Here is a 55,042-nt window from a genome sequence, read left to right on the forward strand (position 1 = left end):
AATCGAGCCGCCGGTCCAGCTGTGGTTGGGGTACCGCAGCGACGTCCGTCTCCCGCAGCAACCGCAGCAACCGGTCCTGCTCTGCGGGCTTCCCGTCTGAGGCGGGCGACGTACCCAGGTATGCCGAGAAGTAGTAACTGTCGAGCAGGGGCTGTGCATCGCCTGCTGCGTGCAGCGCGTGAATCTCTGCGCAGTCCCGTCCTGAGGTGAGTGTGTAGGCGAGGGCAGAACGCAGGTCGCGCAAGGTGATGTGGAGACGGCCACGTAGCTGGGGGAGCTCGTACGTCCTGCGCAGCCGGCGCTTCACCTGAGAGCCTGCGTCGGGGTGGCGGAACGTCTGGGCATTGTGCCGCGCGTAGCAGGTGTCGGCGATGTCGCAGGAATCGCAGGCCTCCCAGAAGCGCTCGTGTGTCATCCGGTCCAGCATCCGCTCCAGGATCGACTCATCGTCGAGAGGATTGCCCTCTCCATCGACCGGGCGGGCCGTCACGTCACGCGCATTGAGATTGACCACGGCAACTGCGTCACCGGTCGCGCCGCCCCCCAGCCCTATGTTCGTCAGTTTGGACAGGAGCGGGAAACGCTCATGGCGGTGGCTGAGGAAGTCCACCAGACGCCCCTCGTTCACCGCGATCAGGCGGGTTTCTCCCAGCTGCGCCCAGCCGGTGGCGTCCTCGCCCGCGTACGGTGCGAAGAAGTCCTCCAAGACATCGTCACTGGCGGCGTCGGCCTCGTCCTGGCTGCCATCGTGGTTGGTCCGAAAGCGGCGCCCATCGAGGGTGAAATCACTGCCGTTGACGCGCTGCGGGCCGAACCGGGCACCAAGCTCGCGGGCCTGGGCTTCGAAACGCTCTAGAAATGCTGTCTTTCCGTCGCCCGCGTTACCGGTGACGACGACTAACGCGTGTCGGCCCGCGGTCAAAGCCGGAAGCAGCTCGCGGTCCAGGGCTGTTTCGACGTACACCTGCATGCCCTGCGGATCGAGGCCACGGGTGCCCCGATTGCTGCGATGGCTCTGGCTGTAGAGCGTCTGCAGGTGGGCAACGTACGGATTGGAATTCGGTGCGGGCTCGGCGGATGGGACATCCGGGAAGACGCCGGACGGGATGGCGTCCATCGGCTGGACAGGCCGCGACTTAGTCACGCGGGCGGTCCCAAGCGCCTCCAGCGCCGTGCACAACTCCTCGGCAGAGGTAAAGCGCTCGGCACGGTACGGGGAGATGGCCTTCAGCAGGACCTCCACCAGGCCCGGAGCCAGATCACCGAATCCACTGAAGGCAGTACGCGGGTCGAGGGCACGCGCCCCAGGCGGGGGCTGCCCCACGTTTCCCCACGGATATTGACCGAAGGTCAGCACCTCATACATCGTCACACCCAGCGCGAACAGGTCACGGTCGGCGAAACCGCTACCGTCGGCCGGTACTTCGTCCAAGTCGGGTGGCGTGTAGCGGGGACTGGTGTGAGTGTGCCCTTCGGAGGAGTCCGCGGTCTTGGCGATCCCGAAGTCGATGAGCTTGACGCCACCGTCGGTCCACAGCAGGTTGCTAGGCTTGATGTCGCAGTGCCACACGCCGAGTTGGTGGATGTGTGCGAGTCCCCGGGCTGTATCGATCCCAAGACTCAGCACATCAGCCGGACTGAGCCGCTCGTCGCGGATTGCCTCACTGACATCCTTACCTTCGACGAACTCGAAGACTAGATACGGGTAGTTGTCCGGCGGCAGTAGCCGGTCGGCATCCACCATTGCGACCACGTTCGGATGCGGAGAACTGGTCAGACGCTCCAGCACGCTCGCTTCGCGGCGTAGCCGCTCCAGTGGCGAGTCCCGGTCGTGCAGGACTAGTTTCACTGCCCGGTCGATGTTTCTGATGGTGTCGTACACCCGATAGGCGACGCCGAAGGAACCTGGGCGACCCAGCCGGTTGCGCACGATGTACTTCGTGCCGAGCGGGAAGTCAGCGGGCAAGTTCTTGAAGAACGCGGGACCACGGGCCCCGTTGGCTGCCGCGGAGGGCGCTTGCGGCGGCGTACCTGGCGGTGGAGGAGGAGCGGCGGAACCTAGGCGCTTCTTCGGGGCGCGTTGTGCGCCCAGCGCGAGGTTTAGCCTGCGCAGCGCTTGCACAGCGGTCGGTCGCTGCGCGGGGTCCGTAGCACATAACGTCTGCAGCCAGTGTGCAAGTTCGGTGCGCACACCGGCGGCTTCAAGTTCGCTCGCGGGCAGCCGCCCTCCCGCACTGGCCTGCTCCGCAGCGGAAGAGAACGGCAGATGGCTGGTGAGCAGCTCGAAGCCGATGACCCCTACGGCATAGATATCCGAGGCCATCCCCATCTTCGCTGGATCCGCATGGCACTCGAGGGCCAGATATGCTAGGTCTGCAGAAGCATGGGCTTGGTGCATGACGGTGTGGCCACGCCGCTGCGCCGTCTTCGCATAGTCGAAGCCCGTCAGCACAGCTCGGCCATCCTGCGTGATCAGGATGGTGGACGGACTCAGCTCACGATGCGCGATACGACGGTTATGTGCGTGCGCCAGACCCAGGAGAACGTGCCGGATAGTCCGCAGCTTGGCGTCCGCGGTGAGCGGATCGTCGGCGCCGTCGCCCAGGTGAAGCCGTAGGGCATGTCCGGGAACGTCGTCGTAGACGGTGACGACCGCGCTCTTGTCCTCCAGTGCGAAGAAGTCCCGCACGCCGACGATATGCGGGTGCGGCGGCAGCTTCCCCAGAGCTTCATACGCGATACCAATCTGCTTCTGCCGCATCAACCGGTCGGTAGTGGGAGCGTATGGGTCAGCGGCGCGCACCGATAGTCGCACCGTACCCGACCCCTGCACGGCGAGGGCGTTCTTCGCCCTGTACTCGTCCAATACGTCGATGCCGGGCGCGCGCTGGGACTCGCTAAGCCGCTCGATCACCTCCCAGCTCCCGAAGCGGAGGGGGCCGGACGGGGCTCGGGAGGAGCCTTGGACGGTGGTGACGATGGTCGCGTGGTGGGCCGAAATGTTCGCATCTACGGGGCGGGTCGTCACAGGTACACAGCTCACGTCGGCGAGTCGGCCGATCAACTCGGGCAGCGTCACGGTCGCCTTGAGGTCCCGCTGGTCCGGCGTGTGGTCGACCAGCACCGCATCGGGTGCGGGCAGCACGATGAGTGCGTTCGTATAGACGCGTGACAACTGTGGGTACGTGTGCTCCAGGATGCTCTTCAGCTTCTTAGCGTGTCCGCGAAGCTTAGGCAGCGGGCTTTTGAATGGTGCCCGCTGCGCCGGATGCCAACGGCTCCCTTCGACCTCGATGCGGCCTCGGGTGCCCTTGACGTCGATGACGTACACGGCATGCCCAGTGACGACAACGAGGTCGACCTCGAACAACTCGTCACGCTGCGGGATTTCTACAGAGTGCAGGACTGTCCAGTCGGCCGGGCCGTGATCGCGTAGATGTGCGATCACCCGCCGCTCGGCATCGTTGACGGCCTCCCCAACGGCAACGATCCTGGCACCCATCAGGCAGCGGCCTCCTCGATGGCTTTGGTCAGCAGGGCGAGCGCCTGGTCTTCGAGAACATCGGCGCGATCACGGTTGCAGTAGGCAAGGCGTACTGTTTCAGCGATGCGCTGACGGTCGTCGAGGTCGGCGAGGGGGATCGGGATCTTACCGCGCAGTTTTTCGTGAATGTCCTGCTGCTTGCCTCCTACGCTCATTGAGCGGAGTAGGCGGAAAGCAGCTTCGGATCGGAGAAAAGCAAATAGGTATGCCCCGGGGATTTCGGCATCGCCGCTGACGACACGCAAGAAGTGCTGTGTGTAAGCGTATTTCAACCAGCTTCCAGTAACGAAGAGTGGGCGGCAGAATACTTCATTCTCCCCCAACGTTCCTTGAGCGGCAATCATGACTGTTTCATCTTGTGTGAAGATGCCTGGCGGGGCTTGCTCGGCGCTGATCCATCGGCCTTCAGGGCGCAACCAGAAGCCTTGCCGCTGACCTACCAACTGTACGCCATGTGTAGGGTCGGCATCGATGCGCTTGAAGCGGGTCCCCGAGCCCAAATTGCCCTCGGCGCAAATCTCACCTAGGGTCCTGTGTGGAACCGAGCTGAGCTTCTCGACGACCTGCAGTGCGCGTGGAGCGAAGTTGAGTGCTCGCAGTGAGATTGGCCCGACCTCTTCCACCTCGAATCCAAGGTCTCGCTCTTGCTGATGCCAACGCAAGTCGATCAATTCGGGCAGGCCAACACTCTTGAAAAAGTCTTCCGTCGCGCTAACCAGTCCTTCCTGGAAGTCGGCCAGTAGTCGAGCGCTCTCCTCTATCAAGTCGTGGATTCGCTGCTCAATCCCCTCGTTGAACCGCGGTATTGGAAGATCGGCGATATGGTGCGGCTCAATGTGCTGAATAATAGCCCCGTATGCCGAACTCTTCACAAGAGCTTCGCCGAAGCGGCTCGATAAGAAGGCGTAAAGGTAACCAGACTTGACGCGTTCTGGGTCTGCTTGAACCTTTAGTACATCTTGCGATGACCAGAAGCCGGTCATGTCCGGGCGCACGTATCCCATTCTGCCGATGGATCCAGAGCATGAGATGAGGGTCATTCCAGGCTTGACTTGGAGGTATGCCAGCTTGTCGGATTCCGCGTCGGATTTCTTCAGTCGCGGCAGGTTCGTGAAGTCGGCCTCCAGCATGTCGGTGCTACCAAGGAACGGCACTCCGTGCTCCGGGTCGGAAACGTAGACGCGTCGAAACTTGGGTCCGTTGAAGATGCCCCCGTTGTATCCCGCTGTCACGCTGTCTAACCGCACTGTATTCGGCAAGCGCTCCAACAGCTTTCTAGCCTCTAGCGCACCCGACAAATAAGGCGATGGATCTAGTCGGAATTCCTGGTCGGCGAGCCATTCCGACGTGACTGGGTTGGTTAGACTGACGACTTTCACGCTCGGGTCCTCACATCCGCCTTTACCGCACGCGGATCGAATCCCGGCATGGGGTGCTTTTCGCGGAACTCTCGGTACTTCTCCGCGATAATTGGCAGGTCATTGTCGATGGCAGGCCGACTCCGCTTCAGCTCCCGGACTTCTTCCGTCCCGTTGATGCGAATCCGCTCGCGCTCGACCGTCGTCTCCATGACGACGTCGCCGTTCGGATGGCGTTTATGCAGTTCGTTGCCTCGCCGGTCGAAGCCGACCTTCTCAGCGACAGCCATGAAAACCGGGTATGGCTGCTCGGTACCCATGCGGTGGTTGCGGACCTCCTGCGCGGTCTTCTTCTTCAGGAAGAGCAGTGTGGTCAGAATATTGACGTTGGCGTCGACGATGAAGGTCTCCACCGGCAGCTCGACGCTTCCGAGCACCCAGCAGTGCCCAAGGATGTAGCGGCGGATCGCTTCGTCCGTCGGGCCGGGATTGGACAGAATGCCATTGGGCAAGACGATGCCGATACGGCCGCCGGGCTTGACGAACTCGATGGCCCGCTGGATGAACAGCTGCTCTGGAGCCATGCTCGCCGGCTTGCTGGTGGCGCTCTCCACGAGCTTGCCGGTCGCCTTGTCGCGACCCCAGGACTTGGCGACGCCGTCGCGGAACGATCCCAGCACCGATTCGTCGCTGATCGGGATGTCTGCACCGAAGGGTGGGTTGGTGAGCAGCACGTCCACCGTCTGGTGCCCCTCATCGATCGGGATCATCGCCCTAGCGGGTTCTACACCTGGCAGATGTCCTCTCGGGAAGGCGAGCGAGTCCATATGGAAGACGTTCCCCGTGGTGTCCGCCAACGTCATGATGTTCATGGTCGTGGCCCGCACGAGGAATGGGTCGAAATCCGCGCCGATCAAGTGCTCGTCGGCATACGCGCGAAGCTTGTCCCTGAACCGCTCCTGTTGCTCGGGGGTGTCTGGGAAACCGTACGTCCCCTCCTCTTTCTGCCAGGTGTGGTGCAGGTGGTTGAGCGTGGCTTGGAGGAAGCCGCCGGTGCCGCAGGTCGGATCGAGGACGGTTTCGTCCTCCTTCGGGTCAAGGATTTCTACCATTAGTTGCACGGCGCCGCGCGGAGTGAAGTACTGGCCTCGGTCGCCGCGCAAATTGGTGCCTACCAGTTCCTGGTATGCGATGCCCTTGGCGTCAACGTCGGTGCCGCCGAGGTCGTACGGGGCGAGCTCACTGACGACGAATGCCAAGGCACGGTCGGACAACGTGATCTCGTCGGTCGGCTTGAAGATGTTCGTCTTGGCGTACTCGGCCTTGACTTCCTCAAAGAGGTCTTTGATCCGCTTGCTGATGTCGGCTATACCCTCATCGGTAAACGGTTCCGTCATGTCAATGCGGAAGCGAGCGCGGCCCGTGCCCCGGCTCTTGCGTTCGTCGTACATCTTCGCAAAAAGCAGATATAGAAATTGCCAGAATGCGGCGTCTTTCGGCATGCCCTCATTGCCATGGATGTAGTTGTGGCAGCGGCGGAAGGTGGTCTTCAGCATCTCCGGCTCGGCCCGGCGCAGCCGCTGGTGGGAGGCGACAGTACGGCTGCCGACGCTCTCGGGCGCCACGTCCCAGTCACTGCGGTGCTCGTACGTCGCGCCGAACTGGCCGACGATTTTCTTAAGGAAGAAGAAATCGACGCCGTCGGTCCACATGCCGTCGACGCACTCAGGACGGTTTTCGGCACCGAGGAGGTCCTTGAGATCCTGAAGGTCCTTCTCAGCCTGGTCTGGCTCGCGAAGCTTGACTACGTTCTTGCCGCGGTTGGGCTCAGGTTTACAGACTACGACCCGGCGCAGGTTCTCCTCGGTGTGTTGCGAGCCGTGGGCGAAGATCGCGATGTCAGCCTTTTTCTTCCGCGTGCGGGCGCCGTCTGTACCAACCGTGACGGGGAAGTCGCGCTCCATGTCTCCCGGCGAGATGCCGTGCTCGTGGAAGAGAGCCCGGGCGATGCGCTGGCGGACCTTCTCCTTCGGAGTGTCTTTGACCGGAGTGTTGGTGATGTAGTCGACGACTTCGCCCTCGCCGAGGCTGGTGACCTTGGGCTGCGTCGCCGCCTCCGGGGATGTCTCCGGTTCCGCGAAACGCGGGATCTCCAGGTCCAAGGTCAGCTCCTCCAACAAGGTCCACTCTTCTCTGTGCGTTAGGCTCGGGCAGCGGACGAAGTCCGGTAACCAAGCCCGCTTCACCAGCGAATCAAGGTCACGAATGCGGGCAGGCTCCGTCCTTCGAAGCTGACCAAGGTCACCAGCATCGCCAGCGAGTGGTGAGCCTACTGCTTACCACCGACAACCCGCCGCTGAGAGTCAGCAAGGGGCTTCCATGTGATGCACGACTGGCGCAGAGGCACCCACGTACGTACTCCTGCTACTCACCCTCGGGCACTTCATCGACCAAGCCCTGGTCCGCGCGCACAGCGTCGGCAAGGTAGCTGAGTGACCCCTCTTCTGGGACGTACCAGTGCTCTGGCCCCTGCACCGCCTGATCCTTCCCCGACGCCATGCGGCGCATTTGCCGTACGAGGCCGCTCGGCGAGTACCACTGCATGTCTGCCTGCCATTGCAGCTGCTTCGAGGCGGAGTTCCGCCACACGGCTAGGCCTCGGGACGGTTCTTCGGCCAGCCACTCGGTCATTTCGCGGCGCTGCGGCCTGCTGCTAGGACGGAATTCCAGCACAGTTCCGTCGGGAATGCGGCCGACCACGACCAGCGTCTTGACGGCATCGACCTGGCGCCCCCTTGACTCATCGTTGTCTACAACCTGGTACTCCGCGTCCAGTGCTGGTGCAGGATGGCCGGCCAGCATGCCTCGCACGGCGGTGCGGGCCACCCTCTGGATGCGCTCCGTGTTCCGGACCGCTGCGATCACGTGGCTGGTGGGTCCGTACTCCTTATCGATTGCCTGCAGCGCCCAGCCGAGGGCATCCTCGACGAGCGGAGGAACACGAGCAAGCTGCGCGTCCCAGTCCGCGTTCGGATCCTTGATGGCGCTGGTGTCGAGCTGACGGTACACGACGTGGGCGATCAGTAGATCGCCGTAGCTTGCCGCAGCCTCTGCCCGCCCGCGCAATCCTTCTCTGAGGTCAGCAAGCCGGTCGCGAACCGCGCGCAGCAGCTGTACACAGCGCCACACCTGGTATGCGTCGGGCGAGGAGCCGAAGAGCTCCTGGTAAGCGTCGTCGCTCCAGAGGGCGGAGAGGTCGCGCTTGGCTAGAGCGGCGAACTCAGCATTGGGATGTGTGGCTGCGAGCGCTTCGGCCGCTTCAGTGATCGAGCAGCCGTGTTCACGGTCGGGCTTCGGCTCCCCGCGCTTGATGACGTAGCTGCGATGCAGCGAGAGCGCGAAATCCTCGCGGAGCTTGACCTGGCCTGGGTCGAGGGACTTGAAGTCGCGGTCTTCTATGGGGTTCTGCGTGTTCGTGCTCGTGGTGACCTGGTCACCGAAGCCGGGTGGGCAGTTTTCCAGGGAGATCAGGCGCACCAGCACTCGGCCTTTGGCGGCCTTCTCGGCGTCGCTGCTGTGGGCCTTGTGAATCGCGCTTACTGTCTGAGCCCCATTGACGACGCTGACGCCAGTGAGATGGAAGTCGCCTACACCTCCCGGTACCACCGAGGGCCCAACGGGCTTGACGCTGTCGCAGAGCATCGTGATGCCATTGCTGAAATACCAGAAGTGCTCGGGGTGTTCGAGCAGGGTGTTCCGGATCTTGATGTTGACGTCCGTCAGGTCGAGCGCATCGCGGATGTTCCTGGCAAACAGCCCCCGGCGGTGCTCGGTGAACAGGTCGGCGACATCTGGTACGGACATTGTCCCGTACATGGCCTGGTACGGCATTGACTCGTGTCCGAAGCCTTCGAGCCGCACTCGGGTGTCGATTTTCGGCGCCGCAGCGTTGCCGAGGATCTCGCGGTGGAAGTCACGCAGATCGAGGATCTTGTAGTCGACCATGTCCACGACTTGGTTGTGTTTATCGATGCCCTCCTGCAGGAGCCGACGCACTTCGGAGTTGAGCGGCTCAGTACGCATCAGCGCCAGCACCAAGGTGATCTTCGGTGTTCCACCCTCAGTCTCTAAAGCTTGCTCGAGCCGGGGTACATGCCGCTGGAAGCGGCGGTTGAAGCGGTTGAAGTCGAGGTGCAGGATCAGGTCTAGGCCGCGGAGCATCTTGTGGACTTCGTCCTCGCCGAACTTCGCCTTACCTTGATGATTCCACTTGGCCTGAACGAGCGAGATGCGTGGCTGGGCCGACCGCAGCTCGATTGCGATCGAGTCCAGCCCGCGGTCGTCCTGGCCGTCAAACACTGCTTGAGCGGCAACCGCATCGCTGCAAGGGCGCTCGATTTGGGTGGCGAGAGCGGCGAGGCTGCGGCTGAGGCGAGCGTCCTCGCGATGCTTCTCCGTGGGCCACTGCTGGTCCGTCAGGTCGATGAGATCAGCGAAGCGCTCTTCCAGCACCTTGCGGACATATCTAACCTGCACCACGCTCATGCCTTCGTCCCCTCACGAGTGCCAGTCGAATCACTCTATTAGATGTGGTCACGGCGGCTCTCCCGGCAAGGGTCAGGATACCGACGGGTGGGCGCGTGCTCGACCCGTTCAGCGGCACGGGGCATCACGACTGGTCGCGCGGCAACTTGGCCGCTCCTACATCGGCGTGGACTTGAACACCAGATTCGACGACCTCGCTGATCGCCTCCGCGGCGTCGATTCGCCAGGCGATGCACCGATGCGGTGACGGAGTCCCATCAGGTCGGAGCTGCGCATCGGGCGATGGGCACAGCGGCTCGCGGGTGGCGGCGCACATGGCGCCCGCTCCGTTGGGTAGCAACTCCTGATCCATCACAAGCTCGGCGTGCGGTGAGCGTGTCAATAGTGTGGATCGTGCTAGCCCTACTCTAGTCTGTTGGCCACCGCCGTTAACCTCCTCGCCGACGTAACCATTGCCACCCTGCTTACTTTGCGCACAGGCGTCTGCGGCGTCCGCTTCACCCTGATGTGGTGGAGTTTCGCCTTCCTCCGGTGCACCGTCGTTACCGGCATGAGTGCCTGGCCCTCCAGTATCAATCCGGAACATTCAGGTCACTCGGTAGTCGCTCTCTATGTCGTCCGGACCGTCGCCTGGGCCACCGTCGCTGCAAGGACGATGCAAGGCGTCTACTGTGAGCATCCGCCCACTCGCACCGCTTGGGAGTTGTCCTCAGACCGCCCCAGAATCACGGCTGCAGACAATCAGTGTCGATACCGACCCGGCATGGAAAGAAGAAACACGCAAGGGTAGCCAGCGCCAGCCATACCCTATACGAGACTAAGGGAGACTGAAGAGATCTGGGCTTGGCGTTCTGCTTCAACGCCAGTGTCAAGGGAGGAACAGTGCTGAACTGTAGAACCGCTTTATCACTTCGGTGCCCCCGGCAGGATTCGAACCTGCGACACCCGCTTTAGGAGAGCGGTGCTCTATCCCCTGAGCTACGAGGGCATGTACTGCCAGGCGCAGCCTACCGGGTGACGCGAGCCGCCCGAGCGCGAGGTCGCAAGTCACACCCGGGCGGACCAAGCGGCCGGCCCGGTGAAAGTCCGAAATGCCCCGAACGGCGGTTGCCCGGCAGGCCGGCGACAGCAAGCGGCCGGACAGCGACACTGGCCGTCCAGTGACACTCGACCTGCGGATCCGCTCAGGAGCGGCGACACTCGATCCAGGCAAAACAGGGTCTGAATCGAGCGCTAGATCGACACAGATGACCCGCGCGGGTCACTCGTACGTGTCTGGTTTCGAAACCCTGAACAACAGTAGGTAATCTTCGTTAACGGGACGCGAGACGCCGCTCCCCCGGCTGCCGGAGGGCTTCGTTGATCAAGCTCATGTTCGCCGACGACGAGGAACTGGTCCGTTCGGGCCTGCGTGCCATGATGTCGGGCGCTGCCGATATCGAGATCGTGGGCGAGGCGAGCGACGGGAGATCAGCGGTCGAGGTCGCCCGGAGGTACCACCCCGACGTCGCGCTGCTCGACATCAAGATGCGGGCGCCGGACGACGGCATCCGCGCGCTCAGGGCGATCTTGGCCCTGCCGGATCCGCCGACCGTGGCCATGTTGACCACGTTCGACATCGACGACTACGTCAGTCTCGCGCTCAGGCTCGGGGCGAATGGCTTCCTTCTGAAGGACATCGACCCGGCGGCGCTGCTCAGGGCCGTCCGCGACCTGGCCCGCGGTGGCGCGGTGCTCGACCCCGGGGTCGCGGCGCGCATGGTGCAGTCGCATCGGGACGAGCAGCGGGCCGCGCAGCCGGCACGCAAGCTGCTCGCCTCGTTGTCCGAGCGGGAGCGTGAGGTCGTCGGGCTGATCGGCCAGGGGCTGTCCAACGCCGAGATCGGCGGCCGCCTTCACTTGTCCGAGGCCACGGTGAAGGGCTACGTCTCGGCCGTCCTGTCCAAGATCGGCGCGGCGAACCGGGTGCAGGCCGCGCTGCTGGCCTACCGCGGTGGCCTGCTCGACCAGTAATGATCCTCACCGCCCTCGAGTTCCTCGGCTTGATCGCGTTCGCCGCTTCGGGGGCGCTCGCGGCGGTGCGGTCCAGGTTGGACGTCTTCGGAGTCGTGGTCGTCGGGTTGACGACCGCGCTCGGCGGCGGGGTCATCCGCGACGTCCTGCTCGGGATCACGCCGCCCACCACCCTGCGGACCTGGCCTTATCTCGCGGTCTGCGGCGGGACGGCGCTGATCGTGTTCGTCTTCCATCCGCAGATCGCGAAGCTGCGGCGTGCCGTACTCCTCGCGGACGCGCTCGGGCTCGGGGTGTTCGCGACGGCGGGAACCACCATCGCGTTGAACGCGGGCGCCACCCCCTACGCGGCGTGCTTGATCGGCATGACGACGGGTATCGGCGGCGGTGCGGTGCGTGATCTCCTGCTGCGGGAAATCCCGCTCGTGCTGCGGAAGGAGATCTACGCGGTCGCGGCGCTCGCGGGGGCCGTGCTCGTCGTGATCGGTCACGCTCTGCGACTGCCGCCGGGGCCGGTCACGGTGGTAGCAGCCGCCGCCGTCGTGGGGGTCCGGATGCTCGCTTTGTGGCGTAGATGGAACGCACCTGTTGCAAAAGGGCCCGAGACCGGCTGAAACGTCTTCCGGACCGCCGGATTTCCTTTGTTGGTTCTGTGTGTGTTCTTAGGCGAGTCTCAGCACTCTGCGTAAGACTGTCGCCATGCGCATCCTCGTAGTGGACGACGACAGGGCCGTCCGTGAATCACTCAGGCGATCCCTTGAGTTCAACGGCTACCAGGTGGAGTTGGCGGGGGACGGCGCGCAGGCCCTGGAAGCGATCATCGCCAACAGACCGGACGCGATGGTCCTCGACGTGATGATGCCGCGGCTCGACGGCCTGGAGGTCGCCCGGAGGCTGCGAAGCACCGGTGACGACCTGCCGATCCTCGTGCTGACCGCGCGGGACACCGTTTCGGATCGCGTGTCCGGCCTCGACGCCGGGGCCGACGACTACCTGCCGAAGCCCTTCGCGCTCGAAGAGCTGCTCGCGCGCCTTCGCGCGCTTCTGCGCCGGGCGATCCCGGATCCGCAGGCCGGTCAGAACGCCGAGGTCCTCTCGTTCGCGGACCTCACCTTGGACCCGGGGACGCGCGAGGTGCGCCGCGCCGGGCGGGAGATCAGTCTCACCAGGACCGAATTCGCCCTGCTGGAGCTGTTCCTCTCGTACCCGAAGCACGTGCTGACCCGCAGCCGGATCCTGGAGGAAGTATGGGGATACGACTTCCCGACGTCGGGCAACGCGCTGGAGGTCTACGTCGGCTATTTGCGCCGAAAGACCGAGGCTGGGAACGAACCGAGGCTGATCCACACGGTGCGGGGAGTGGGCTACGTGCTGAGGGAAACCCCGCCGTGACGGAGCCGGTCCCGGTCGTCGACGTGTCCGAAAAGGATCCGCGCGGCGACCGCTGGGGCACGCGGCGTTTCTCGCTCCGCGGCCGGGTGACGCTGCTCGCGGCCGCGTCGGTGGCGGGCGCGGTGGCGCTGGTGTCCCTCGGCGCGTATCTCGTCGTGCGCGACAACCTCTACCAGCAGGTGGACGACAACCTGCTCGCCCGCGCGCAGGCCGCGGTCGATTCGCCGCAGGTGCAGACCGAACTGCAGCAGGTCCCCGGCGCCTTCCTGGCCAGCGCGGACCTGCAGATCGGCCAGCTGACGGTGGGGCAGAAGGTCCGGCTGACCTATCCGCAGTCCGGCAGCCGCCCGCCGTACGGCGACGACGAGATCGCCGTCGCCTCCGGGGACAAGGCCTTCTCCCTGCGCACCGACCCGAAGACCGACAGCCGGGTCGTCGCCCTCCCACAGGGCGCCGGCCAGGCGATGGTGCTCGCCCAGTCGCTCGGCCCGACCAAGCGCACCCTGAACGAGCTTTCCGTGGTCCTGTTCCTGATCGGCGGCGCCGGGATCCTGGTCGCCGCGGCGGCGGGAACGGCGGTCGCGAGAGCGGGGCTGAGGCCGGTCGACCGGCTCACGTCGGCGGCGGAACGCGTCGCCACCACGGGCGACCTGCGGCCGATCCCGGTCAGCGGCGACGACGAACTCGCCCGTCTCACCCAGAGTTTCAACACGATGCTGGGTACGGTCGCCGAATCGCAGGAACGCCAACGGCAACTCGTCGCCGACGCCGGCCACGAACTGCGCACCCCGCTGACGTCGTTGCGCACGAACCTGGAGCTGCTCCTGTCCGCGAGCAGGCCGGGGGCGCGGACGCTGTCCGACGAGGACCGCAGCGACATCGAGGCCGACATCCGCGGTCAGCTCGACGAGCTGACCCAGCTGATCGGCGACCTCGTCGAGCTCGCGCGCCAGGACGAGCCGCGGATCGAGCACGAGCGGGTCGAGATGGTCGACGTCGTCGAGCGCGCGCTGGACCGGGCACGCCGCCGCGCGGGCGAGATCGAGTTCGACGTCTCGCTCCAGCCGTGGGTGCTCACCGGCGACACCAGCGCGCTGGAACGCGCGGTGCTGAACCTGCTGGACAACGCGGTGAAGTTCTCGCCGGAGGGCTCGACGGTCGGGGTCCGGCTGTACCCGGTCGGCGACGGCACGGCGGTACTCGAAGTCGAGGACTCCGGGCCGGGGATCGCCGACGAGGACCTGCCGAAGGTGTTCGACCGCTTCTACCGCTCGTCGGAGGCACGGACGCTGCCCGGTTCCGGGCTCGGCCTCGCGATCGTCCAGCACGCGGCGCAGCGGCACGGCGGCGACGTCTACGCGGGCCGCGCGTCCACCGGCGGCGCGCTGATGACCTTGCGGCTCCCGGGAGCACCGGCCTGATGGGTGATTACGACAAGGGCCTCGAACTGCTCCGGCTTCTCGGTGGCGTCGAGAACCCCGCGGTGCTGGAGCTGTTCGACGCCGTCGAGGCGACGGACTACGGCAGGGAAGCGGTCGCCTTCGTCTACGGCGGCGTCTACCAGCGGCCGGGGCTTTCGCTGGCACAGCGGCAAGTGATCACCGTCGCGGCGCTGGAGGCCTTGGGATACGCGGAGGCGCAGCTTCGGTTCCACCGCGACGCCGTGGCGAACGTCGGCGGTGACCTGGCGCAGGACGACGAAACGACCAGGCGGCTCAAGCGGATCGCGGTGTACACGGCGAAGGGTGGCGTGGCGCCGGAACTGGCCGACGTCCTTCAGGAAGCGAAGGACGCGGGGGAGCTCCGGGAGGCCGTCGAGGCGATCCTCCATCTGGCCGTCTACGTGGGCTTCCCCGCCGCGCTCAACGCGCTCGCCATTACGCTGACGGGTGATGAGCACCGAGAACGCGCCTGAGCTGCCGCCCCGCCGTCTGCTGTGGACACTGCTGGTGGCCGCGGTGCTGCTGGCCGCGGACCAGTTGACCAAATGGTGGGCGGTCGACGCCCTCACCGACCACGCGCCGATCCCGGTGATCGGCGACTTCATCCGGTTCCGGCTGCTCTACAACCCGGGCGCGGCGTTCTCGCTGGGCGCGAACTCCACCTGGATCTTCGCGATCCTGGCCGCGGCCGCGGTGGTCGCGCTGCTGTGGATCTCCCGCAAGGTCCGGTCGGCGGGCTGGGCGATCTCGCTCGGGCTGCTGCTCGGCGGTGCGACGACCCATCTGGGAGACCGCCTGTTCCGCGAGCCCGGCTTCGCGCGCGGTCACGTCGTCGACTTCATCGACTACAACGGCTGGTTCGTCGGGAACGTCGCGGATATCGCGCTGTTCTTCGGCGCCGTCTCGCTTTTCGTGTTGAGTTTTCGCGGCGTCCCGATCGAAGGCGTCAAGGAGACGGCGGAGAAGTAACGAGGCAGAACTCGTTCCCTTCAGGATCCGCGAGCACGACCAGCCCGTCTTCGGGGTGTGCGAGGACGCGCGCGCCCAACGCGACGAGCCGTTCGACGCTGTCTCCGGTCAGGTCCAGATGCACGCGGTTCTTGACGACCTTCGCTTCCGGCACCAGCTTGAAGAAGAGCCGCGGTCCCGATGCCGCTTCGACCAGGACCGAAGGATCCTCGTCGGGACCGGAAAACCCCAGGGAACGAAGGCGATCAAGCTCCTCTTCGTCATAGGGTGCGACTTCGTAGCCGTCGAGCGCGGCCGCCCAGAAGCGGGCGAGCGAAGCCGGATGCCGGCAGTCGAAGACGACGTCGCGAAGCCTGGCCATGGCCTCATGGTGGCAGGCGGCTCGGCTCGTTGCGCCATGTTTGATCGTGTAGGATTTTGTGTAGTTGATCCAGGGAGGCGTCTTGCTCGCGCGGCAACGACAGGCGGTGATCCTCGAGGAGGCGCGCCGGACCGGGGCGGTCCGGGTCAGCGATCTCGTCGTGAGGCTCGGCGTTTCCGATATGACGGTGCGCCGCGACCTCGACGTGCTCGCGAGCCGAGGCCTGGTCGAAAAGGTTTACGGCGGCGCCACCTCCATCGTCGGCAAGAGCACCGACGAACCCGGTTTCGAGGCCAAATCCGTGCGCCAGCGCGCGCAGAAGGAGGCCATCGCCGCCCTCGCCGCCGGGCTGGTCCGGCCGGGCACGGCGATCGGCATCTCCGCCGGCACCACCACTTGGACGCTCGCCAGGGCGCTCGACGAGGTCCCCGGCCTGACGATCGTCACGAACTCCATCCAGGTCGCCGACGTGTTGCGCGGCGCGAACCAGCCGGATCGCACGGTCGTCCTCACCGGCGGCGTCCGCACCCCGTCGGACGCGCTGGTCGGGCCGGTCGCCGTGCAGAGCCTGCGGTCGCTGCATCTGGACGTCGTCTTCCTCGGCGTGCACGGGATGGCCGACGGCCCCGGGTTCACCACGCCGAACCTCACCGAATCCGAGACCGACCGCGCGCTGGTCGAGGCGGGCCGCAAGCTGGTCGTGCTGGCCGACCACACCAAATGGGGCATCGTCGGGATCTCCACCATCGCCGGGCTCGAAGAGGCCGACGTCGTCGTCTCGGACGACGGTTTGTCCGACAACGCAAGGGAAACGCTCACCGAGCAGGCGGGTGAGCTGATGATCGCCGAAACGGCGGAGACGGCTGAGGCTGAAGAAGCGTGAAGCGCACGGTTAGGCACCTGGCCGACGGCCGGGAGATCATCTATTTCGACGCACCGGGCGCGCCCGAACGCACCGCCGAGGACACGCGTGACCTGCCCCAGGTCGCCGCCGCCTCGGAGATCCGGCGCGACCCCCTGACCGGCGAATGGGTCGCGATGGCCGCGCACCGGCAGACGCGCACCTACAAACCGCCCGCCGACCTGTGCCCGTTGTGCCCCACGAAACCCGGGAAGCCCAGTGAGATCCCGGAGCCGGACTACGACGTCGCGGTGTTCGAAAACAGGTTCCCTTCCTTCGCCCGCAACGTCCTCGGTGATCCGTCCACAGTGGATGGAGCAGGGCTGGTACCGGTCGCGCCGGGTGTCGGCCGCTGCGAGGTCGTCTGCTTCACCAGCGACCACGACGGTTCTTTCGCCGGGCTGACGGCGAAACAGGTCCGCGCGGTCGTCGACGCCTGGGCCGATCGCACCGCCGAACTGTCCGCGATGGACGGTGTCGAGCAGGTCTTCCCGTTCGAGAACCGCGGCGAAGAGATCGGCGTGACCCTGCACCATCCGCACGGTCAGATCTACGGCTACCCGTTCGTCACGCCGAAGACCGAGCGTCTGCTGGAGGTCGCCCGCGCCTACGAGGCGGAGCACGGCCGTCCGGTGATGGGGGACGTCCTTGCCGCCGAGCGGGCGTCCGGGGAACGGGTCGTGGTCGCGGGCGAGCACTGGACGGCGTTCGTGCCGCCCGCCGCGCGCTGGCCCGTGCAGGTCCAGATCGTGCCGCATCGCCAGGTGCCCGACATCCCCGCGCTTTCCGACGCCGAGCGTGACGACTTCGCCGACGTCTACCTCGAAGTCCTCCGCCGCTGCGACGGGCTCTACGACCGGCCGCTGCCCTACATCGCGGCCTGGAACCAGGCGCCCGCCAAACGCGACCGCGAACTCGGCTGGCTGTACCTGGAGGTCTTCTCGGTCCTGCGGTCCAAGGACAAGCTGAAGTACCTGGCGGGTTCGGAGTCCGGGATGGCCGTGTGGATCAACGACGCCACCCCCGAGCAGATCGCGGACAGGCTGCGCGCCACCCGCTGACGGGGCCATACTCATGTGCGATGCACAGCTTTGGCTCAGGAACTTCTCAGGACCATCCCGCAAGGTGAAGACATGACCGAGAACGACGCCGAGAAGGCGCGGCCCGCCGGCGATCGGCCGGACGCGGAGCAGAGCGCGAACTGGGCGGCTCAGCCCGCGCCGCAGCAGCCCGACGCGACCGGCCTCGGCGGCCATGCCACTCCGCACACCGGAGCGCAGCAGGCCTACCCCGCGGAGCAGCAGCAGTACAACCCGTGGTCGCCGCAGGCCCAGCAGACTCAGACCCAGGAACACCAGGCGCAGGGCCAGTACACCCAGGGGCACCAGATCCCCGGCCAGCAGACGCCGTTCACCCAGCCGGGTCCGTCCGTCTACGCGGTCCCGCAGCAGCGCCAGGCGCAGAAGTCCACGTCGGGCAAGCTGCTCGCCGGTGTCGCGGCGATCGCGCTCGTGGTCGGCGGGGTCGCGGGTGGCACGGTCGGCTACCTGACCGGTGACGGTTCCGGCGGTTCCGCGGTGAACGCGCTCGACGCGCCGAAGCCCGCCCAGCAGACGGGCAACCTGCCCGCCGGTTCGGTCGAGGCCGTGGCGCAGAAGCTGTCGCCGAGCGTGGTCGAGCTGCAGGTCTCCGGCCGCTCGGGGGCGGGCGAGGGCTCCGGCTTCGTGCTCAGCACCGACGGTTACGTGCTCACCAACAACCACGTCGTCGAGGTCGCCGCCGGTGGCGGCCAGATCCAGGCGGTGTTCCAGGACGGCAAGAAGGGCACGGCGACGGTCGTCGGCCGCGACCCCACGACGGATATCGCCGTGGTGAAGGTCAGCGGCGTCAGCGGCCTGACCCCGGTGGAGCTCGGCCGGTCCGACGACCTGCGGGTCGGGCAGCCGGTGGTCGCGATCGGTTCGCCGTTCGAGCTGACGGGCACGGTCACGTCGGGCATCGTCAGCGCGCTGAACCGGCCGGTGAGCGCCGGCGGCAACGGTGACCAGACCACGGTCATGTCGGCGGTGCAGACCGACGCGGCGATCAACCCGGGCAACTCGGGCGGCCCGCTCGCGAACATGGCCGGCCAGGTCATCGGCATCAACTCGGCGATCTACAGCCCCAAGTCCGCGCAGGGCCAGGGCGGCGAGAGCGGCGGCAACGTCGGCATCGGTTTCGCGATCCCGATCGACCAGGCGCGCCGCACGGCCGACGACATCATCAACACCGGCCAGGCGACGCAGACCTTCATCGGCGCACGAGTGCAGACGGCGCCGACCGGTGGGGCGCAGCTCGGCGAGATCACGCCGGGCAGCCCCGCGGAGAAGGCGGGCCTCAAATCCGGCGACGTCGTGACGAAGCTGGACGACCGGTCGATCCCCAACGCGGACGCGCTCGTCGCCGAGATCCGCACCAGGGCGCCGAACGACAAGGTGAAGTTCACCCTCAGCGGTGGCAAGGTCATCGAGGTGACCCTCGGCGGCCAGCCCGTCACACCGAACTAGAGACGCTCGGCCGCAGTGCGCGGCCGAGACCAGCTCCGGCTCGAACCCCCAGCGGGCCGGACCTCGGAGGCCACGTGCGACCGGCTGCCAATCCCGGTCGCGCGTGGCCCCTTTTATTGCGTCTTCCGCCTGAGGAACACGGCCACGAGCACGCCGAGCCAGACGACCGCCAGGGTGACGAGCAGGCCCGTAACCGTGTCGGCGTCGTGCAGGCCCGGGTTCCGGGCGCCGCCGAAAGGCCGCCACAGCAACGGGAACGCGAGCAGCGTCAGGACACCGGTGAGCACCGCGCCCGTCTTCACCGGGGTCTTCCACCGATCGGGGAGAAACCTGCTCAGCGCGAAACCCACGGCGCCGACCAGCGGCGCGATCAGCAGGTCGTGGACCAGCGGACCGCCGGCGAGCCAGCCGAGCGTCCCGAAGACGTCCGGGCGCAGCGGGAACGCGTACTCGGAGAACAGCACCGCGCCCCACGCGAGCGCGGCGAGGCCGGGCAGGAACAGCAGCAATCGCAACGTCTTCACAGCGTCTCCAAGCGGGTGACCCATTTCGTCTGCAGGACGCCGGGCCGGTTCGGGGCGATGATCCGGCACGGGAAGCCGTGGTCGGCGTCGAGCACCTCGCCGTTGAGTTCCAGCGCCAGCAGGGTGAGTTCGTCCGCGGTGTGCTCGCCGGGGAGATCGCTGATCCCGTACGGCCCCGCCTTCTCGAGCGAGAACACGCGGACCGGTGTCCCCGGCGTACTTCCGGCGTGCCGCAACAACTCCGGCAGCGAGACCCCGCTCCAGTGGGCGGACTCGCTCCAGCCCTCGACGCACGCGATCGGCAGTTCGGCCGAAGTCCTCGGCAGGGCGCGAAGTTCCTCCAGTGAATAGGTTCTGGTGCCGTTCGGGGTCACCACCGAAAGCCGCCAGTTCGGATCTTTCGCCGCGTCCAGGACGCCGGCCGCCGCGGCGGTCCGGTTCACCGGCAACCCCTGCGGCCCCTTGTCGCTCCGCCACGACAGCCCGGAAACGGTGCGCAGCAGAGGAACCGTCGCTCCGGCCGTCGCCACGACCGCGACCCCCGCGGCCAGCCAGGTCGTGCGGAGGAAGGCGCGCCGCGAGGGTTCGGGCTTCGTCGTGAGCGAGCGGCGGACGATGGGGAGTTTCACCGCGATGTGCACCAGGATCGAGCCGATCGCCACCCACGCGACCGCGTAGTGCAGCTGCGGGAAATAGAAGTTCCACGGATAGTTCTGCGCGACGTTGAACAGGCCGGTGCCGAGTTCGAAGAACGCGGCCGCGGAGAGCACGAGGATCGACAGACGTTCGAGCGCGTGCGGCAGCGAACGGATCACCGGGCGTTCGAAGAGTTTCGGGTAGACACTCCAGAGTTTGGCCAGCAGCAAGGGAATCGACGCGATCCCGGAGATCACGTGCGTGCCCTGGGTGACCCGGTACAGCCAGACCGGACGGCTCGGCCAGCCGAACCACGACGGCGGATGCTGGATGAGATGGCTGATCAGGCCGGTGACGAAGCACAGGGTGAACGTGACGGCGAGGGCGAGCCCGATCCGGGACGTCACGCGCTCGGAAGGCGTGTTCATGCTTTCTCCAGACAGGCGAACCAGCGGTGGCCATGGCTGGTGGACCAGGCGACGCGGAACGCGGTGCGGGCGGCGAGGTCCGCGATCGCTTCGACACCGACCCACGCCCAGGTGAACCAGGCGCCGTCGTCGGGGCGCAGGCGGACCCGGTCCTGGCGGAGGCCGCGGCCGGGCGGGTCGAGTTCGACGAGCACCGTCCCGCCGGTGGTGACCAGTTCCGCCATCCGGGTCAGGAGGCGGTGCGGATCGCCGCCGATGCCGATGTTCCCGTCCGCGAGCAGGACATGCCGCCAGCGTCCTTCGCCGGGGAGCCGGTCGAAGACGTCGCGATGGAGCGCGGCTGCGCCCCGGTCGTGGGTGAGCCGCACGGCGGTGGCGGAGATGTCGACCCCGAGCGAGGCGACACCGCGTTCGGACAGCGCGGCTGTGAGCCTGCCGGGGCCGCAGCCGACGTCGAGGGTCGGGCCGTCACAGGCGTCGAGGAGGACTTCGTCGCCTTCGCAGGGGATGGCCGTCCAGCGGTCCACCGGCAGGTCGACGCGTTCGCCGGTCGCCAGTTCCAGCCAGCAGCGGTGGCCGAGCAGGCCGCGGTCGAAGGCGGTCACCGGACTTCGCCCACCGCTCGGGCGAACCGGCCGTGCGGCGCCATCGCGGCGACGCGGCGCGCGTCCGCGATCGTGTCCACATCGGACAGTGTGGGCAGCTGCCCGGGGTGCAGCCCCACGTCCGCCAGTGCGCGCAGGGTCTGCCGTCCGGTGTCGTCACGCGACATCGGGACCCCGGCGAGAGCCTTGGCGTGTAACGAATTCTTGAGCCCCAATGCCCACCAACCGCCGTCCTCGGCAGGCCCGAGGACCGAATCCTCAGGCCTGTTCGCGGCGTCGGCCAGGAGCTCCGGGGTGACCTGAGGCGTGTCCATGCCGATCTGCAGGACCGGCTCCCCGGGGCGGGGAGCGTCCGCGTGCGCGTTGACGAGCCGGATGTCGAAACCTTCCCCACGTTGCGGGATCACGTCGGTTTTTCGGAGTGCTGCGGCGATTTCCGTGCCGCGGGCAGCCTTGCCGAGGCCGCCGGTCATGGCGACGACCACGCGTGCGTCCGGGGTCCGGAGGGCGGCGTCGAGGGTGTCGAGCAGCGAGGCGGCTGCGATCTCGGCGGCCTGTTCCGGCGTCGCGGGCGGGCACAGCCGCGTCTTCGCGAAACCGGGCACGGGCGCCTTGGCGACGATCAACAGGCAGAAGGTCATCGGCTCAGCACCCGCCCGAAATCCCGTGTGGCGCGCAAGGTTCCCCGGAGCGAGCCGGAGACCTTCGATTTCGTGCCCTTCGCGCGTTCGCCGTACGACACGTCGAATTCGGTTACCCGCCAACCCGCGCGCTTCGCCTTGATCAGCAGTTCGAGCGGGTAGCCGAAGGCGCGATCGGTGACGTCGAGATCGAGCAGTGCCCGCCGCCGGACGGCCCGCAACGGCGCGATGTCCCGGACCGGCAATCCCTTGTACCGCAAGAGCGACGAGATCAGCGCGTTCCCGGCTCTGGCGTGCCACGGCCAGACTCCCGGTCCGGTCGGCACCCGCCGCCCGACCGCCAGATCCGCGTCCACGAGGCCCTGGACGAGCATCGGCAGTTCGGCGAGATCGAGAGAACCGTCGGCATCGGCGAAGCAGACGACGTCCGCCGTCGCCGCTTCCAGTCCGGTGTGCACGGCGGCTCCGTAGCCGCGCCGGGGTTCATGGACGACGTTCGCCCCGAGCCCGGCCGCGATCTCGGCGGAACCGTCCGTGGAGCCGTTGTCGACCACGATCGCCCGATACCGCTCGGGCAACGCCGTCAGTACGCCGGGCAGGGCACCGGCCTCGTCGAGACAGGGGAGCACGACGTCAACCTGGTCATCGTTCACGCAAAGAACGCTAAGTCCGGGATGGACGGACGAAAACCCTTGTCGTGCTTACCGAATCATGACGTCGGCGAAGTTCTTACCGAGTTCTGACGGATCCCGCGCCCCGGCCGCCGGACCCGGGGAACGCGGTTACGGTGCCGGTGATGTCCACTGTCACCGCCCCTTCCCGTACCGGTCGCCGGGCCGATCTGATCGCCGTGGGGCTGGCGATGCTCGTGGTCGCCGCCGCGATCGGCGTCGGCCTCTACTACAACCGGCCCGGCTCCGGCGTGGTGATCTACGCGTTCGCGCCGCCGCTGTTCGGCTTGTGGCTGCCGCACGTGGGGCCGGGTTCGGTCGCCGCCGTGGTGCTCGCGCTCCTCGTCGTCACCAAAGGTCCCTCGCTCGCCGCGCGGCTGCGATGGCGTCCACTGCTGGCGCTCGGTTACGTGACCGCGCTGGCGTGGACGTTCTCGCTGGCGATGATCGACGGCTGGGCGCGCGGTTTCACCGGCAGGCTCACCACGGAACACGAGTACCTGCACGAGGTCCCTGGCATCACCGACATCCCGGCGATGCTGACCGAATTCTCCTCGCGCATCCTCGACTTCCAACCGGACTCGTGGACGACGCACGTTTCCGGGCATCCGCCGGGCGCGACGCTGGTCTTCGTCTGGCTCGACCGGCTCGGCCTGCAGGGTGGCGCGTGGGCTTCGACGGTCGTCGTGCTCGTCGGGTGCCTGGCCGTGGTCGCGGTGCCGGTGACGCTCGCCGCGCTGGGGCGGGAGGACGCCGCGAGGACGGTCCTGCCGTTCGCGGTGCTGACCCCGGGCGCGATCTGGATCGGGGTGTCCGCGGACGGGCTCTTCGCGGGGGTCACGGCGACCGGGATCGCGCTGCTGGCGCTCGCCACACGACGGCGGATCCTCGCGCTTCCCGGCGGTCTGCTGCTCGGGTTCGGGCTCTTCCTTTCGTACGGCCTCGTGCTGCTGGGCGTGCTCGTGCTCGCCGTCGTCGTGCTGACCCGCGAGTGGCGGATCCTGCTCCTCGCCACGGTGGGCGTGGCCCTGGTCGTCTTGGCGTTCGCGCTGGCGGGTTTCTGGTGGCTCGACGGCTATCACCTGGTCGTCGAGCGCTACTACCAGGGGATCGCGACGCTGCGCCCGTACTCCTACTGGGTGTGGGCGGATATCGCGGCGGTGCTGATCGCGATCGGCCCCGCCGTGATCGCCGGGACACGACGGGCGGGCGCGGAGTTCCTCGCCGAGCCGAAACGGTCGTTCCGCGAGCCGGTCACGCTGATCGTGCTGGCCGCGGCGCTGACGATCGCTTTCGCCGACCTGTCCGGCCTGTCGAAGGCGGAGGTCGAACGCATCTGGCTACCGTTCGAGGTGTGGCTGCTGCCCGCGGTGGCGCTGCTGCCGTCGAAGGGGCGGCGGTGGTGGCTCGCCGCGTCGGCGGCCACGGCGCTGGTGGTGAACCATCTGGTGCTGACGAGCTGGTGAGGTGGATGGCATGACAGAACAGGGCCGGGTGCTCGTCGTCGACGACGACGAGACCGTGCGGGACGTCGTCCGGCGGTATCTGGAGGTCGCGGGCTTCGAGGTCGACGTCGCCGGGGACGGCACCGAGGGGCTTCGGCTGTTCTCCACGACCGGGCCGGACCTGGTGGTCCTCGACGTCATGATGCCCGGGCTCAACGGGCTCGAGGTGTGCCGCCGCCTGCGGCAGGTGAGCCAGGTGCCGGTCGTGATGCTGACCGCGCTCGGCGAGGAGGAGAACCGCATCGCCGGACTCCAGCTCGGCGCCGACGACTACGTCACGAAACCGTTCAGCCCCAAGGAACTCGCGTTGCGGGTGGCGTCGGTGCTGCGGCGGGCGCGGATGCCACGCCCCGAACCGGCGGCGCGCGTGATCACCGACGGAGACCTCGCGTTGCAGATGTCGGCCCGGCAGGCGGCCCTCGGCGGCGTGGAACTTCCCCTGACGAGCCGGGAATTCGATCTTCTCGCGTTCTTCCTCACCCATCCCGGGGTGGCGTTCTCCCGCGCCGATCTGCTGGAGAAGGTCTGGGGCTGGGACTTCGGCGATCAGTCCACCGTGACCGTCCACGTCAGACGGCTGCGGGAAAAGATCGAGAAGAATCCGGCGAAACCCGTCCGCGTCGCCACCGTGTGGGGCGTCGGCTACCGGTACGACCCGGTGCGGCGATGATCGGCTCCGGGGAGTCGCTCGGCGAGATGCTGGCGCACGCCTGGCACATCCTGCCGTTCGCGCTGATGTTCGCGTTGCCGGTGGTGCTGCTCGGCGGGCTGGCCCTGTACCTGCTCCGGCACGGTTCGCTGGCCAGCACGATGACGATCCTCGTGCTGATCCCGGTGCTCGCGACGTTGATCGCGGTGCTCGGGATCAGCGGGTTCATGTTCACTCCGGCGCTGACCACGATGACCCTGGTCTGTCTGCTGGTGGCGCTCGTGACCGTGCCGGCGGCGCTCGTGCTCGGCCGCGCGATCGCGCGCCGCAGTGTGTGGGAACGGGAGGCGCGGGAACGGGAGCGCGCGGCCGAGGCGTCGCGGCGCGAACTGGTCGCGTGGATCAGCCACGACCTGCGGAGCCCGCTGGCCGGCATCCAGGCGATGGCCGAGGCCGTCGCGGACGGCGTCGTCGCCGACCCGATCGAGGTCACCGGTTACGCGCGGCGGATCAGCGGGGAGACCACGCGGTTGTCCGGCATGGTCGGCGACCTGTTCGAGCTTTCGCGGATCACCGCGGGCGCCCTGCAGCTGACCATGGCCGCGGTGCCGCTGCGCGACGTCGTGAGCGACGCCGTCGCCGCGCAGGCGCCGCTCGCCGACCAAAAACGCGTGCGCATGATCGAGTACGCCAACGTGTGGCCGGTCGTTTCCGGCAGCGATCCGGAACTGGCGCGGATCGTGCGCAACCTGGTGTCCAACGCCGTGCGGCACACCCCGCCGGACGGGACGGTCGCCGTCCAGATCGGCATCGAAGGCGGCGAGGCACTGCTCGCGGTTTCCGACGGCTGCGGCGGGATCCCCGACGACGAGATCGGCCGCGTCTTCGACGTCGCTTTCCGCGGGACGCGGGCGCGGACGCCCGAACGCGGTGGGCTGGCGAGCGGCGGCGGGCTCGGCCTCGCGATCGCGAAAGGCCTGGTGGAAGCCCATCGCGGCCGGATCGGCGTCCAGAACCACGGACCCGGCTGCCGGTTCGAGGTCCGGCTTCCACTCGCCATGCCCTGACGTGTCAGCGGCGTGTCACCGCGGTGTCAGCGCGGACGGCGATCGTTGCCGCCATGACCACTTCAGCGAAGCGATTCTTCCGACGGACGGCGATCACCGCGGTGGCGGCCGCACTGCTGGCCGGGGTCGCGCCCGGCGTGGCCGCCGCGGACAGCGGACGGGACCGGCCGGACCTGCGGGCGATGGCCGAGGAGATCGCCGCCTCCGGTTTCGCCGGCGCGCAGCTGCGGGTGCACGATCCGCGAGGTGACTGGACCGGCAGCGCGGGGGTGCGCGAGCTGGGCTCGGCCGCCAAACCGCCGACCAACGGACGGTTCCGGATCGGCAGCAACACCAAGACCTTCGTGGCCACCGCCGTGCTGCAGCTGGTCGGGGAGGGCAAGGTCGGCCTCGACGCGCCGGTGGCCGGGTACCTGCCCGAGTTCGGCCTCGACCGGCGGATCACCGTCCGGATGTTGTTGCAGCACACCAGCGGCCTGTTCGACTACACCGGCGCGATGCTGCCCGACGGCACGATCGTGCCCGGAATCCCCTTGACTGGCAAGGAGTTCCTGGACAACCGGTATCACACCTACCGGCCGGAGGAGCTGGTGCGCTTCGGCCTGTCGAAGCCGCCGCTGTTCGCGCCGGGAACGGACTGGACGTACACGAACATCAACTACGTCCTGGCCGGGCTGGTGATCGAGAAGGTCACCGGCCGCCCTTACGGCGACGAGCTTCAGCGGCGGATCTTCCGGCCGCTCGGACTCCGGGACACCGTGGTGCCCGGCACCTGGCCGGGTATCCCCGGGCCGCACGCCCACGGCTACTACCGCTACGAGGAGAAGCCCGGGCAGTGGAAGACGGTCGACATCACCAACCAGAACCCGTCGTGGGCGTCCAGCGCCGGTGAGCTGATCTCGACCACGAAGGACCTCCACACGTTCTTCTCCGCGCTGCTGGGCGGAAAGCTGCTGCCCGCCCCGTTGCTCGCCGAGATGCGCAAGCCGCACCCGAAGGGCGGCTACGGACTCGGGCTGTACGTCCAGGAAGCGAGCTGTGGCACCGTCCTCAAGGGAATGGGCGGTTTCCACGGCTTCGGAACGGTGATGGCCAGCACGGCCGATGGCAGCCGGACCTTCGAGTTGTCCATGACCTACGGCGACTCGGCGGCCGATCTGGGGCAGGCCTACAACAAGGCGGACCAGCTGCTCACCGACAAGGTGCTCTGCGGCAAGTAGCTCAGAGCCGCAGGAACCCCATATCCGGGAAGTGGGCCGGCGCGATGATCGCGCCGGTCTCTTCCGCTTCGGCGAGAAAGCGTTGCCGGGTACGGAGAGCGAGATCCGGGTCGACGTCACCGAGGAAGCCGACCCGCGAGTCCGTCAGCTGCGCGGGAGTGTGCAGGACGTCGCCGAGCAGCAGCAGACGCTCGTCGTCCGCGGTGATGTCGAGGACGTAGTGGCCGGGCGTGTGCCCGGGGGCGTGCCGCGCCACGATCCCGGGCGCGATCTCGACGTCGTCGCCGCTGATCGCCTCGGTCAGCCCCGCGCCGCGGGCGGTCTCCATCCCGACGCGGCTCCATTCGCCCGTCCCGGCGGGCGCGATCAGCGCGTCCCAGTCGAGCCGGCCGAAGACGACCTGGGCACCGGGGAAGGTCAGGTCGCCTTCGGGGGCGATCCAGCCGATGTGGTCGTTGTGCAGGTGGGTGAGGAAGACGGTGTCGATCTCGTCCACCGGGCACCCGGCCTTGTCCAGTGCGGCCGCGAGGTCGCCGCCCGTGCCCATCGGCGGGGTGGGGTCGCCCTTGGCGGGCGTCATCCCCGGCGGGAAGGCGAATTCGCGCGGGCCGAGGCCGGTGTCGACGAGGATCGTGCGGCCTTCGCCGCGGATCAGGTACGCGCCGGTCGGGACGTGCACAGTGCCGTCCTCGTCGAAGACTTCCGGGTGGGCTTCGGGGTCGAGACCGGGGAAGAACGCGAGCGGCAGCCGGATCAGGCCGTCCCCGAGCGCTTCGATCTCGATGTCTCCGACGGTGATGCCCACCAAAACCCCCAAAAAAGTCGATTCCGTTGCCGGGAACGACAACCGGCCGGGGGCCCGGTCTGTTCCCGGTTTCAGGAACCGACCGGTTCCCGCAGCTCAGCGGTGGCGAATCCGGCGATGCCCTCGGCGAAACCCGTTCGCGCGGTGAAGCCGAGCAGCTTTTCGGCGCGAGCGGGATCCGCGACGACATGCCGCACGTCGGCCGGCCGGGCGCCGCCCGCGATCTTCGGGGCAGGTCCGTCACAGGCCTTCGCGAGCTCCTCGGCGAGTTCGCCCACGGAGTGGGGCTGCCCGGAACAGATGTTCAGCGGCGTCAGGTCGCCTTCGGGGCCGTCGGTGCCCAGCGCCAGGACGTTCGCCCTCGCCACGTCGTGGACGTGCACGAAGTCGCGCTGCTGCTTGCCGTCCTCCAGCACGATCGGCGCCTCACCACGCAAAAGCGAAGATCGAAACAGCGACGCGACGCCCGCATACGGGGTGTTCTGCGGCATCCGTGGCCCGTAGACGTTGTGGTAGCGCAGGGCCCAGACCGTTCCGCCGGTCTGCCGGGCCCACGCCGCCGCCAGATGTTCCTGGGCGAGCTTGGTGGCCGCGTAGGTGCTCCGCGGCCGCAACGGCGCGTCTTCGGGAACCAGCCGCCAGCCGAGCTCGGCTCCGCAAGCCGCGCAGGCAGGCTCGAAGCGTCCGGCATCCACATCGGACTGTTTCCGCGCCGACGGCGCGACGATCCCGTGGACGGGGCACTCGTAGCGCCCCTCGCCGTAGACGACCATCGACGAGGCGAGCACCAGTTTCCGGACCTTCGCCCGGTGCATCGCCGCGAGCAGCACAGCGGTCCCGTAGTCGTTGTTCAGCGCGTACGACGGCGCGTCGGACGGATCGATCCCGTGTCCCACGACGGCCGCCTGATGGCAGACCGCGTCGACGCCGTCCAGCAACTCGGCGACCAGTTCCGTGTCGGTGACGTCGCCACGCAGGAACCGGTGGCGGCCGGTGTACCCGGGCGGGCGCGGCGAACCGTGCGCGGTGCCGAGGAGGTTGTCGAGGACGACCACCTCGTGGCCTTGATCGGACAGCAGATCGGCGACGTGGGAGCCGATGAACCCGGCCCCGCCGGTTATCAGTGTTCGCACCGCTCCGACGCTAGGGGCGATTTCCGGCGGCGGCGCCGGATCACCGGCTCACGTCAGGGAATCGTCACAACTACGCGGCACCGCCGAAGCGAAGATCAGCCGAAACCGGATACGGTGTGCCTATGGAACGGAGCGCACAACGGCTGGGCCGCGCACTGGTGGTCATCGTGGACGATCGCGTCGCCCACGGCGAACACGAGGACAACACGGGACCGTTGGTCACGGAGCTGCTCGAAGAGGCCGGATTCATCGTCGACGGCGTCGTCGTGGTCGAGGCCGAGACGGCCGCGATCCGCAACGCGCTCAACACCGCGGTGATCGGCGGCGCCGACCTGGTGATCACCGTCGGCGGCACCGGGGTCTCCCCGCGCGACCGCACGCCCGACGCGACGGCCGGTGTGCTCGACCGCCCGATCCCGGGCATCGGCGAGGCACTGCGCGCGTCCGGCCTCGCCGCCGGCGCGGTGGACGCGGGCATCTCCCGCGGGCTCGTCGGCGTCTCCGGCAGCACGCTGGTGGTCAACCTCGCGGGTTCACGCGCGGCCGTCCGCGACGGCATGGCGACACTCTCGTCGCTGGTGCCGTACGTGATCGACGAGCTGTCCGGGCTCGAAGAGGCTTAATTCTGGGGCGCGGGTCCGGGCTCTGTCCCGGGCTCGCCCTTCTTGTCCTGGTGCAACACTCCTTCCACCTTCTCGGTGACGTGGCCGATCTTGTCCTCGAACCGGCCACCGGTGACCTTGTTCGCCCCGGCGGACGCCGCCGAGACACCCTTGGCCGCGACGTCGCCCGCCTTCTCGGCCAGCGGCCCGGCCTTCTCGCGGACTTCGCCAGCGACCTCTTCCGCTTTGTGGATGGCCTGAGCGGCCAGCCCCTTCGCTTTGTCGACAATGCTCATGCGCTGATGGTCCCACCGGTCGGCGGACCTCGCGACCGGTGCGAAAATGGACGTCATGCCAGGTGAAGACGAGGACAAGCGCTCCGCCGCGGCGGAGAAACGACGGGTCGACGAGATCTTCGGCGACGTCCTGCCGGACACGACCTCCGACGAGCGAGAGCCGGGGCGGCGCACCCCGGACTCCGACTCGTGGTTCCTGGAGAACCGGCCGCCTCATCACGACCGGTGAACCGGGTCAGCCCTGGCGGTTCTGCTGCGCGCGGAGCAGGTCGCGGATCTCGGTGAGCAGTTCGACGTCGGTCGGCTCCGCCGGGCCGGCTTCCTCGCCGCGCTTGCGCCGCTCCTGGACGTGCTTGACCGGCAGCACGATCACGAAGTAGACGACGGCCGCGACCAGCACGAAGTTGATCGCCGCGTTGATCACGCCGCCGAAGTCGAGGAACGTGGCGTCGTTCTCGGCCAGGATGTTGAACCCCAGCCCCTTGGCGGCGTCCGACCCGCCGATGGTGTTGATCAACGGTTTGATCAGGCCGTTCGTGAAGGCCGTGACGATCGCCGTGAACGCGGCGCCGATGACCACCGCGACCGCGAGGTCGACGACGTTCCCGCGCATCAGGAAGTCCTTGAAACCCTTGAGCAAGACGCTCTCCTCTTCACCTGGGACGGTTCGCCGACCGTCCCTTTTCCATACCGGGGGGACGCAGGCGCCCGCCGCCATGGGCAGGCGCGAGCTAGCGGAGGGTAACCGTTATGGACCGTTCCAGCGAAGTGGCGGCGACTCGTGTCGCGATCGCGGAAGGCAGCGAAAGCAGCACCAAAGGTCCCTTGCTCCCGGCGCCGGGAGGCGTCGGGTCACGGGCAGCCTGAGCCCCCACGGCCGCCACGACAGCCCTGCTGGCCAGCACAGACGCCTCGTGCCCGGCTTCGGCGGCCGCGACGACGTCGACCCGCTGGCCCGGCCTGAGCAGCTCCGTGACACCGGCGTCGGCGAGCCTCACCGGCACAGTTGAACTCTCGGGATCACCCGATCCGGGGATGGCCGCGTCCAGCAGGCGGACGTCGGTCAGCGGTTCACCCGCCCGCGCCGCACCGACGAGCAGCCGTCCCTCCACCGACGCGGGCAGGCCGGTGGCGCCCTGTGGACGGACGTCGTCCGGGAGATCGACGAGCTTGAGGTCGACGGCGCGCAGTACCGACCCGGCCGGGAGGTCGCGGGCGGAGACCACGGTCGCGGTGCCGGGCGCACCGCGGGCGGACGCGGGCAGGAAGAGCGCGACCAGGCCGCTGAGCAGCAGGGACACGGCAAGCCAGCGGCGCAACAGCCGCGCGGGCCTGCCGCGAAGTCTTCGCAGGACGGGCAAAGCGTGGAGCACGGGATTCCCCCTCGTCGATCGGTGATGATCTCGACGCTAGGGGTGGCACGCGGCCCTGGAAAGAACGAAAACCCCCGGCTGTGGATAACCGGGGGCCTGTGGACAACTCGGGACGTCAGGAAGCGGCGGCGGCCGTTTTCGTGGTACCCGTGGAGGAGGATGCCGCGCTCTTGGTCTCGGACTTGGACTCGGTCTTCGACTCCGACTTCGTCTCGGTCTTGGCCGGGGCCGCGGTCGTGTTGGCCTTCGAGTCGCGCGAGTCGTTGCGGTAGAAACCGCTGCCCTTGAAGACCACGCCGACCGAGCTGAAGACCTTGCGAAGCGGGCCCGAGCACTGCGGGCACACGGTCAAGCTCGCGTCGGAGAACGACTGCACGGCCTCGAAAGCGTGGTCGCATTCCTTGCAGGCGTATTGGTAGGTGGGCACTGCTGCTCCTTCGTGCATTGGCACTCAGCCGACAAGAGTGCTAACGCCTAACGGTACCGGGGCATTCCGCCGCAGGTCAAACAAGGTTTCCCAAGGTCACATGACGCGCTGGTCACGGGCGTCGCGCCTAAGCTCGTGAGGTCGTGCCACGCCGGAGTGCGGGAAAGGCGGTCACCATGTCGCAAGAGGATCCGTTCGGCGGCAGGAACCCGACCAGTCACGAGCGGATGACCGGCCTGCCCTGGGACGCCTCGTACCTCGAAGGCCCCGCCCCCTGGGATTTCGGCGGACCCCAGCCCGCGGTCGTGAGGGCGGTGGGGAGCTTCACCGGCACGGTGCTCGACGCGGGGTGCGGGTCGGGCGAGAACGCGCTTCATCTCGCGTCGCGAGGGCTTCCGGTGCTCGGCGTCGATGTCGCCGAGACGGCCCTCGCCATCGCACGGCGAAGGGCGAGCGAGCTCGGGCTCGACGCCGAATTCATGACGGCGGACGCGCTTCACCTGGAGCGGCTCGGGCGGCGGTTCGACACGGTGCTCGATTGCGGGCTCTTCCACGCTTTCGACGCGGACGAGCGCGTCGCGTACGTCAAGAGCCTCGAAGCGGTCACCAAGGGGACGCTCTACATCTTGTGCTTCCGCGACGGCGAGAACGCCGGTCCCCACCCGGTAAAACGTGAAGCGCTGACAAAGCCCTTCGGGGCAGGATGGCGTGTGAAGGCCATCGTGGAGGAGCGCGTCCGGACGAGGTTCCACGACGAAGAGGGCGCTCCCGCGTGGTTCGCGACGATCGAAAGAGAGCCGTCGGATGAGTGAGTTGCGAGATCTCCTGGCCGACGTCGCCGCCCGCGTCACCCGGTACCGCGAAAGCGTCGCCGACGCCCCGGTCTTCCCGGACGACACGACGGGTGTCCGGGAGAAACTCGGCGAACTGCCCGAGAAGCCCACCCCGCCCGCCGACGTGATCCGGCGGCTGGCCGACGCCGTCGAGCCGGCGCTGGTGGCGAACACCGGGCCGAGGTACTTCGGTTTCGTCACCGGTGGCGCGCTCGACGCCGCGACCGCGGCCGACATGCTGGCGACCGGGTGGGACCAGCCCGCGTTCAACCAGGTCACCTCGCCCGCCGCCGCGATCGTCGAGGAAGTGGCGGGTGAGTGGCTCAAGGAGGTCCTCGGTCTCCCGGCCGGTGCCTCGTTCGGCTTCGTGACCGGCGGGCAGGGTGCGAACACGGTCGGCTTGGCCGCCGCCCGGCATCACCTGCTGGCGCGGGCGGGATGGGACGTCGAGCGCCGGGGACTGCAGGGGGCGCCACCTCTGCGGGTCGTCGCCGGAGAAGAGCGGCACGCGTCGATCGACCGGTCGCTCCGCTTGCTCGGCCTGGGCACCGACGCCGTGCGGCCGGTGCGCGCGAACGGCCAGGGTGCCATCGACATCGCGGATCTCGAAAGGACACTCGACGGGCCCGCAATCGTTTGCCTCCAGGCCGGGAACGTGAACACCGGCGCTTTCGACGACTTCGCCGCCGCGACGGAGATCGCCCGCCGGCACGACGCGTGGGTCCACGTCGACGGCGCGTTCGGGCTCTGGGCGGCCGCCGCTCCCACGCTCAGGCGATGGACCGCGGGCCTGGAAGGGGCCGACTCCTGGGCGGTCGACGGGCACAAGTGGCTCAACGTCCCGTACGACAGCGGCTACGCGTTCTGCGCCCATCCCGAGTCGCACAGGGCCGCCATGGCGGTCACCGCCGCATACCTGACCGGCCAGGGCGCCGGTGGGGTGCGAGCGCCGGGCGACTTCGTGCCGGAGTCCTCCCGCCGGGCGCGAGGATTCGCGACGTGGGCCGCGCTCAGCGAGCTCGGCCGCGAGGGCATCGCCGAGATGGTCGAACGATGCTGTGCGCTGGCCAGGAGGTTCGCCGGGAAACTCGACGCGTGCGAGGGCGTCACCGTCGTGAACGACGTGGTGTTGAACCAGGTGCTCGTCGCTTTCGACGGCGATACGGACCGTGTCGTCGAAGCCCTCCAGCGGTCAGGCGAGTGCTGGATGGGCGCGACCACTTGGCACGGACGGCGCCTGATGCGCATCTCCGTGTCGAACTGGAGCACGACCGAAGCGGACGTCGATCGCAGTGTCGAGGCGATCAAGGCGGCTCGGAAGAGCGATCAGGAATCGAGAAGCGTCGAGAACCGGTCTCACCTAGCGTGACCGTCATGGACATCGCCATTCACGGGAGCTTTCTCCCGCAGACCGACCCCGAAGCCGCACTGGCCTTCTACCGCGACCTTCTCGGTTTCGAGGTGCGCAACGACGTCGGCTACGACGGCATGCGCTGGCTCACCGTCGGCCCGCCGGGACAGCCCGTGTCGATCGTGCTGCACCCGCCCGCCGTCGACCCGGGCATCACCGACGACGAACGCCGGGTGATCGGCGAGATGATGGCCAAGGGCACCTACGCGGGGATCCTGTTCTCCTCCGACGACCTCGACGGCCTTTTCAAGCATCTGCAGGAGGCGGGCGCCGAGATCATCCAGGAGCCGACCGACCAGCCGTACGGCCTGCGTGACGGCGCCGTCCGCGACCCGTCCGGGAACCTGATCCGTATCCAGCAGCGCGTCTGACGTCATCGGGTGCGGGCGCGGACGTGGATCCGCTCGCCCTGTTCGCCGAAGAGGCTGAGCACCTCGACCCGCCCGCGGCCGGTGGCGCCGAACCAATGTGGCGTCCGGCAGTCGAACTCGGCGGCCTCGCCGGGACCGAGTACGACGTCCTGGTCGCCGAGCACGAGCCGCAGCCTGCCTCGCAGCACGTAAAGCCATTCGCGGCCGGTGTGGGTTCGGGTGCGGGGTTCGTCGTCGCTGGCCGGGATCGTCATCTTGTAGGCGCGAGGCCCGTCCTCGTGCCGTGTGAGCGGGATGAGCGCCCGGCCGTCCGAAGGCGCTTCGAGCACCCTCGGTGAGGCGACGATTTCGTCGACGCGCAGGCCCAGCGCGGCGATCACCGGCAGCAATAGTTCGAGGCTCGGCTTGCGCTGTCCGGATTCGAGGCGGGACAGGGTGCTGGTGGAGATGCCGGTGGCGCGGCTGAGCTCCACCAGCGTCGTGCCCTTCTTGTCCCTGGCGCGGCGCAGCCGGGGCGCGATCAGTTCGATCGCCGCGGTGACGGCGGGTTGGCTCTCCATGCCGCCAGCAGAGCAGCTCGTCCCGGTTCCGGCAAAGTTCTTTGCCGAAACAGCCAGAATCTCCCGATGCTGGCGCCATGATCGAGACGAAACGCCTTCCCGCCGGTGTCTACCTCCTCGCCTTCAGCCTGTTCGCGATGGGGAGCGCCGAGTTCCTGATGGCCGGGGTCCTGCCCGCGGTCGCCGCCGATCTCGGCGTCTCCCTGTCCTCTGCGGGCGTGCTCATCACCGCGTTCGCGCTCGGTGTCGTCCTGGGCGGTCCGCCGTTCGCCGTGCTCAGCCTGAAATGGCCGCGGCGTACGGCGTTGATGACCACGCAGGCCGCCTTCGCCGCGGCCATCGCCGTCGGCCTGCTCGCCGGCGACTACTGGATCCTCCTGGTCACCAGGTTCGTCGCCGGTCTCGCCTACGCCGGGTTCTTCTCGGTCGCCACGGTGACCGCGATCAGCCTGGCGACCCCCGACCGCAACGCCCGCGCCTCCGGCGTCGTGGTCGCCGGGCTCAGCGTCGCCATGGTGGCCGGGGGACCGGTGGGCACCCTGCTGAGCAACCTCACCGACTGGACCGGCGGCTTCTGGGGCGTCGTGACGCTGACCGTCGTGGGTGTGGTCGCGTGCGCCGTCGGCCTGCCCGCCACCGCGCCTTCGACGGAACCCAGCCTTTCGGGGGAGCTGCGCGCCATGCGGACGCCGCGCCTCTGGGGCGTCTACGCGATCACCATCCTGAGCACCGCCGCGTACATGGTGTCCTTCAACTACCTGGCGGCGATGCTCGCGGACGTCGTGCCCGCGGTCTGGATCCCCGCGGTCCTCGCGCTGTTCGGGATCGGAGCCTTCGCCGGACTGTCGATCGGCGGCCGCATCTCCGACCGTCGGCCGCGCCACGCGCTGTTCGGCGGCGGTGTCGGCATCGCGGTCTTCTCGGCGATACTCGCCCTTTTCGCCACTTCCGTCTGGGTCGTCGTGCCGACGGTGTTCTTGCTGGGTATCGCGGCCTTCGTGCTCAATCCGGCGCTCTACGGGCGGGTCTTCACGATCGCCGCGTCCGCCCCGACTCTGGCAGGCGCGACCACGGTCTCGGCCTTCCAGCTGGGCATCAGCCTCACGCCGGCCTTCGCCGCCGGGGCGCTGAATCTGGGCGCTTCGCTGGCCGCCATCCCGTGGATCGGCGCGGGGCTGGCGCTGGTCACGGTGCTGCTTGTGCTCGTTTGCTAGCATGCGAGCATGGTCGAGAAACGGCAATTCAACGTCTATCTGCCGCCCGACCTCATCAAGCGGGTGAAGCACGCCTCCGTCGACGCCGACGAGTCGCTCTCGTCGTTCGTCGAACGGGTGCTGGAGGAGTACCTGCTGCGGACCAGTGAGGAACGCGAGCGATGAAGATCATGCCGATCCGCTACAGCGCGGACGTCGAGGCCATGACGCGGTTCTACGAGGTGCTCGGCCTCCGGACCGGGCCGGTGTCGCGCCCCGGCGGCTGGGTCGAAATGCCCGCCGAGGCCGGGATGCTGGCCATCCACCGGTCGTCCGGCGACGACGTCGGCTGCTGTGAGCTGGCCTTCGAAGTCGACGAACCACTGGAGGACGTCGCGGAACGCTTGCGGGCAGCCGGATTCGAACCAGGCCCGCCGATGGACGAGGCATTCGGTCACTCGCTGCGCGTCCAGGATCCGGACGGGGTCTGGGTGCAGCTGAACCGGTACGACCGAGACCTCTACACATGACCGGAATCCGGCTGGCGGTCGGCATCGTCGCGCTCGAATTCGCGGCCGCCGTCACCGGTTTCGTCGCCTCCACCTTGCTGCCCGTCGTCGCCGGCGATCTCGACGCGAGGAGCGACCTCGGACTCCTGATCGCCGGCTCGACGCTGGGGTTGTTCGTCGCGCTCCCGTTGGCGAGCCGGGTTCTCGGCAGGCTGGGCCCCCGCGGCACGCTCGCGGTCGGGATGATCGCCTACCTCGGCGGGCTCACCCTGGCCGCGTCGGCGCGGACGGCGTGGATGTTCGCCCTCGGCCAGTTCTCGGCCGGGCTCGCCAGTGGTCTCCTGGCGATTTTCGGTGTCAGCTCGGCGATCCGGCATCTCGACGACCGGCTGAGGATCCGCGTGATCGCGGCGTCGTCGGCGATGTGGATCGTGCCCGCCCTGGTCGGCCCGGCCGCGACCCTCGGCCTGGAACACCTCGTCGGCTGGCGGTGGACCCTGCTGCTTCCGGTACCGTTCGTCCTTTTCGGACGGTTGCTGGTCGTGCGAGCCGCGCGCGGCGACGCAGCCGATGCCGCTTCGCGACCCTTGCTGCGGACGCTTTCGGTGCCACTGGGAGCGGCGATCGTCGTGTTCAGCGCGGGTTTCTGGCCGCTCGCGCTCGCCGGGGCGGCGATCACCGCCGCCGGGATGATCGCGATCCTGCCGCCGGGCACCGCACGGCTCCGGCCGGGAACCCCCGCCGCGCTCGGCGCGATGGTGCTGTTCGCGATCGGCTATTTCGGCGCGGACAGCCTGATCACCGTGCTCCTGACGAGCGGTTTCCACCTGAGCCTCGGGCAAGCGGCGATCGTCCTGAGCGCCGCCCCGCTCGGCTGGGCGGTGACCAGCCTCGTCGCGGCCAAATTCTCCTCGGCGCGCTTTCCTGTCGTGGGCCTGAGCCTGACCGCCCTCGGCACCGCGGCCGTGGCCTTCGGTGGCTCGTTCGCCATAGCCCTCGTCGCCTGGACGGTCGCCGGAATCGGCGTCGGACTCGCTTACCCGGGCCTGTACATCCGGGCCACGACGGCGGACGCGAGTGGTTTCACCGCCGCCGAGCTCGCGACCGCCGTCATCACCGCCGAATGCGTCGGGCAACTGCTGGGCAGGGCCGTCGGCGGTGCCCTGAGTTCTTCAGGCACCGGATTGTTCGTCTCGTACGGGCTCTTCGCGGCCGCCCTGGCGGCGGCCGCGTTCGCCGCGAGTCGTCAGTCGATGAGGACGTTCTTGTAGAACAGGTTCGCGTAGCGGTTGATGTTGTCCATGCTGCTACGCGATCCGAAACCCATGTACAGCCGGGTTTCCCCGGCGAGGCTCCGGTAGATCCCGAGCCCCTCCGGTTCACGGAACACCAGCGACTGCCCAGCCTTGGTCAGCGCGCGGCTCTTCACGGTGCCCGTGTTCATGTCGATGCAGGTGACGTAGGAGTTGATGTCGGCGGGATCCTCGTGCCCCGTACCGTCCAATGTGTACAGATACTGGCCGTAGATGGTGTAACCCTGGAAAGTCACCGGCACGGTCGACAGCGCGGGTTGCGCGAAATGCGCCAGCGGTGAGCTGAAGTTGCCCGCGGCCGCGGAAGCGAGCGGGTAGACGCTGTAGAACATCTTGCCGCCTTCGTTGCGGCGCACCGCGATCCGCTTGTTGATCGGATCGGTGGCGCAGGTGATCGTGTCGCTGCCGGTGAGGAACTTCTTCACCGACGGCGTGCCACCGTTGACGAACTTGAACCGCGCCAGCGCCGTCCCGCGACCGGCGCTCGTCGGCCCGTCCGAGTCGCATTCCATCCAGATGTAGGAGTCGGTGCCCACCGGTTCGACGCCGATCGACACCCCGTGCCCGGCGTTGTTCAGATGCATCGAGCCCTGGATCTCGCCGGAGAAGTTGACCTGGGTGACGCACAGGTCGTCGCCGGTCCCGCCGTTGCGGGCGTTCACGATGAAGATGCGCACGTTCTGGTTGTCGAAGGCGAAGCCCTGCATCACATGGTGCGATTCGTGCAGGATCTTGCTGCGGAACTCGTCGTAGGACGGCTTGGTGAGGTCGAACCGCTTGGACGCCGGCACCGCGGCCGAAGCCGGCCCGGCGAACACCGCGCCGGTGCCGAGCAGCGCCGTCGTCGCGGCGAGACCACCACCGGCCCGCAGCAGCGAACGCCGGGAGAACGGGGACCGGACGGGGTCCGGGGGCAGCTGCTCGGACATGGGCGCTCGCCTTCGTCGGGTTTCGCGGTCCGATGGAAGGTTGTTCACGCTCGTACAAGATTCGTACAACCCGGCCTACCTCCCCTCGCACAGGGCGGCGTTGGCGACGTCGATGGCGCTCGGGTCGGTCGGGAGCTGGTTCGTGTTGGTCACGACCGACGCGAACCGGCCGTCGTCGGTGGCCAGTGTCAGCGACGCGTGCCCGGTCGGCAGGGAACCGTCGTGCCCCCAGGCCACGCCGCCGCACGACAACTGGAGGCTGAACTGCCCGAGCCCGTACCCGGCGGGGGAACCCGGCGTCCACGGCACGACGGTGCGCATCTCCGCGAGGGCCTTCGGCGAGACGATCGTGCCCGAAACGAGCGCGCGGTAGAACTTCGCGAGGTCCGTCAAGGTGGATTCCATCGCGGCCGACGAACTCCACTTCGAGAGTTCGAACGAGGTCGTCATGTCGACCCAGAAGTAGGCGCCACCGAACTGGAACCCCTGGTAACCGGGCAGATACGGACTGGTGATGGTGCGCTTTCCCGGCGGCGGGAACGAGGTTTCGGTCAGCCCGGCCGGTGCGATGATCCGCTCGGTGATCGCGTCGCCGACGTACTTGCCCGTGAGCTTCTCGATCAGCAGGCCGAGCACCAGGTAGCCGACGTTGGAGTAGTGGTAGGCGCCGGGCGCGGAGACCGGTTTGTCGTCCATCGCGGCCTGCACGAGCGTGGCCAGGTCGTACGTGCCGTCGGGCTTGGTCTTCGCGCCGGCGGGGTCGTGGGGGAATCCCGCCGTGTGGTTGAGCAACCGCCGCACGGTGATGACGGTGCCGTCGTAGTTCCCGGTGACGACGCCGGGCAGGTACCGCTCGATAGGAGCGTCGAGGTCGACGAGCCCCTCGTCGAACAGCTGGAGCACCACGGCCGCGGTGAAGGTCTTGGTCTGGCTGGCGATCCGGAAATGGTCGTCCGCCGTGATGGGCCGCTGTCCGGGGGTGGTGGCCGAGCCGCTCGACAGGGACCACGAGCCCTGACCGTCGCCGGCGTGGACGGCGGCGCCGGGGCCCGCCTTCCGCTGGAAGCGGTCGAGCATGGTCTGTACGGCGGCGTGATCGCCGGTCTCGGCCGCCACCGCGGGCGCGACCGGTACGGCGAGCGCGACGGCCAGTGCGACACCGGCGATCCGCTGGGTATTCGTTCCCATTCTCTTCTCCCTCAGTCTTTTTCGGAGTTCGCCGAGGCCTCACCGATCGCGGTGAGACCCTTCTCGACGACGTCGAGCACACCGGCCACGCCTTCGAGCAATTTCACGAGGTTTTCGCCGCTGACGAGCAGCTCGCCGAGTTTCGCCGCGATCCGGCCGCCGTGTTCGACGGCGATCGCCACACACTCCGGGATCGCCTCGGCGATGCTGGCCCCGAACGTCGCGGGCGCCGCCGCGATGGCCCTCGTCATGATCGGCACGATCTTCCCGACGGCCTCGGTGATCAGCCGGGTGACGATGTCGACGGCCTGCGCCACCACCTCACCGGCCGCGACGATCGCCTTCGCGTTGGTCGCCGCGGCCTCCGCGACCGTTTTGACCCCGTCGACCAGCTTCGTCGCCGTCGCGGCGTAGTCCTGCTTCGCGTTCCCGGACCATTCGCTCGTCTCTTTCTCCGTCGTGGAGCCGTAGTCTTCGGCGACGGAGTTCGCGCCCCGCGAGACCCGGTCGTGCTCGGCGGAGGGAGCCGAAACCGACCCCGGATCACCGCGAAGCTGCCCGAGCGGCTCTTCGAGGAACGAGATCATCGGTGTCAGGAAGTCACACCCGGCGCTGCTCAACGCGGAAAGCGGGCTCGCCGTCGAGCCGAGCATGTCGAGTGAGACGGCCGGTTCGCCGCTGAGCTCCGCGGACAGCCATTCCTTGCCGCCGACGGAATCCCGCGCGATACGCAGGTTCGCGAGCGCGGTGCCGATCTCCACCGCGGTGGTCATCGTGCGCCTCCGTCTCGGTTCAGGCGGGCGGCGTGTTCTTCGTCCGTGCTCTGATACATCCCGGCCGCCTTCCGCATGCCTTCGCCGACGTCGTCCATGACGGACGCGGTGCGGGCGAACGCGTCCCTCGTCCGGCTCATCGCGGCGCCGATACCCGCGGTGAAGCACTGCGCGAACGGTCCGAGCGCCGTCGGCGGCATTTCACCGGGCAGGGCTGTGCCGAGCGACGACAACTGGTCGGCGTGCGCGGCGAGCCGGCCCGCGTGCCGGCGTAACTGATCGGGATCGACGGTGTAGGACCGTTCCGCGGTCATCGCACGACCTCCGGCGAGAGGTGCCGGGTGAGCCGGGTGAGTGCCGGACCGTCACCGAGATACCCGGCCATCACGTCTGCCATCCGTTCGCCGGCGAGAGACTGGGCCTCGCGTGCGGTGGTCACGATCAGCACGGCGAGCGCGTCGGCTTCGAGTCTGCGCGCGGCGGGCGTCAACGCGACATCCTCGAGCACACCCGCCGCGTTGACCGAAACGGTGACCTCACCCCGGGGTGAGCGTGCCGTCGCCCCCGCCTGTTCGAGGCTTTCCCGAGCCTGGCGGGCGCCGTCCGCGGCGCGTTCGAGCCGGTCTCGGTAGTCGGCGAGCCATTGTGCCGGCTCCATGGTGTTCCCCTTCCCTTTTCGATGGAACGCGTCGTCACTGACTGGCCAGTGCCGTCGCCTCGCGTAGTGCGTGAACGAGTTCGTTGTGCCGCAACGGGTTGACGCTCACCCAGCCGCGGTCGTCGTGGTCGATCCGGACTCTCCCCGAAGGACCGTCCAGCCAGGAGATTTCGAGTGGCCGCTTCTCGGCGCCCGATCGGCGCACGACACCGAGCTGGCCGCGTCCGGTCAGCGAAGGCAGCACGGTGGCGAGCGCTTCGGCGGCCGGGTCGTCGCCGACGGCCCCCGGGGACAAGGTGATCGGCAGGGTCGGTGCGGCGGGCACGTCGGGAAGGAGCCCGGCGAGAGTGTCGGCCACCGCGTCGTACGCGACCCTCATGACGGTCACCTGGCTCGGCGTGCCACCGAGCGTCTGTCCACAAAGGACCACTCGGTTTTCGTGGATCATCGCCGCGAACCCCGTCAAGCTTCCCTGGTGGGCCAGCACCAGATCGACCGAGCTGTGGTACCCGCGCAGCGCGGCGACCAGAGCCCCGGCCAGGCCGGCGGGTCCCTCCGACGTGGCGAGACCACGCTCGGCCAGCGAACCGCCCGCGGCGCTGAGCGACACCTCGCGTTCGCCCGCGATCCGGCCGAACGACGGAATCCGCATCGGAAACGGCAGCGGTACCCCGGCGAAGGTCGCGAGCAGATCCAGCTCCGCGAGTGCGAAGCGGGTGCCGTGTTCGTCGAGCGGGGTCATGACGCCCGCCCCTTGAGTTCGTCGCCGGAGCGCTCTTCCCGCTCTTGGTACTCACGTTTGGCGGACGCCAGCATCTGCTGGTACTCCCGGACTTCGCGTTCCGCGGCCTTCACCTCGCCCGCGAGTCCGGAGCCTCCCGCGGCTTCCCGCAGGCGGTGCGCCAGATGCGCGGCGGGCGGCGCGGTTCCCAGCATCGGCAGCCGTTCCGCGAGCCTGCTCGCGGTGGCCACCAGATCGGCGGTGAGATCGCCGAGCTCGGCCAGCGTCGTGATGCGCGCGTCGAGCAGGTCCAGCTCGACTTCGATGCCCCGCCCCGCGCTCATCGCCACTCCTGCCGGGGAAGACCGATGACCGCCTCGCTGGCGGGTTCCGCGAGTGGGAACAGCGCGTGGTCGATCGTCGGCAGCTGGTTCGTGTGGTCGTCCTCGTCGGACCGGCCAGGCGTGCCCGAGCCGACCGGCGCCGGCTGACCCACGGAGCCGGTGCGCGCCGCGGCCGGTTCGGCGGCCGTCTGCGCCGCCATCGCGCCGGGCCCGGCCGGCAACGCCGCCGCCCCCACTCGCACGCCGTTCGCGAGAGGATTCACGAAGGCGCCGGTGAGGCCGGCACTGACGGCCGGGACTGGTCCGAGCCCGCCGGACCCGGTGAGGCGCTGCCAGGAAGACCCGCTCGGGGTGGTGCGCTCCGGTGAGGAGGCCGAGGCGCTCACCGTGGTGTCGCCGCCGCCCGGCATGGTCGAGGCGGCCGGGACCGTGCCTTGTGCCTGTCCGATCAGCCTGCTCGAATTCGTCAGGCTCGACTCATAGGTGCGCATCGTCTGGACGGCGCGCTGCTTCCGCAGATCGGCCGAGCCGGTTTCGGCGTAGAAGCTGAAACCGGCTCCGCCGAAGGTCCAGTCCAAGAACATGCCCGTCATGCGTCCGGCCGGATCGTCCGCCGGGGCGGGCATCGTGGCCTTGGCCCATGCGAGCGCGTCGGCCGCCTGTTGCGCGGCCCGTTCGCCGGCGTGGGCGAGTTCCGCGATCTTCTCCACCCGTTCGGCGAGCACGAGTAGCCGCTTGGCCGCCTCCTCCGCGCCGCTGCCGTGCCAGCCGTCCAGCAGCGCGTCATGCTGTTCGCGCAGCACCTCGGCGTGGTCGACCAAGGCCGCCCGGTGCCCGGACCAGTCCGCGGCGATCGTGCTGACGTCCGTGACGTCGGCGTCCTGCCACAGCATCCCGTGGAGCTCTTCGTGGCTGTAGGCATCCCAGTTCACCCCGCCATCCAGCGCGGTCTCGGCGCTCACCCCGGTTCCCCCTTCCCACCGACCGCTTGTCGATGCGACCCATGCTGGCGGCGGGCGTGCCGGAGCCGGAAGGTCGAGCGGCGGCCATTTACGGCCGGTGGCGCTGAGCTGCGAAAAGGCCCTAGAGCTGGGAGCGGTAGGCCTTCGCGAGATGCTGCTGCAGCCGGGCGTGCCGGAACTGGTAGACCGCGCCGGACTGGCGCAGGACCCCTCGCCGGTACGCGTCGTCCAGGAACGCGGTGACGGCCCACGGCAGCTTGCGGAGCAAGGGGAGCCGCAAGCGGGTGAAGACCAGCCACTGGCCCCACGCGGTGAAGGTGATCACGTACGCGAAGGCCGTGACGAGCCCCGCGGTGAGGCCGAGCAGGGCACTGACCCTGAACGAGCGCACAAGGTGGAAGGACGGGCCCGTGATGCTCTCCAGCGCGGCCGCGGCCCCGAAGCTGCCGAGGCCGATCGCGATCGCGAGCACCGGCGCGAACAAGCCGACGACGCGCAGCACGGTCGAGCGGTTCGCCGCGAGCAGATCGGCGGGGCTGGTGGCGGTGGTCAAGTTGGCGGGTACCTGGAGGAGGGTGAGGAGCGCCAGCAGCCCGCCGCAGACAGGGCCGAAGGCGAGCCCGAAAACGGTGACGTCGACCAGGATCAGGCGAAGGAGATGGCCGAGATCATCGATGACGACGAGATCCGGCGACAGCGCTCTCACGAAGACGCCGACAAGGGTGACGGCGACGGCCGCCAGCACGCCGCCCGCCACACCCGCCGCGAACCTGACCGCGATCCTTCGCCGGAGGCGGGGCCGTCGTGCCCGCCGGTCGAACAGCCGCATCCGCACACGTGTCGGTTCAAGGGACCCGGCCTTGCGGACCACGAGGAACGAATACAGCAGACCGAACGGAACGGCGATCACGGCCCCGCTGGCCAGCCCGTCGACGAGGACGACGGGCCACCGGAACGGCAGGCCGGAAGTGAGGGAATTGAGCGGGCTCAACACGAACCAGATGACGAGCGCCGTGGTCAGCCAGGTGGAGGCCGTCACCAGGAGGATGCGCGACCAACGCGTCAGCGAGCCGCCCAATCGCCACCATTCGAGGTCACCGGTGTCCCGCCGGTCGAGGTCGTCGGCGAGAAAACCCAGCCAGCGGCGGACCTGTTCGAGATCCCAGCGCTGCCGGACGTCACCGGCTTCCCAGACGGTGGGGACGAAGGTGTCGAGCAGATGCTCCTCGAGCGCCTGCGTCGTGGGGAAGCGGTCGGTGTCCAGCAGACTTGCCGGATCGCGTTCGCGCGAGTCGCTGTAGACCGTGCGGGCGAGCCCGACCATGAGCGGGGTTTTCAGGACCGTCGCCAGGTTCGAGGCCGGCGCTTCGGTATCGCGCAAGGCGGCCAAGACCGGATCCCACGCCGTGGCCGTTCCGCCGGGAGTGACGCGTCGTGCCGTTCGGGGCAGGTAACCGGCGAGATCGTCGACGCCGAGGTCGGTCAGTTCGACGACGGCGGCCGACGTCAGCGTGTGGACGTTGGTGACAGCACGTTCGTACTCGTCGAAACGACTGGTCAGGAACAGCGGCCCGGACAGGGAGTTGAGTGCTTCGAGCGCCGGCCGGTGCAGCCCCTCGGCGATCTCGTCGAAGCCGTCGAGGACGGGCAGGACGTATCCGGTGTCGACCAGCACGGCCGCCAACGTCGAGCCGCCGGGAGCCTCGGCGGAGAGCCCGGGATGGTCGCGCTGAAGCGTTTCGACGAGCCAGGAACGCAACGGTGTCGTGGTCGGGTCCCACGAACCGATGGTGAAGATGACCGGCACGACGCCGCCGCGATTCCGGACGGCCAGCGCGTCGAGCGCGAAACGCAGCGTCAGCACGGTCTTGCCCGCTCCCGCGCGGCCCAGCACCACCAGTTTTCGTGACGGGATGCCGCGGTAGACGTCCGCGATGTCGCCGATCTCGCCGGAGAGATCGAGCGGCGCGGCTGTCACCCCGTGCGGAACGCGGCAGATGTTGTCCCAGTGGTCGGCGAGTTCGGCCGCGACCCGCCACCGTACGGGCAGGGGGAACGGATCGTGCACTCGGCGCAGTTCCTCCTCGCGCCGGAGCCGGGTGGCGATGATCGTGGCCAGGTGGTCCGCCGCTTCGGTCACCTCTTCGGGCACGATGACGAGGGAGGGAGCCGGAACCACCGGTGTTTCGACGGTGTCCTCGGGCGGCGCTTCGACGGGCTCGTCCGATTGCCTGCCGTCGGCGGCGGCGAGGAGATCGGCGCGCTCCTGCGGGGTGATGCCGAGTGCGTCGGCGAGCAACGTCACGGTGCCGACGCGCGGGTCGGTGCCCCCACCGGTTTCGAGACGGCGGATGGTCCGCACCCCGACCCCCGAGCGGGCGGCCAAGCCGTCCTGAGTCAGACCTGCCCGGCGGCGGGCGTCACGGAGGAGAACGCCGAACCGACCGGCCACGGGCGACGTCCCTCCAGAAGCGCTGTGCGACGGGTGATCATCCTAGTGGCGGGTAGGCCGCGAACGGGAGTCCGTAAGCCTGGTCGGTACCCCGCGCGAATCCTTTCTTTCGTATTTGCCGATCCCGGTATGTTTCGCGACGAAATCGGCAAGAAAAGCGGGCGGCTGTGAAACGCGAAAGACCCGCACTTCTGGGAAGCGCGGGTCTTTTCTACTGTGGAGCTGAGGGGAATCGAACCCCTGACCTTCTCGATGCGAACGAGACGCGCTACCAACTGCGCTACAGCCCCTGGTGAAGCTTGCCCCTGCGTTTGAGGCTCCATGAGCTTAGCAGTGGCTCTGGAGGCCCAAACGCAGGGGGGTCACTCTCCGGAGGCCCGGCGGAAAGGCCTGGTCCCGGGCTCGTCGAGCTCGTGGAAGGCCGGGTCCTCGTCGTCGAGGTCGACGACGACGGCTTGGCGCCGGAGGCGGGACATCGGGGACGGTTTGCGTTCCACGACGGCCGGACGTTCGGTGGCGACGACCTCGATGTCCTCACGGGACTCGTGGTCTTCGTCGTCGACCGCCGGCCGGCGCGGGGCGCGGGTGCTGTTGAAGCGGGCGAGGCGGCGCTGCCGGATGTCGTTCTCGATGCGGACCTGGCGGCGCAAGTACGCCAGGTAGCCGATGAGGACGGCGTCGACGACACCGTTGGCCCACCAGACCGTCGGGGTCAGGAAGCCGGCGACGGCCGCGGTGGTGACCACCAGCACCAGGAGGGCGATGACGACCCGCTGCCGGAACGCGTACTTGGCGCGGGCGGCGATGTCCGCCGCCTCCGGGTCGAAGCCGCCACGGCCGGGACGGTAGCCCGTGCCTTGGCGTTCTCTTTCCGGGCGGGCCGTGTGCGAGGGCTGGGGAAGCGGTTCGGCTTCCGGCTCCTCGTCCTCGAGGTCGGCGTCGAGCTCCGCCTCGAGTTCGGCCAGGTCGTCTTCTACCGATGGTTCCGTGTTTTCCGCCATCGCGAACTCCTCCGGTCCCTCGTGGCGTGTGCTCCCGCTCCGCACGACTCGCGCCGCCAAGGCCGAGTCCGTCGTCCGTGCGACCTGCTGGCGCTTGCGGGCGACCATGGGCACGAGAACGACGAGCCATGCCGCTGCGAGCGCGACGATGATCACCGAACTGGGCATCTCCCGTCACCTCCCCCGATCCACTGCTGTAGTCACGCTAGCCACAACAGTCACACACGCCGCGCAGACTCGCCGGTTTCGATCACGGAAAATGCATCACCAAATTAGGTGAATCTCACAGCTTGTGGTAACGCGGTCACCGGAACGACCCGGTAATGGGGTCAAACGCGCTCCGCGAGGCCCTTCGAGACGAGCCGTGAGACCAGTCCGTCACCGGTCTCCTCCTTGGTGACGGCGTAGCAGAAATGGTCCCGCCAGCCACCCGCGACATCGAGATAACGCTCGAAAAGTCCTTCTTGCCGGTAGCCCGCTTTGCCGAGAACTCGCAGGCTGGGGGTGTTTTCGGGGCGGACGGTCGCCTCCAGGCGGTGCAGCCCGCCGAAGTCGAAGACGTGGTCGGTGACGAGGGCGACGGCGCCGGTCGCGACGCCGCCGCGGACGATGTCCGATGACACCCAGTAGCCGATCCAGGCCGATCGGAGCGACGCCCGGATGACGTTACCCACAGTGATCTGTCCGGCGAAGCGTCCGTCCACCGTGATGGTGAACGGGAGACATTGACCGCGCCTGGCCAAGCCGCGCAATGCCAGCCATTGGGACGGCCATGACCAATACGCGTTGCGATCCGGCCAGGGCCCGACGCCGGTCGGTTCCCACATTTCCAGGTGCTCGCGATCGCGCAGTCGGACGCGGCTCCACTCGCCGGCGTCGCGGAGACGGACCGGCCGGACGGCGAGGATCCCGGCGGGCACCCGGAGCGGGCCCAGCTTCGCGGGCCAGCCCGGATGCCTGCTCTCGATCGGATACGCGACGCCGGAAATCGGTGCGCCCATTACGCCCGCTGGGCCAGGAAGGTCACCTTGACCTGCTCGCCCGCGGCGACCTCGGTGAGGTCTTCGTCGATGTTGATCAGGCAGTTCGCCTCGGCCAGCGACGCGAGCAGATGCGCGCCGGAGGTGCCGAGCGGCTGCACCAGGTACTCGCCGTTGCCCTCGTCGCGCAGCAGCTGCCCGCGCAGGAACCCTTTCCGGCCCTTGGTCGAGGTGATCGGGGAGAGCAGCCGCGCGCCGACGATCCGGCGGTGCGGGTTGCGGGTGCCGCGCGCGGCGCGGATCAATGGGCGGACCAGCACCTCGAATACGACCAGCGCGCTCATCGGGTTGCCGGGGATCAGGAACGTCGGGACCGAGTCGGGACCGAGCCTGCCGAAACCCTGCACGGAACCGGGGTGCATGGCGACGCGGGTCATGTCGATGTGGCCGAGATCGGACAGCGCCGCGTGCACTTCGTCGCCCGCGCTCCCGCCGGCGCCGCCCGCGACGACGACGATCTCCGACATCAGCAGGCGACCTTCGACGACCTCTCGCAGGCGCTTCGGATCGCCGGGGACGATGCCGACGCGGCTCACCTCGGCGCCCGCGTCCCGCGCGGCCGCGGACAGCGCGTAGGAGTTGACGTCGTAAACCTGTCCGACCGACGGAGTGCGGTCGATGTCGACCAGTTCGTCGCCGACGGAAACGATCGAAACCCGGGGTCGCGGGTAGACCAGGACCTTCGCGCGGCCGACCGCGGCGAGCAAGCCGACCTGGGCCGAGCCGATGGTGTCGCCCTTGCGCACGGCGACGTCGCCGATCTGCACGTCCTCGCCGGTCCGGCGCACGTAACCGGCCGACGGCACCGACCGATGCACGGTGACCTTGGCCTGGTGCCCGTCGGTGTAGGCGGTCGGGACGACGGCGTCGGCGAGCGTCGGCAGCGGCGCGCCGGTGTCGACCCGCACGGCCTGCCCCGGCTGCAACCGCCGCGGCTGGCGGGAACCGGCGGCGATCTCGCCGACCACCGGCAACTGCACCGGCTCCTGACCCGCGGAGCGGACATCGACGCTTCGCACCGCGTAGCCGTCGACGGCGGCCTGGTCGAAACCGGGCAGCGCGTGTTCGGCGACGACCTCTTCGGCGCACAGGAGGCCCTGGGCCTCGGAGATGGCGACCCGGACCGGGCGCGGGCGTACCGCCGCGTCCAGGGTCAGGGAGATCTGATCCTCGACGGAACGGAACTGTCCCGCGTCTTCGGTCTCGGCCGCTTCGGCGATGGGTTCCGTCATGACTGGGGGATCTCGATCCGTTCGTTCGACCAGGCACGCGTTGAAGGCCCGTCGGTGAACTGAAGTTCACCACCGTTACCAGGAGTGATGCGGTCCGAAGCCGCGGAAATCGCCCGATCGGGCAAGCTCCTCGTGGTCCGTGCCGCCGGGGTGGTCGCTGCGCCTGTCATAGGCGTGAAGCCTAACCTGACCACGTGGTCGAGCCCGGCAATGAACACCTGAGCAAAACGGAGTGGCGTTCCCGGATAACCGCCGAACGGCGTTCGCAGGTGTCGGAAGAGCATGCGCGGGAGGCCATGGCGCTAGCCTCGGCCGCCGCTCGGCTGCCCGGTGAAGTCGTGTGCGCCTATGTTCCGTTCGGTACCGAACCGGGTTCGACGTCACTGCTTGATCAACTTCTGGACCAGGGCAAACGGGTGCTGCTGCCGATCGTCCCCGACGCGCCGGGCCCGCTGGAGTGGGCCGTCTACGAGGACCCGTCGAGCCTCGGGCCGGGACGGCTGCGGGGGTTGCTCGAGCCGACCGGGCGCCGCCTCGGTCCCGACACGCTGAGGACGGCCGATCTGGTGCTGATCCCGGCGCTCGCCGTCGACGACGCGGGCGTCCGGCTCGGCCGCGGCGCCGGGTACTACGACCGGTCGCTCTCCTTCGCCGCGCCCGGCGCGGCACTGATCGCCGTCGTCCGGGACGCCGAACTCGTGCGCGAGTTGCCCGCGGAACCGCATGACGTCCGCATGACCGGGGTACTGACCCCGGAGCACGGCTTGGCGCCGCGCCCGGTAATAGACTGACGCCCCGACGCAGTGGTTCAGAAAGGGCACAATGAGCTCTGACGCGCACCTGTCCGATCATTTCGCCGAAACGCTGTCGAAAATGCGTTCCGCGGGCGCCCACCCCATGGAGCTGGCGGCCCTGCGACGGCGTCTCGAGCAGCTGACCGAACCCGGCGCCGGTGAATTGCCGGGAAACGAACTCGAACCTCTCGATGACATCAGCAGGCTCGTGGATCTGCCGGAGCCGGACCCCGAAGAAGCGCGCCGGGTGCTGGACCGCACCGCCGTCCTGAAGCTCAACGGCGGGCTCGGCACGAGCATGGGGCTCACCGGCCCGAAATCGCTGCTGGAGATCAAACCGGGGAAGACGTTCCTCGACGTCATCGCCATGCAGGTGCTTTCGACCCGGGAGAAGTACAACGCGCGGCTCCCGCTGATCCTGATGAATTCGGCGGGCACCCGCGAACCTTCGCTGGAGTTGTTGAAGAAGTATCCCGATCTCGCCGACGACGTCATCCCGGCCGACTTCCTGCAGGGGCGCGAACCGAAGATCACCGCCGACGGGCGGCCCGTCGCCTGGCCCGCGAACCCGGAGCTCGAATGGTGCCCGCCGGGGCACGGCGACATCTACGTCGCGCTCGCGGTGAGCGGAATGCTCGAAACCCTGCTGGCCGAGGGAATCCGCTGGTGCTTCGTGTCCAACTCCGACAACCTCGGCGCGCTCCCGGACGCCCGGATCGCGGCGTGGCTGGCGAAGGAGGACATCCCGTTCGCGATGGAGACGGTGCTCGGCACCGCGGCCGACCGCAAGGGCGGGCACCTCGCGCGGCGTGCGGGCCGGATCGTCCTGCGTGAATCCGCGCAGGTCCCCGACGGGGACGACTCGTTCGGCGACGTCGCCAAGTGGCGTTACTTCAACACCAACAACATCTGGTTCGATCTCGAACGCCTGAAGGCGCTGCAGGACGCGGACCCCGCCGCGCCGCTGCTCCCGCTGATCGTGAACCGGAAGACCGTCGATCCCGCCGACGCCGCCAGCACGCCGGTGATCCAGCTCGAAACGGCGATGGGCGCGGCGATCGGTTCGGTCGAGGGCGCGCGGGCCATCGAGATCCCGCGGAGCCGGTTCGCGCCGGTCAAGACCACCGACGATCTGCTGGTCGTCCGGTCCGACGCGTACGTGCTCGACGACGGCGGGCAGATGGTCCCGGAGTTCACCACCACCCCGCCGGTCGTGTCGCTGAGCAAGGAGTTCTACAAGCTCCTTCCGGACTTCGACGCGCGTATCCCCGTCGCGCCTTCGCTCAAGGAGTGCACGAGCCTCGCGGTGGACGGCGACGTCACCTTCGGAAAGGACGTCGTCGTCCGGGGCGATGTGAAGATCACCGGGCCGAAAACCATCCCGGACGGCGAAGTCCTCTAGCCGCGCTGGGCGATGAACACGTACTCGCGTCCTGGACGGTCGGGGGCGTCCCGGACGTCCAGGACGCGAAATCCGTGCTCCGCCAGCAGGGACTCCAGGTCTTCGCGTTCGCGGAACCACAACGTCGAGTCCGAGGTGACGACCTCGCCGTCGGGGAACCGGTAGCTGTACCGGAACGACACGAACGGGAGGTTCACTTCGGTGACCTCGCGCCACTGCTCGACCTCGCCGACGCCGGGAACTTCGATGGTTTCGTGTGCGGTGTCGGCCGCCCAGTCCTCCCACGCCCGGCGTCCGGGGCGCCGGATCTCGAAGACCAGGTGACCGCCCGGCACCAGCGCGGTATGGACGCCTTCGAGGGTCCGGTTCCATTCGTCGTCGGTCAGGAAGACCTGGGCCACGTTCCCGGTCATCACCGCGAGATCGGCTCCCACGTCGCCCGCCGCTTGCGCGTCACCATGGATCCAGGTGATCTTCCCTTCCGGGTCTTTGGCTTTCGCGACGTCCAGTGACGCCTTCGCGGGATCGACACCGACGACCTCGATTCCGCGCGCGGCCAAGAGAACGGCCAGGCAACCGGTGCCGCAGCCGACGTCGAGCACTCTCTTCGCCCCGAGTTCGCCGATGATGCCGAGGTAGTGGTCCAGGTCGTCGCGAGCGCCGTCGAAGGCGTCGTAGATCGGTGCGAGCCGGGCGTGGGCGAAGAGCGCGTCAGGCATTCGGCGACGATAGTTCCGGGACGCGTGCGGGAGCCACGGATTTACGGTCGCGCCGCCACGCCCGTTCTTCCAGTGACGCCAGCTGCGGCAACGCCCGGCTGATGCCGAGCTCCTGTACATGCCGAAGAAACCTAGCCGGTGCCGGCTTCGTCCACCGGGTGCTCGAGCCAGGCGTTCGGCTCCGTGTAGACGCCGACGTCCAGCGCCGAGGAGGCGAGCACCGGCGCGATCCCGCCCGGCACGGCCGTGAGGCCGTCCTGGAGTTCGACGCCGGTCCACGCCTTCCACTGGGCGAAGGTGCCGGTGACCGTCATCGCGAACGGCGCCACTTTCCGGAACCTGGCGCCGAGCCGTTCATGCGTGCGCAGCCACGGATCCTCCGGCAGCCCGTCCGCGCGACGGCGAGCGATGTAGTCCTCAAAGGACAGTCTTGGTTCGTTCTCCTTCCCGGCCGGGCGGACCGGCACGACGAGTTTGCCCATCCCTGTTTCCGAAGCGCGCTTTTTCAACGCTTCCAACGCTTTTGTGGCCAGGCCGCCGCCACGGCGGCCTGGCGCGACCATCACTTCGAGTGCGATCAACGTATTCGTCTCACGGGAGCTCAGCAGGTCTTCCGCGGCCCAGATCAGGGCGGCGTCCCAGCCGTGGTCCGGCAGTTCCGGGCGTTCGGCGGTCGGGAAGCCGACCGGGACGGCGGCGGTTCTCGCCACGGGAACGCCGTCTTCCAGCAGCACGAGGAAGTATTCCGGCCAGCGGGCGGCCAGGTGGGACGACTTCGCCAGCAGTCCGGCCAGACCGTGCTGGAGGAATTCGCCGCCGACGCCGCCGAGGCCGAGCGCGGGCTCGCGCAGTTCGGGCCTGGTGGCCAGGTCTTCGATCACGATCATGTCCTCAGTAGACCCGAGGACACGCGATTCTCACGAGATAGTTTTCCGGTATGACGAGAGGGAATGGCGCATACGCCTGTCCTTGCTGCGGCTATCTCACGCTGGGCGAGCGTGGCGCGTTCGAGATCTGCTCGGTCTGCTTCTGGGAAGACGACGGGCAGGACGACCACGACACTGACGTCGTCCGAGGTGGGCCTAACGGTGCCCTGTCACTTACGGTCGCTCGGCGGAACTTCGATCTTCACGGTGCCTGCGAAGAGGCGCATGTGCACAATGTGCGGCCTCCGGAACCGGACGAGATCCCTGTCGAGGGGAGCGCTCGGCCGCTGCCCGAAGACGCGAAGGTCAGGCGGGTGAAACGGATGCGGTACTGATCAGCGTACGGGCAGCGCGCGGCGCCGTCCGGTGATTCCGGTGGTGTTGAGGTTGGCGCGCTCGCCGGCGGAGTGACCGTCGAGATAGCCGCTGCCGGACAGCCGCCTCGGCGGAGCCGAGCGCAGGTCGCCGTACTGCTCGTCGTACGCCTGTTTGACCATCGCCGTCCGATCCTGGATCACCAGTTCGGCCGAGCGGTGACCGGCGGTGGCCGTATGGGTCCTGGCCGCGGTGTCCTCGCTGTTGCGGAGCCGTTCGTAGACCGCGCCGGAGAATCCGTGCAGCCACGTCCGCCGGTACGCGGCCAGCGATTCGCCAGCGAACACCCGGTTCTCCGGGCGCACCCTGGTCAGCTGGGTGGTCGCCTGCAGCAGCAGGCTCGTGTACAGCAGTTCCGTCCGCTCCAGATCGGAACGGAAACCGAACACCGTCACCGCGGTGACCGATTGGCCGAGCCGGTGCAGCAGGGCCCGGCAGCGCAGCGGATGCGCGATGTTCGTGAGCAGGCCCGCCTTGTCCCGGCTGTACGGGTTGTCGATCGGGATCTTGATCTGGGTGATCTCGTCGGCGGTCGCCCCGGAGGCGGCCAGCAACGCCTGATCGATGCCGTACCGGGCGATCAGTTCGGCGGCCTTGGTGTTGTACGACTCGGCTTCGGCCTCGGTGACCGCCGGGTCCTCCGCCTTCGCGAGGAGTTTCCGGACGCGCGCGAGCAGCGTGTCATGGTCGGGCATGGTCCTCCTTCCTGATTGGGTTGGAGCGGATCAATCTAGGAGAGAGGTCCGACAATATTCGGACGAGAGGTCCGGATGCCGGTGAGGGGGCGGTATGCCGGTCGACGTGTCGGTGGTCGGTTCCGGGCCGAACGGGCTCGCGGCGGCGGTCCTGCTGGTCAGGGCGGGGCTGACGGTCGAAGTGCACGAAGCGGCCGAAGAGATCGGTGGCGGGACGCGCACGGCTTCGCTGTTCGACGACGAGGTCCGGCACGACATCTGCGCCACCGGACATCCGCTGGCCGCGGCGTCTCCGTTCTTCCGCTGGTTCGGCCTCGCCGAACACGGTGTCGACCTTCTGCGGCCGGAGATCGCGTACGCGCATCCCCTCGGCGGTGACCGGGCCGGTCTCGCGTACGAAGATCTCGACCGGACCTGTGACGCCCTCGGCGCGGACGGTCCCCGGTGGCGGCGTCTGCTGGGCCCGCTGGTCGAACGCAGCCGCGAACTGGCCGATCTCCTGCTCGGAGACCTTCGCCATCCGCCTCGTGACCCGCGCGCCGCGGCCCTCCTCCCGGCCAGGATCGCGCTGCTCGCGTCCGGTTCGGAGCGCCGCATGTTCACCGGTCCGGAAGCGCCCGCGCTGCTCGCCGGGGTTTCCGCGCACGTGATGAGCCGCCAGCCCTCACTCGCCGCGGCCGGTGCGACACTCCTGCTCAGCCACCTCGCGCATTCGACGGGCTGGCCGATCGCCCGCGGCGGAAGTCAGACGATCACCGAGGCTCTGGCCGCCGATCTCCGCGCTCGCGGCGGACGGATCCACACCGGAAGCAGGATCACCGATCTGCGGCGACTGGCGAAGTCGCGCACGGTGATCCTCGACATCGCCCCGCGTGGTTTCCTCGAAATCGCCGGCGGGCTGTTGCCGCCGCGATACCGGAAGGCGCTGGAGGCCTACCGCTACGGACCCGGCGCGGCGAAGGTCGATTTCCTGGTGTCCGAACCGGTT

The 55,042-nt window shown here is 68.4% G+C and carries 58 protein-coding genes and 2 tRNA genes (1 of these 60 cut by a window edge); 26 read left to right on the forward strand and 34 right to left on the reverse strand.

All coding sequences use genetic code 11. The features are described 5' to 3' along the window. The 5 genes from ED92_RS18800 to ED92_RS18820 form a co-directional block, all read right to left on the reverse strand. Nucleotides 1-3,502 (reverse strand): serine/threonine protein kinase (locus ED92_RS18800; RefSeq protein WP_037340460.1); only part of this gene is annotated, 3,502 nt, incomplete at its 3' end. Continuing rightward, nucleotides 3,502-4,923: a restriction endonuclease subunit S gene (locus tag ED92_RS18805; protein WP_037340461.1), complete on the reverse strand. Its 1,422-nt coding sequence runs from the start codon at nucleotides 4,921-4,923 to the stop codon at nucleotides 3,502-3,504. The genes ED92_RS18805 and ED92_RS18800, both read right to left, overlap by 1 nt. Beyond that, nucleotides 4,920-7,064, reverse strand: a complete 2,145-nt coding sequence (locus ED92_RS18810; RefSeq protein WP_200882729.1) for an N-6 DNA methylase — start codon at nucleotides 7,062-7,064, stop codon at nucleotides 4,920-4,922. Before ED92_RS18810 ends, ED92_RS18805 begins: the two co-directional genes overlap by 4 nt. 262 nt (nucleotides 7,065-7,326) lie before the next feature. Continuing rightward, entirely contained in the window at nucleotides 7,327-9,447 is a 2,121-nt protein-coding gene (locus tag ED92_RS18815) for an AIPR family protein (RefSeq protein ID WP_037340462.1), read from the reverse strand. A 915-nt stretch (nucleotides 9,448-10,362) separates the two neighbouring features. Further along, nucleotides 10,363-10,435 (reverse strand) — tRNA-Arg (locus ED92_RS18820). A gap of 371 nt (nucleotides 10,436-10,806) precedes the next feature. Between ED92_RS18820 and ED92_RS18825 the strand changes: the two genes are divergently transcribed. The 6 genes from ED92_RS18825 (at nucleotide 10,807) to lspA (ending at nucleotide 15,263) form a co-directional block, all read left to right on the forward strand. Continuing rightward, nucleotides 10,807-11,460: a response regulator transcription factor gene (locus ED92_RS18825; RefSeq protein WP_005155565.1), complete on the forward strand. Its 654-nt coding sequence runs from the start codon at nucleotides 10,807-10,809 to the stop codon at nucleotides 11,458-11,460. Continuing rightward, on the forward strand, nucleotides 11,460-12,074 hold the full coding sequence (locus ED92_RS18830; RefSeq protein WP_037340464.1) for a trimeric intracellular cation channel family protein: 615 nt from the start codon (nucleotides 11,460-11,462) through the stop codon (nucleotides 12,072-12,074). The genes ED92_RS18825 and ED92_RS18830 overlap by 1 nt, the downstream gene beginning before the upstream one ends. A gap of 85 nt (nucleotides 12,075-12,159) precedes the next feature. Beyond that, nucleotides 12,160-12,852 carry a response regulator transcription factor gene (locus ED92_RS18835; RefSeq protein WP_037340466.1) on the forward strand — a complete coding sequence of 231 codons (693 nt, stop codon included), beginning with the start codon at nucleotides 12,160-12,162 and terminating at the stop codon, nucleotides 12,850-12,852. Beyond that, a complete protein-coding gene (locus ED92_RS18840) occupies nucleotides 12,849-14,273 on the forward strand; it encodes a HAMP domain-containing sensor histidine kinase (protein WP_052120752.1) in 1,425 nt (474 codons plus the stop codon). Before ED92_RS18835 ends, ED92_RS18840 begins: the two co-directional genes overlap by 4 nt. After that, on the forward strand, nucleotides 14,273-14,767 hold the full coding sequence (locus ED92_RS18845; RefSeq protein ID WP_037340469.1) for a carboxymuconolactone decarboxylase family protein: 495 nt from the start codon (nucleotides 14,273-14,275) through the stop codon (nucleotides 14,765-14,767). Before ED92_RS18840 ends, ED92_RS18845 begins: the two co-directional genes overlap by 1 nt. Further along, the gene (gene lspA, locus ED92_RS18850; protein ID WP_037340472.1) at nucleotides 14,745-15,263 is read left to right on the forward strand and encodes a signal peptidase II; all 519 of its coding nucleotides are present in this window, start codon (nucleotides 14,745-14,747) and stop codon (nucleotides 15,261-15,263) included. The genes ED92_RS18845 and lspA overlap by 23 nt, the downstream gene beginning before the upstream one ends. On the opposite strand, the gene ED92_RS18855 is transcribed toward lspA, so the two are convergent. Then, nucleotides 15,241-15,624, reverse strand: a complete 384-nt coding sequence (locus tag ED92_RS18855; RefSeq protein WP_037340475.1) for a VOC family protein — start codon at nucleotides 15,622-15,624, stop codon at nucleotides 15,241-15,243. The genes lspA and ED92_RS18855 overlap by 23 nt on opposite strands. Nucleotides 15,625-15,706: 82 nt before the next feature. Here ED92_RS18855 and ED92_RS18860 point away from each other — a divergent pair, with 82 nt between their 5' ends. From ED92_RS18860 to ED92_RS18870, 3 genes are all read left to right on the forward strand, one after another. Next, complete coding sequence (locus ED92_RS18860; RefSeq protein ID WP_037340477.1) at nucleotides 15,707-16,507, forward strand: DeoR/GlpR family DNA-binding transcription regulator; 801 nt, start codon at nucleotides 15,707-15,709, stop codon at nucleotides 16,505-16,507. After that, nucleotides 16,504-17,586 (forward strand): galactose-1-phosphate uridylyltransferase, encoded by a 1,083-nt coding sequence (gene galT, locus ED92_RS18865; RefSeq protein WP_037340479.1) that lies wholly within the window; start codon nucleotides 16,504-16,506, stop codon nucleotides 17,584-17,586. Before ED92_RS18860 ends, galT begins: the two co-directional genes overlap by 4 nt. Nucleotides 17,587-17,658: 72 nt before the next feature. Next, complete coding sequence (locus tag ED92_RS18870) at nucleotides 17,659-19,071, forward strand: S1C family serine protease (RefSeq protein WP_037340481.1); 1,413 nt, start codon at nucleotides 17,659-17,661, stop codon at nucleotides 19,069-19,071. 113 nt (nucleotides 19,072-19,184) lie between these two features. Here the strand turns inward: ED92_RS18870 and ED92_RS18875 are convergent, their stop codons facing one another. Genes ED92_RS18875 through ED92_RS18895 form a run of 5 tightly spaced genes read right to left on the reverse strand, consistent with a single transcriptional unit; the run spans nucleotide 19,185 to nucleotide 22,558 of the window. Beyond that, nucleotides 19,185-19,595 (reverse strand): hypothetical protein, encoded by a 411-nt coding sequence (locus ED92_RS18875; protein ID WP_037340484.1) that lies wholly within the window; start codon nucleotides 19,593-19,595, stop codon nucleotides 19,185-19,187. Next, complete coding sequence (locus ED92_RS18880; RefSeq protein ID WP_037340486.1) at nucleotides 19,592-20,659, reverse strand: molybdopterin-dependent oxidoreductase; 1,068 nt, start codon at nucleotides 20,657-20,659, stop codon at nucleotides 19,592-19,594. The genes ED92_RS18875 and ED92_RS18880 overlap by 4 nt, the downstream gene beginning before the upstream one ends. After that, a complete protein-coding gene (locus ED92_RS18885; protein WP_037340488.1) occupies nucleotides 20,656-21,264 on the reverse strand; it encodes a class I SAM-dependent methyltransferase in 609 nt (202 codons plus the stop codon). Before ED92_RS18885 ends, ED92_RS18880 begins: the two co-directional genes overlap by 4 nt. Further along, the gene (locus ED92_RS18890) at nucleotides 21,261-21,905 is read right to left on the reverse strand and encodes a DUF2064 domain-containing protein (RefSeq protein WP_037340490.1); all 645 of its coding nucleotides are present in this window, start codon (nucleotides 21,903-21,905) and stop codon (nucleotides 21,261-21,263) included. The genes ED92_RS18885 and ED92_RS18890 overlap by 4 nt, the downstream gene beginning before the upstream one ends. Then, complete coding sequence (locus ED92_RS18895; protein WP_037340493.1) at nucleotides 21,902-22,558, reverse strand: glycosyltransferase family 2 protein; 657 nt, start codon at nucleotides 22,556-22,558, stop codon at nucleotides 21,902-21,904. Before ED92_RS18895 ends, ED92_RS18890 begins: the two co-directional genes overlap by 4 nt. A 143-nt stretch (nucleotides 22,559-22,701) precedes the next feature. On the opposite strand from ED92_RS18895, the gene ED92_RS18900 reads away from it, so the two are divergent. The 4 genes from ED92_RS18900 to ED92_RS18915 are packed head-to-tail and all read left to right on the forward strand — an operon-like array spanning nucleotide 22,702 to nucleotide 27,017. Then, nucleotides 22,702-24,042 (forward strand): hypothetical protein, encoded by a 1,341-nt coding sequence (locus ED92_RS18900; RefSeq protein WP_037340494.1) that lies wholly within the window; start codon nucleotides 22,702-22,704, stop codon nucleotides 24,040-24,042. Between the two features lie 10 nt (nucleotides 24,043-24,052). After that, nucleotides 24,053-24,751: a response regulator transcription factor gene (locus tag ED92_RS18905; RefSeq protein WP_037340495.1), complete on the forward strand. Its 699-nt coding sequence runs from the start codon at nucleotides 24,053-24,055 to the stop codon at nucleotides 24,749-24,751. Next, complete coding sequence (locus ED92_RS18910; RefSeq protein WP_037340497.1) at nucleotides 24,748-25,797, forward strand: sensor histidine kinase KdpD; 1,050 nt, start codon at nucleotides 24,748-24,750, stop codon at nucleotides 25,795-25,797. The genes ED92_RS18905 and ED92_RS18910 overlap by 4 nt, the downstream gene beginning before the upstream one ends. Nucleotides 25,798-25,850: 53 nt before the next feature. After that, on the forward strand, nucleotides 25,851-27,017 hold the full coding sequence (locus ED92_RS18915) for a serine hydrolase (protein WP_037340498.1): 1,167 nt from the start codon (nucleotides 25,851-25,853) through the stop codon (nucleotides 27,015-27,017). A 1-nt stretch (nucleotide 27,018) separates the two neighbouring features. Here ED92_RS18915 and ED92_RS18920 read toward each other — a convergent pair whose 3' ends face one another. Together ED92_RS18920 and ED92_RS18925 are read right to left on the reverse strand one after the other, a co-directional pair. After that, the gene (locus ED92_RS18920) at nucleotides 27,019-27,822 is read right to left on the reverse strand and encodes an MBL fold metallo-hydrolase (protein ID WP_037340502.1); all 804 of its coding nucleotides are present in this window, start codon (nucleotides 27,820-27,822) and stop codon (nucleotides 27,019-27,021) included. Nucleotides 27,823-27,893: 71 nt separating this feature from the next. After that, nucleotides 27,894-28,955 (reverse strand): NAD-dependent epimerase/dehydratase family protein, encoded by a 1,062-nt coding sequence (locus tag ED92_RS18925; protein WP_037340505.1) that lies wholly within the window; start codon nucleotides 28,953-28,955, stop codon nucleotides 27,894-27,896. Nucleotides 28,956-29,077: 122 nt separating this feature from the next. Here ED92_RS18925 and ED92_RS18930 point away from each other — a divergent pair, with 122 nt between their 5' ends. Further along, entirely contained in the window at nucleotides 29,078-29,578 is a 501-nt protein-coding gene (locus ED92_RS18930) for a molybdenum cofactor biosynthesis protein B (protein ID WP_005155592.1), read from the forward strand. Here ED92_RS18930 and ED92_RS18935 read toward each other — a convergent pair. After that, nucleotides 29,575-29,853 carry a hypothetical protein gene (locus ED92_RS18935; RefSeq protein WP_037342431.1) on the reverse strand — a complete coding sequence of 93 codons (279 nt, stop codon included), beginning with the start codon at nucleotides 29,851-29,853 and terminating at the stop codon, nucleotides 29,575-29,577. The two genes, ED92_RS18930 and ED92_RS18935, sit on opposite strands and share 4 nt — an antisense overlap. A 55-nt stretch (nucleotides 29,854-29,908) precedes the next feature. Here ED92_RS18935 and ED92_RS41970 point away from each other — a divergent pair, with 55 nt between their 5' ends. Then, complete coding sequence (locus tag ED92_RS41970; RefSeq protein WP_162836894.1) at nucleotides 29,909-30,082, forward strand: hypothetical protein; 174 nt, start codon at nucleotides 29,909-29,911, stop codon at nucleotides 30,080-30,082. Between the two features lie 6 nt (nucleotides 30,083-30,088). On the opposite strand, the gene mscL is transcribed toward ED92_RS41970, so the two are convergent. From mscL to ED92_RS18950, 3 genes are all read right to left on the reverse strand, one after another. Beyond that, complete coding sequence (gene mscL / locus ED92_RS18940) at nucleotides 30,089-30,493, reverse strand: large-conductance mechanosensitive channel protein MscL (RefSeq protein ID WP_005155596.1); 405 nt, start codon at nucleotides 30,491-30,493, stop codon at nucleotides 30,089-30,091. A 91-nt stretch (nucleotides 30,494-30,584) separates the two neighbouring features. Further along, nucleotides 30,585-31,226 (reverse strand): SAF domain-containing protein, encoded by a 642-nt coding sequence (locus ED92_RS18945; protein ID WP_037340507.1) that lies wholly within the window; start codon nucleotides 31,224-31,226, stop codon nucleotides 30,585-30,587. A gap of 115 nt (nucleotides 31,227-31,341) precedes the next feature. Then, complete coding sequence (locus tag ED92_RS18950; RefSeq protein ID WP_037340509.1) at nucleotides 31,342-31,653, reverse strand: FmdB family zinc ribbon protein; 312 nt, start codon at nucleotides 31,651-31,653, stop codon at nucleotides 31,342-31,344. Between the two features lie 227 nt (nucleotides 31,654-31,880). On the opposite strand from ED92_RS18950, the gene ED92_RS18955 reads away from it, so the two are divergent. From ED92_RS18955 to ED92_RS18965, 3 genes are read left to right on the forward strand one after another with little or no spacing between them, the layout of a single operon-like run. Continuing rightward, nucleotides 31,881-32,465: a class I SAM-dependent methyltransferase gene (locus tag ED92_RS18955; RefSeq protein WP_037342433.1), complete on the forward strand. Its 585-nt coding sequence runs from the start codon at nucleotides 31,881-31,883 to the stop codon at nucleotides 32,463-32,465. Continuing rightward, nucleotides 32,458-33,855 carry an aminotransferase class V-fold PLP-dependent enzyme gene (locus ED92_RS18960; protein ID WP_037340511.1) on the forward strand — a complete coding sequence of 466 codons (1,398 nt, stop codon included), beginning with the start codon at nucleotides 32,458-32,460 and terminating at the stop codon, nucleotides 33,853-33,855. The genes ED92_RS18955 and ED92_RS18960 overlap by 8 nt, the downstream gene beginning before the upstream one ends. 5 nt (nucleotides 33,856-33,860) lie before the next feature. Continuing rightward, complete coding sequence (locus tag ED92_RS18965; protein ID WP_037342434.1) at nucleotides 33,861-34,268, forward strand: VOC family protein; 408 nt, start codon at nucleotides 33,861-33,863, stop codon at nucleotides 34,266-34,268. A 2-nt stretch (nucleotides 34,269-34,270) separates the two neighbouring features. Here the strand turns inward: ED92_RS18965 and ED92_RS18970 are convergent, their stop codons facing one another. After that, complete coding sequence (locus ED92_RS18970) at nucleotides 34,271-34,828, reverse strand: helix-turn-helix domain-containing protein (RefSeq protein WP_037340514.1); 558 nt, start codon at nucleotides 34,826-34,828, stop codon at nucleotides 34,271-34,273. Nucleotides 34,829-34,905: 77 nt separating this feature from the next. Between ED92_RS18970 and ED92_RS18975 the strand changes: the two genes are divergently transcribed. Genes ED92_RS18975 through ED92_RS18990 form a run of 4 tightly spaced genes read left to right on the forward strand, consistent with a single transcriptional unit; the run spans nucleotide 34,906 to nucleotide 37,801 of the window. Continuing rightward, nucleotides 34,906-36,042 (forward strand): MFS transporter, encoded by a 1,137-nt coding sequence (locus ED92_RS18975; RefSeq protein ID WP_037340517.1) that lies wholly within the window; start codon nucleotides 34,906-34,908, stop codon nucleotides 36,040-36,042. Between the two features lie 9 nt (nucleotides 36,043-36,051). Then, nucleotides 36,052-36,207 carry a hypothetical protein gene (locus tag ED92_RS18980; RefSeq protein ID WP_037340520.1) on the forward strand — a complete coding sequence of 52 codons (156 nt, stop codon included), beginning with the start codon at nucleotides 36,052-36,054 and terminating at the stop codon, nucleotides 36,205-36,207. Next, on the forward strand, nucleotides 36,204-36,551 hold the full coding sequence (locus ED92_RS18985) for a VOC family protein (RefSeq protein ID WP_037340522.1): 348 nt from the start codon (nucleotides 36,204-36,206) through the stop codon (nucleotides 36,549-36,551). Before ED92_RS18980 ends, ED92_RS18985 begins: the two co-directional genes overlap by 4 nt. Then, nucleotides 36,548-37,801, forward strand: a complete 1,254-nt coding sequence (locus ED92_RS18990; RefSeq protein WP_037340523.1) for an MFS transporter — start codon at nucleotides 36,548-36,550, stop codon at nucleotides 37,799-37,801. The genes ED92_RS18985 and ED92_RS18990 overlap by 4 nt, the downstream gene beginning before the upstream one ends. Here the strand turns inward: ED92_RS18990 and ED92_RS18995 are convergent. From ED92_RS18995 to glp, 13 genes are all read right to left on the reverse strand, one after another. Next, on the reverse strand, nucleotides 37,777-38,772 hold the full coding sequence (locus ED92_RS18995) for a teichoic acid biosynthesis protein C (RefSeq protein ID WP_037340525.1): 996 nt from the start codon (nucleotides 38,770-38,772) through the stop codon (nucleotides 37,777-37,779). The two genes, ED92_RS18990 and ED92_RS18995, sit on opposite strands and share 25 nt — an antisense overlap. A gap of 75 nt (nucleotides 38,773-38,847) precedes the next feature. Beyond that, entirely contained in the window at nucleotides 38,848-39,960 is a 1,113-nt protein-coding gene (locus ED92_RS19000) for a serine hydrolase (RefSeq protein ID WP_037340528.1), read from the reverse strand. 11 nt (nucleotides 39,961-39,971) lie between these two features. Next, nucleotides 39,972-40,733: a hypothetical protein gene (locus tag ED92_RS19005; RefSeq protein WP_037340531.1), complete on the reverse strand. Its 762-nt coding sequence runs from the start codon at nucleotides 40,731-40,733 to the stop codon at nucleotides 39,972-39,974. Beyond that, the gene (locus ED92_RS19010) at nucleotides 40,730-41,047 is read right to left on the reverse strand and encodes a WXG100 family type VII secretion target (RefSeq protein WP_037340533.1); all 318 of its coding nucleotides are present in this window, start codon (nucleotides 41,045-41,047) and stop codon (nucleotides 40,730-40,732) included. Before ED92_RS19010 ends, ED92_RS19005 begins: the two co-directional genes overlap by 4 nt. Continuing rightward, nucleotides 41,044-41,391, reverse strand: a complete 348-nt coding sequence (locus ED92_RS19015) for a YbaB/EbfC family nucleoid-associated protein (protein ID WP_037340535.1) — start codon at nucleotides 41,389-41,391, stop codon at nucleotides 41,044-41,046. The genes ED92_RS19010 and ED92_RS19015 overlap by 4 nt, the downstream gene beginning before the upstream one ends. Nucleotides 41,392-41,425: 34 nt before the next feature. Beyond that, nucleotides 41,426-42,133, reverse strand: a complete 708-nt coding sequence (locus tag ED92_RS19020; RefSeq protein WP_037340538.1) for an ESX secretion-associated protein EspG — start codon at nucleotides 42,131-42,133, stop codon at nucleotides 41,426-41,428. Further along, nucleotides 42,130-42,456, reverse strand: coding sequence for a hypothetical protein (locus ED92_RS19025; RefSeq protein ID WP_037340541.1), 327 nt, complete (start codon nucleotides 42,454-42,456; stop codon nucleotides 42,130-42,132). Before ED92_RS19025 ends, ED92_RS19020 begins: the two co-directional genes overlap by 4 nt. Further along, complete coding sequence (locus tag ED92_RS19030) at nucleotides 42,453-43,418, reverse strand: hypothetical protein (protein ID WP_052120754.1); 966 nt, start codon at nucleotides 43,416-43,418, stop codon at nucleotides 42,453-42,455. The genes ED92_RS19025 and ED92_RS19030 overlap by 4 nt, the downstream gene beginning before the upstream one ends. Before the next feature lie 121 nt (nucleotides 43,419-43,539). Then, on the reverse strand, nucleotides 43,540-45,870 hold the full coding sequence (locus ED92_RS19035) for a helix-turn-helix transcriptional regulator (protein ID WP_037340543.1): 2,331 nt from the start codon (nucleotides 45,868-45,870) through the stop codon (nucleotides 43,540-43,542). A gap of 217 nt (nucleotides 45,871-46,087) precedes the next feature. Further along, a tRNA-Ala gene (locus ED92_RS19040) sits at nucleotides 46,088-46,160 on the reverse strand. A gap of 72 nt (nucleotides 46,161-46,232) precedes the next feature. Beyond that, nucleotides 46,233-47,039, reverse strand: a complete 807-nt coding sequence (glpR, locus tag ED92_RS19045; RefSeq protein WP_037340545.1) for a gephyrin-like molybdotransferase receptor GlpR — start codon at nucleotides 47,037-47,039, stop codon at nucleotides 46,233-46,235. Between the two features lie 161 nt (nucleotides 47,040-47,200). After that, nucleotides 47,201-47,872: a GNAT family N-acetyltransferase gene (locus ED92_RS19050; protein ID WP_037340548.1), complete on the reverse strand. Its 672-nt coding sequence runs from the start codon at nucleotides 47,870-47,872 to the stop codon at nucleotides 47,201-47,203. Next, on the reverse strand, nucleotides 47,872-49,143 hold the full coding sequence (gene glp, locus ED92_RS19055; protein ID WP_016337356.1) for a gephyrin-like molybdotransferase Glp: 1,272 nt from the start codon (nucleotides 49,141-49,143) through the stop codon (nucleotides 47,872-47,874). Before glp ends, ED92_RS19050 begins: the two co-directional genes overlap by 1 nt. A 218-nt stretch (nucleotides 49,144-49,361) precedes the next feature. Here glp and ED92_RS19060 point away from each other — a divergent pair, with 218 nt between their 5' ends. Beyond that, on the forward strand, nucleotides 49,362-49,934 hold the full coding sequence (locus ED92_RS19060) for a 5-formyltetrahydrofolate cyclo-ligase (protein ID WP_081975906.1): 573 nt from the start codon (nucleotides 49,362-49,364) through the stop codon (nucleotides 49,932-49,934). Between the two features lie 31 nt (nucleotides 49,935-49,965). After that, nucleotides 49,966-51,339, forward strand: coding sequence for a UTP--glucose-1-phosphate uridylyltransferase (locus ED92_RS19065; RefSeq protein ID WP_037340553.1), 1,374 nt, complete (start codon nucleotides 49,966-49,968; stop codon nucleotides 51,337-51,339). Here the strand turns inward: ED92_RS19065 and ED92_RS19070 are convergent. Both ED92_RS19070 and ED92_RS19075 read right to left on the reverse strand, forming a co-directional pair. Beyond that, entirely contained in the window at nucleotides 51,336-52,058 is a 723-nt protein-coding gene (locus tag ED92_RS19070; protein WP_037340556.1) for a bifunctional 2-polyprenyl-6-hydroxyphenol methylase/3-demethylubiquinol 3-O-methyltransferase UbiG, read from the reverse strand. The two genes, ED92_RS19065 and ED92_RS19070, sit on opposite strands and share 4 nt — an antisense overlap. A 131-nt stretch (nucleotides 52,059-52,189) precedes the next feature. Beyond that, a complete protein-coding gene (locus ED92_RS19075; protein WP_081975866.1) occupies nucleotides 52,190-52,945 on the reverse strand; it encodes a GNAT family N-acetyltransferase in 756 nt (251 codons plus the stop codon). 50 nt (nucleotides 52,946-52,995) lie between these two features. On the opposite strand from ED92_RS19075, the gene ED92_RS43800 reads away from it, so the two are divergent. Further along, nucleotides 52,996-53,319, forward strand: coding sequence for a CPCC family cysteine-rich protein (locus ED92_RS43800; RefSeq protein WP_037340559.1), 324 nt, complete (start codon nucleotides 52,996-52,998; stop codon nucleotides 53,317-53,319). On the opposite strand, the gene ED92_RS19085 is transcribed toward ED92_RS43800, so the two are convergent. Further along, nucleotides 53,320-54,054: a DUF2786 domain-containing protein gene (locus ED92_RS19085; RefSeq protein WP_037340562.1), complete on the reverse strand. Its 735-nt coding sequence runs from the start codon at nucleotides 54,052-54,054 to the stop codon at nucleotides 53,320-53,322. Nucleotides 54,055-54,148: 94 nt separating this feature from the next. Between ED92_RS19085 and ED92_RS19090 the strand changes: the two genes are divergently transcribed. Next, nucleotides 54,149-55,042: the 5' portion of an NAD(P)/FAD-dependent oxidoreductase gene (locus ED92_RS19090; RefSeq protein ID WP_037340564.1), read on the forward strand. The gene runs 570 nt beyond the window's last position; 894 of the gene's 1,464 nt are visible here — the first part of the coding sequence; its start codon is at nucleotides 54,149-54,151; its stop codon lies beyond the right edge, outside the window.

Source organism: Amycolatopsis sp. MJM2582 (genome assembly GCF_000754115.1).
Lineage (GTDB): Bacteria > Actinomycetota > Actinomycetes > Mycobacteriales > Pseudonocardiaceae > Amycolatopsis > Amycolatopsis japonica.

Bases quoted from the DNA above. Each gene is read 5' to 3' on its own strand.
- ED92_RS19025 (WP_037340541.1), bottom strand. From the start codon at position 42,456: ATGAGCGCGGGGCGGGGCATCGAAGTCGAGCTGGACCTGCTCGACGCG.
- ED92_RS18845 (WP_037340469.1), top strand. From the start codon at position 14,273: ATGGGTGATTACGACAAGGGCCTCGAACTGCTCCGGCTTCTCGGTGGC.
- ED92_RS19000 (WP_037340528.1), bottom strand. From the start codon at position 39,960: ATGGGAACGAATACCCAGCGGATCGCCGGTGTCGCACTGGCCGTCGCG.
- ED92_RS19015 (WP_037340535.1), bottom strand. From the start codon at position 41,391: ATGGAGCCGGCACAATGGCTCGCCGACTACCGAGACCGGCTCGAACGC.
- ED92_RS18815 (WP_037340462.1), bottom strand. From the start codon at position 9,447: ATGAGCGTGGTGCAGGTTAGATATGTCCGCAAGGTGCTGGAAGAGCGC.
- ED92_RS19085 (WP_037340562.1), bottom strand. From the start codon at position 54,054: ATGCCCGACCATGACACGCTGCTCGCGCGCGTCCGGAAACTCCTCGCG.
- ED92_RS19070 (WP_037340556.1), bottom strand. From the start codon at position 52,058: ATGCCTGACGCGCTCTTCGCCCACGCCCGGCTCGCACCGATCTACGAC.
- ED92_RS19075 (WP_081975866.1), bottom strand. From the start codon at position 52,945: ATGATCGTGATCGAAGACCTGGCCACCAGGCCCGAACTGCGCGAGCCC.
- ED92_RS18830 (WP_037340464.1), top strand. From the start codon at position 11,460: ATGATCCTCACCGCCCTCGAGTTCCTCGGCTTGATCGCGTTCGCCGCT.
- ED92_RS18915 (WP_037340498.1), top strand. From the start codon at position 25,851: ATGACCACTTCAGCGAAGCGATTCTTCCGACGGACGGCGATCACCGCG.
- ED92_RS41970 (WP_162836894.1), top strand. From the start codon at position 29,909: ATGCCAGGTGAAGACGAGGACAAGCGCTCCGCCGCGGCGGAGAAACGA.
- ED92_RS18910 (WP_037340497.1), top strand. From the start codon at position 24,748: ATGATCGGCTCCGGGGAGTCGCTCGGCGAGATGCTGGCGCACGCCTGG.
- glp (WP_016337356.1), bottom strand. From the start codon at position 49,143: ATGACGGAACCCATCGCCGAAGCGGCCGAGACCGAAGACGCGGGACAG.
- ED92_RS19065 (WP_037340553.1), top strand. From the start codon at position 49,966: ATGAGCTCTGACGCGCACCTGTCCGATCATTTCGCCGAAACGCTGTCG.
- ED92_RS19010 (WP_037340533.1), bottom strand. From the start codon at position 41,047: ATGACCGCGGAACGGTCCTACACCGTCGATCCCGATCAGTTACGCCGG.
- ED92_RS19005 (WP_037340531.1), bottom strand. From the start codon at position 40,733: ATGACCACCGCGGTGGAGATCGGCACCGCGCTCGCGAACCTGCGTATC.
- ED92_RS18960 (WP_037340511.1), top strand. From the start codon at position 32,458: ATGAGTGAGTTGCGAGATCTCCTGGCCGACGTCGCCGCCCGCGTCACC.
- ED92_RS18975 (WP_037340517.1), top strand. From the start codon at position 34,906: ATGATCGAGACGAAACGCCTTCCCGCCGGTGTCTACCTCCTCGCCTTC.
- lspA (WP_037340472.1), top strand. From the start codon at position 14,745: ATGAGCACCGAGAACGCGCCTGAGCTGCCGCCCCGCCGTCTGCTGTGG.
- ED92_RS43800 (WP_037340559.1), top strand. From the start codon at position 52,996: ATGACGAGAGGGAATGGCGCATACGCCTGTCCTTGCTGCGGCTATCTC.
- ED92_RS18890 (WP_037340490.1), bottom strand. From the start codon at position 21,905: ATGACCTTCTGCCTGTTGATCGTCGCCAAGGCGCCCGTGCCCGGTTTC.
- ED92_RS18935 (WP_037342431.1), bottom strand. From the start codon at position 29,853: ATGAGCATTGTCGACAAAGCGAAGGGGCTGGCCGCTCAGGCCATCCAC.
- ED92_RS18955 (WP_037342433.1), top strand. From the start codon at position 31,881: ATGACCGGCCTGCCCTGGGACGCCTCGTACCTCGAAGGCCCCGCCCCC.
- ED92_RS18995 (WP_037340525.1), bottom strand. From the start codon at position 38,772: ATGTCCGAGCAGCTGCCCCCGGACCCCGTCCGGTCCCCGTTCTCCCGG.
- glpR (WP_037340545.1), bottom strand. From the start codon at position 47,039: ATGCCCAGTTCGGTGATCATCGTCGCGCTCGCAGCGGCATGGCTCGTC.
- ED92_RS18870 (WP_037340481.1), top strand. From the start codon at position 17,659: ATGACCGAGAACGACGCCGAGAAGGCGCGGCCCGCCGGCGATCGGCCG.
- ED92_RS18990 (WP_037340523.1), top strand. From the start codon at position 36,548: ATGACCGGAATCCGGCTGGCGGTCGGCATCGTCGCGCTCGAATTCGCG.
- ED92_RS18930 (WP_005155592.1), top strand. From the start codon at position 29,078: ATGGAACGGAGCGCACAACGGCTGGGCCGCGCACTGGTGGTCATCGTG.
- ED92_RS18880 (WP_037340486.1), bottom strand. From the start codon at position 20,659: ATGAACACGCCTTCCGAGCGCGTGACGTCCCGGATCGGGCTCGCCCTC.
- ED92_RS18985 (WP_037340522.1), top strand. From the start codon at position 36,204: ATGAAGATCATGCCGATCCGCTACAGCGCGGACGTCGAGGCCATGACG.
- ED92_RS19020 (WP_037340538.1), bottom strand. From the start codon at position 42,133: ATGACCCCGCTCGACGAACACGGCACCCGCTTCGCACTCGCGGAGCTG.
- ED92_RS18965 (WP_037342434.1), top strand. From the start codon at position 33,861: ATGGACATCGCCATTCACGGGAGCTTTCTCCCGCAGACCGACCCCGAA.
- ED92_RS18900 (WP_037340494.1), top strand. From the start codon at position 22,702: ATGTCCACTGTCACCGCCCCTTCCCGTACCGGTCGCCGGGCCGATCTG.
- ED92_RS19050 (WP_037340548.1), bottom strand. From the start codon at position 47,872: ATGGGCGCACCGATTTCCGGCGTCGCGTATCCGATCGAGAGCAGGCAT.
- ED92_RS18905 (WP_037340495.1), top strand. From the start codon at position 24,053: ATGACAGAACAGGGCCGGGTGCTCGTCGTCGACGACGACGAGACCGTG.
- ED92_RS18970 (WP_037340514.1), bottom strand. From the start codon at position 34,828: ATGGAGAGCCAACCCGCCGTCACCGCGGCGATCGAACTGATCGCGCCC.
- ED92_RS18855 (WP_037340475.1), bottom strand. From the start codon at position 15,624: ATGGCCAGGCTTCGCGACGTCGTCTTCGACTGCCGGCATCCGGCTTCG.
- ED92_RS18835 (WP_037340466.1), top strand. From the start codon at position 12,160: ATGCGCATCCTCGTAGTGGACGACGACAGGGCCGTCCGTGAATCACTC.
- ED92_RS18980 (WP_037340520.1), top strand. From the start codon at position 36,052: ATGGTCGAGAAACGGCAATTCAACGTCTATCTGCCGCCCGACCTCATC.